Below are 57,671 nucleotides of genomic sequence, written 5' to 3'. Positions count from 1 at the left end.
CTTTATAGCCATTACCACGATAGTGCTGTGGCATAACATAGCCAGGCTGCCAGCGATGTTGTTTTAAGCGTTCAAAGCCACGCTCTTCGCGCATACGGCGTTCATCACGGATACGATCATCATCATGATCACGTCCAAATCCTGGTCCACGATCATTCCACTCACCACGTGGACCTCCACCTTTAGGACCTTTCGGACCATGGCCTCGGTCAAAAGGAGGATCAGCAAAGCTCGCCATACTTGTGGTTAGTACGGTTATGCAAAGGGCTAAGATGGTGAACAACTTTTTCATGATGCATCCTCGTTTACATCTGATGTCTCTCATGTTGAATACTCTACGCGCAAAATGCAGAGAAACTGTGAAGATCATTTAATGGTTCAATTAAAATTACGGATAGATCAAGGGTTTTTATCAATAATAAAAAAGGCTTGTATATCTTTTCAGGTATAGGCAAGCCAGATTTGATGATTGGCCGTAATTTAATTTAGCTTTTTCATCTTTAACTTTTAATCCTGCGCATCAATACTTTGACCATTGAGTGCCAAGCTGTCTTCACCCATTAAATAGAGGTAAGCAGGCAAGATTGACTCAGGTGTAGGTAGTGTCTTCGGATCTTCTTGTGGGTAGGCTTTCGCACGCATTGCAGTACGTGTTGCGCCTGGGTTAATGCAATTAAAGCGAATATTTGGATAAGTATTTTCCGCTGCAAAAATTTTACTCACTGCTTCAATTGCAATTTTGGAGACAGAATATGCGCCCCATAAAGCTCGTGCTTCACGGCCTACACCTGAGCTGGTAAATACAACAGAGGCGTTTTCTGACTTTTGCAAAAGTGGTAATAAGGCTTGAGTGAGGGCAAACGGAGCACGTAAGTTAACTGCCATCACGTCATCCCATACTTCTGTTGGGTAATGTGCTAGCTCTACACGTTCACCTAAAATACCCGCATTATGCAAAATACCGTCTAGACGCCCAAACTGCTTTTCGAGCGTATCGACTAAAAATTCATAATCACGGTCAGAGGCACTTGAAAGCTGTAGCGGTAAAATCGCGGGTTGCGGTGCACCTAGACTTTCAATTTCATCATAAATAACTTCAAGTTTATTTAAGGTTCTACCATGCAGGACAACAGTCGCACCATGTAGGGCATAACTTAGAGCCGCAGCTCGCCCAATTCCATCACCAGCACCGGTAATTAAAATAATTCGATCTTTGAGTAGATCCGGACGAGGTTGGTATTCTGAATATTTCATTGGTAAACCTCCTTCTTTTTATATTGATAAAACAAATAGCCGTTAAAAAAGTCTATAAAACTCTTAAGTTAACTTATCATACGCTGATTTTCCTGTAGAGCAGGAAGCTTTTGACGTAACATATCGTGTAATTCTGTCACTGTATTTACAATCGAATCGGCCTGCCAAGCGGCTAAATCATCACGGTGTTCAATAGGCAAATAACCGTACGCAGCTAAAATAGTGTACATATTGGCATTGCGACCAGCATCGATATCACGTGGGTGGTCGCCCACATAAATAATTTCATCTGCTTGGATGTTTAACTGTTTAGCAGCCAAATACATTGGTTCAGGGTCTGGTTTGGTTTTACTGACATCTTCAGGACATACCAAAACCGCACAGCGTTCTGTTAGATTTAACTTTTCTAAAAGAGATTCACTTAATCCGCGTGGTTTATTGGTCACAATACCCCACGGGATTTGCGCAGCTTCTAACTCTTCTAGAAGTGGATACATGCCTTCAAACAGATCTGTATCCACCACAATATTATTGCCGTACAGATCTAAAAAGTTTTGACGATGTGCCAAGAATATTGGGTTGGCCACATCTAGCTCTGGATAGACCAATTTCACCATCGCACGTGCACCTTCAGACACCTGAGTGCGAATAAGATCGGCTTCTACAACAGGGCGTCTTGCATCACGGCACATTTGCTGAATAATACGAATGAAATCCGCAGCTGTATCGATAAGCGTACCGTCTAAATCAAATAAAACAGCTTTCATCATGCACCTGTATTAATCGTATGAACCATATAGTTAACGTCGACATTTGGCGCTAACCAGTAATGCTTGGTCAGTGGGTTGTAATGTAGTCCAGTCATTTCTTTTAACGTAAGGCCTGCATTACGAATATCATGTGCCATTTCAGATGGTCGAATAAATTTATGATAATCATGCGTACCTTTTGGCAACATGCGTAGGACGTACTCTGCACCGATAATGGCAAATAAATAAGATTTTGGGTTACGGTTAATGGTCGAGAAGAACACATGGCCGCCCGGTTTAACCAGAGCCTGACAAGCTTTTACAATAGATGCCGGATCTGGAACGTGTTCCATCATTTCCATACAAGTCACCACGTCGTATTGACCTGCTTGTTCTTGTGCTAATTCTTCTACAGGAATTTGACGATATTCAATATTTTGAACATTTTCTTGCTGAGCATGTAAACGGCCGACAGCTAGAGGTGCTTCACCCATATCAATGCCTAATACATCTGCACCACGACGTGCCATGCTTTCGGCCAAGATGCCGCCGCCACAGCCGACATCAAGTACTTTTTTACCAGCGAGACCGCCTGCACGTTCATCAATCCAGTTAAGACGTAGTGGATTGATCTGGTGAAGTGGGCGAAATTCAGAATGTTGATCCCACCATTTGGCAGCAAGTGCTTCAAACTTTGCGATTTCTTGTAAATCAACATTCAATTGCGACATGGTGCTACCTCTAAACTTGAGTTATCTTTTTGGATGTAGTTCGCCGTTAGTGTAGCGATTATTGGGAAAAAAGCGATAAACCCAATAAAAAACTTCACAGAAGCAAAACGAATTTAGCATATTTGTTTTATATTTAGGGGATAAGCTAATGCATAACAACTTAGAGGAAAAGCTGTCGCAATGAAAAAATTGGTTTTGGGTGGTTTGAGTGCAGCAATTATGGCCGTATCGGGTAGTGCAATGGCAGCAGATTTTGTTGCTGGTAAAGACTATACCGTGCTTGCCAATCCAGGCAAAGTGGAAGTTCCGGGGAAAATCGAAGTTCGAGAGTTCTTTTGGTATGGATGCCCACACTGTTTTAAACTTGAACCGCATATGCAAACGTGGTTAAAACAGATTCCTAAAGATGTACGTTTTGTACGTACACCTGCTGCAATGAATAAAATGTGGGAACAAGGGGCGCGTACGTATTATACATCTGAGGCATTAGGTGTACGTAAACGCACGCATTTACCACTATTCCATGCGATTCAAGTGAACGGTCAACAAATTTTTGATCAGGCTTCTGCTGCGAAATTCTTTACTCGTTATGGCGTACCTGAGCAGAAATTTAATAGTACTTACAACTCGTTTGCTGTGACTGCAAAAGTTGCCGAGTCAAATAAACTTGCTCAACAGTACCAATTAACAGGCGTACCTGCAGTTGTCGTGAATGGTAAATATGTTGTGCAGGGTGAAGATGGTAAAGTCACTCAAGTTCTTAATTATTTAATTGAGAAAGAACGTAAAGCAAAATAAGTTGTTTAGGCTTTACTTCAAAAAAAATGGGCTTCATGTGAAGCCCATTTTTATATTTAATTTATCGTTAATTATCACGAAATAATTCAATTAATTTTGCTGATTTTCATCTTCAATCTGAAAATTTAAAACATCAAAATTAGCTGTTTGAGTCGGCAATGATAATGCCTGATTAATATATAAATTAATTAATTTTTGGCGAGAACCAATCGAACGCTGGTAATAAGTAGAATTTAAAAGCAGTGATGCACCATAAGTCAGTGACCAGATATAAGACAAATAGTCACGAATCGACATATCATAATTCAATGATTTTAAATAATTTTCTGTAATATCTTTAATTGCCAAAATACGCTGTTGGCGAATTTCATAAAGCTCTTCGAAAAGATGCTTCAACTTAGACTCTGTCATCGTCAGATTTTCTTCAAGTTGATGCAATAGAATCGTTTTCCCTGGTGCAAGTAAATGATGAAGCATGTAATGAGGAGCATATTCTTTGAAATCTGTATTATATTTTTTAGAAATTTCTAAAATTTGCTTTTCATTTTGAATAATGAGCTCAAGTAGAAGCTCATTTTTACTTCTAAAATGCTTATAAAGGGTGCCTTTAGCAATATCTAGCTCGGCCACTAACTCATCTAGAGTAATTTCCTGATTGTTTTCTAATAACAACTTTTCTGCCACGCTCAGAATTTTTTCTTTACGCATCAAAAACTGTGTATGACGATCAAGATTCATAGGTATTCCCACACCAGTTTGGCCTAACTAATAGTTTACTTCCTGTAAAAAGAAAAAGACTTTTCTCGAAATTTTTAGCCTTTTTCTTTCTCTCTTTACGTATTACCACATAACCTGTTTTTTGTCATTTGCCGCTTCTACCGTTCCCAGTTTGCAATCCCTCTAAACAGTAAGCGAACTTGTGTAGAAGCATTTTCAATAAAGGCAGTTTGTTGCAGCTTGAGCTGTTCACCTTGATATTGTTTCGATAGGTTGAGCCACGTCATTGCCCATGTAAATGACATATTAGTCAAAATGGTAGATAAGACATTTAAGTCTTGAGAATTTTGAATATGTTTAAAATTTTCGAGTTTAGTAAGATCAGTTGTGAGATCTTCAATCAAAAATTCGATTTCTCGGGCAATTGCTGCACGAACCGTTTCTGAGCCTCCCCAACGTTCAGCAATCATAAATTGCCATTGCTTAGGGCTATGATTTACTGCCTGCACAAATAGCTCAATACTGGTTTGGGTTTTAGCAGATTTATGTTGTAAGTAACTTTGTCCAAGTTGATGTAAAACACTTTTTAAATGTAGGGCAACTTGATCGACCAATTCCTTGCCGAGCTCATCCATGTCCTGAAAATGGCGGTAGAACGCTGTCGGTACTAAACCAACTTCACGTGCAACTTCACGCAAACTGATACTACTGAACGAACGCCCAGACGTGCTTAGATGCAAGGCTGCATCGAGAAGTGCCTGACGACTTTGCTGTTTTCGTTCATCCCGTATCGACATTAAAAGAACCTATTTAAACCGTGAGCCAAAGTCTAACAAAAAAGAGCAAACTTTCATAAAAAAAATAGTGAACAAGTGTTGACTGAGTGAATAGTTATAAATATAGTGTACATATGTTCACTATACGAACATGTGTTCACTCAAATAAATAGCCAGAAACAAAAGAGGAACGTATGAACGCAACACTTAGCTATCAGCCACATTGGGTTCGAGAAGATTTCGTTGATTTTGTCTTGCAGAAAATTAACGTGACTTGGGCGTGGAAAAGGGTACTTGCAGAAGTTACTGCAGTTCAGCCACTTCATACCGATATGGTGCTTATCAAGCTTAAACCGAATCGTAATTTTAATTTCGATCAGGTCCGCGCAGGTCAAAGTATTCTGCTGACTTTGCTCATCGATGGCGTTTACCAACAGCGTAGTTATTCAATTATTGAAGTGACTACTCAGGGTGAAATCGCTTTAGGTATTAAAGTACAAGGTTTGGTGTCTCGTGCAGCTCAACTATTACATGTGGGTGAGTGTGTTGAGATTTCACAGCCACAAGGTGATTTTATTTTGCACCAAGGTCAGCATCCTGCGATTTTGATTGCGTCAGGAAGCGGTATAACTGCAATTTATTCACTCTTGCAGCAAGCTTTAAAACAGCAACTTGAACAAATTCATGTCATTTATTTTAATCGTGCGGAAATTTTTCATACTGAATTAAAAGCTTTGGCAGAACAGCACCCGCAGCTTCAATATCACTTTTTTAATACCACCGAGCAAAAGCAGCATTTAACTGAAAGCTTACTGCAAAAGCTGGTTCCAGATTTCGAGCAAACAGCAACTTATGTTTGTGGTCATCATGGCATGATGCAGCAAGCCAATGAAATTTATGCACAAAAAGGTGCTCAGTCGCAGCTTCATCAAGAGTATTTTCAGCCACTTCAAGTGACTGGTACACATGTAGCACAGCCTGTTATTTTCCGCCGTGCTCAACACGAGTTTTTAGCTGAAACAAATTTACTGAGCAGTGCAGAGCAAGCCGGTTTACGCCCACAACATGGTTGCCGTATGGGTGTTTGCAATAAATGCAGCTGTACCAAGGTAAGCGGAGTTACTCAAAACTTGTTAACTGGTGAAATTGAAGATCAACCGAACCGTCCAATTAAACTATGCGTGAGCCAGGCATTAAGCCCAGTCACAATTGATCTATAAAAAGAATTAAAGAGGATTAACCCTATGAATATGGCATTAGAATTTTCTACTGTTTCTAAATCTGCTCATTTAACACCTGAACAGACTGAAGAGTTTGGTCGCCGTGTTGAGCAGATTCGTCAAGACGTTATGCAAAGTCTTGGTGAGCAAGATGCAAAATATATCTATAAAGTACGTAATTTTGTTCGATATACCGAAATCGCATCGCGTGGCATGTTGATGTTTGGTGGTTGGATTCCGCCAGTCTGGCTACTAGGCACAGGCTTATTAGGTATTTCTAAAATTGTAGAAAACATGGAACTTGGTCATAACGTCATGCATGGTCAGTTTGACTGGTTAAATGAACCAAGCTTGAATGGTAATACTTACGATTGGGATACCATTGCATCGGGTGATGACTGGCGTGAAACACATAACTATGTGCACCACACCTATACCAATATTGTCGGTAAAGACCATGATGTTGGTTATGGTATTTTGCGAGTAAGTGATCAACAGAAGTGGGAACCCCGCCACCTGTTTAATATTCCTCTAGGTCTACAGTTAATGTTTTTCTTTGAGTGGTATGTAGGCGTGCAAAACTTACATCTTGAAGATGCATTAGTTTATAAAACCAAGAGCTGGAAACAGGTTTGGAAAGATTCGGCTAAAGTCCGTAAAAAAGCCACACGCCAAGTTTTAAAAGACTATGTATTTTTCCCTGTGATCTCTGGCCCTATGTTTTTACCAGTTTTTGCAGGAAATGTAGTTGCGAATATTATTCGTAACTTGTGGTCATCTGCTGTGATCTTTAATGGTCACTTTACTGAAGATGCAGAAACGTTTGAGCCTGATAATACTGATACCGAAACTAAGGCCGAGTGGTACTTACGCCAGATTCGTGGTTCAAGTAATTTTAGTGGTACAGAATGGCTACATTTTATGAGTGGTAACTTAAGTCATCAGATTGAGCATCATTTATTTCCAGATATGCCAGCTAACCGCTATAAAGAAGTAGCACCGAAAATTAAGGCACTTTGCGCAGAATATGGCATTAACTACAACGAAGCGAACTTTATGCGCCAGTTCTGGAGTGTATGGGTACGTTTAGCGAAATGTTCACTACCAAACCATACCACTGGAAAAGTGATGCAGACATTAGAAAAGTTAAAAGCAAAATTTAAATTTGCATAATCTCAGTTAATTCAAAATAGCTCCTTTTTAGGGGCTATTTTTATTTCTGAATTATAAAAATTGCAGACTTACATTTGAAAGTAGGGAATAAACTCAACCTGTCAAAATCCTTTGCTATACTATGCCCAAGTTTGTATTTAAGAGAAGTTAGGAAGGATTATGCGTATTGACCAACGTGCATTAGACCAATTACGTGAAGTGAAAATTACACGAAACTACACCCGTTATGCTGAAGGTTCTGTGCTGGTCGAATTTGGTCACACCAAAGTCCTTTGTACTGCAAGCATTGATAACTCAGTGCCACGCTTTTTAAAAGGCCAAGGCCAAGGCTGGGTAACGGCAGAATATGGCATGTTACCGCGTTCAACCCATTCACGTTGTGACCGTGAAGCGGCTCGTGGCAAACAAACTGGTCGTACTCAAGAAATCCAACGTTTGATTGGCCGTAGCTTACGTGCGATGGTTGATTTGAAAAAGCTTGGTGAAAACACGATTACCATCGACTGTGACGTGATTCAAGCTGATGGTGGTACGCGTACTGCTTCAATCACTGGTGCTGCTGTAGCATTAGTTGATGCGATGAATGTTTTATTGTCTCAAAAGAAAATTAAGCATGATCCGCTTAAAGGGTTGGTTGCTGCAATTTCTGTTGGTATGTATCAAGACGAAGTGTTGCTTGATCTTTGCTATGAAGAAGACTCGAACTGTCAAACTGACTTAAATGTAGTAATGACTCAAGCAGGCGAGTTTATCGAAATTCAAGGTACAGCAGAAGATAAACCGTTTACCCGCGCTCAAAGTAATGCCATGTTAGAAATGGCTGAAAAAGGAATTGCCGAACTCATTAAAAAGCAACAAGAAGCTTTAGGCTGGTAATTTTACGCTTTCTGAAAAACGCATCTTTGGATGCGTTTTTTTATGCCTTCATCAAACCGACATAAAAACATCACTTGCCTGTCACTTTAACGCTTTATTAGTAGTTCGCATTTAAACCGTTTGGAAAAAACCAATGCGAAAACTTTCACTTTTATTAATTACCTCTTTAGCACTCATGCTCAGTGCTTGTAACGATGATAACGACTCAGATAATTCATCGCCAACAACACCGCCCACCAGTAATTGCAAAATGCACTGTGCACCATAATAAGAACTCAGGATAGAACTAATGAATCGTCGCGAATTTCTTTTAAACTCTACAAAAACCATGTTTGGGACAGCTGCTTTAGCGAGTTTCCCGCTGAGTATTCAAAAAGCTTTAGCTATTGATGCCAAAGTTGAAAGTGGAACTATTCAAGATGTTAAACACATCGTGATTTTGACTCAGGAAAACCGTTCTTTCGATAATTATTTCGGAACATTGAAAGGTGTGCGTGGTTTTGGTGATCGTTTTACGATTCCAATGACGGAAAGCCGAAAGGTTTGGGAACAATATGATGCGAATAAAAAGAAAGTATTGCCTTACCATTTAGATAGTCGTTTAGGAAATGCTCAGCGTGTTTCAGGTACACCTCACTCATGGTCTGATGGCCAAGCAGCTTGGGACAATGGCCGTATGAGTGATTGGGTCGCTTATAAAAAACCACAGTCGATGGGCTACTATAAAAAACAAGAAGTTGAATATCAGTTTGCTTTAGCGAATGCTTTTACCATTTGTGATGCTTACCACTGTGCTATGCATGCTGGAACCAACCCAAACCGTAAGTTTATTTGGACTGGAACTAATGGTCCTACAGGTGCAGGTGTTGCGAGTGTTGTAAATGAATTTGATGGGATTGGAGCATCAACAGAAGGTTATGAATGGACGACGTATCCTGAGCGCTTACAGCAGGCTGGCGTAACATGGAAAGTCTATCAAAATATGCCTGATAACTTTACCGATAACCCGTTAGCTGGCTTCAAACAGTATCGCCGTGCAAATGAGCAATCTGGTCAACCTGTCAGTAACGACACGCTAACGTGTCCAGCATACGATGAAAAGATTGATGCGACTCAACCACTTTACAAAGGTATTGCCAATACCATGCCGGACGGTGGTTTTTTAGGAACTTTTAAAGCTGATATTGCACAAGGTAAATTACCGCAGGTGAGTTGGTTGGTCGCTCCTGCTACTTATAGTGAACATCCGGGACCATCTAGTCCTGTACAAGGTGCTTGGTATATTCAGGAAGTATTAAATGCATTAACTGAAAACCCTGAGTTGTGGAGCCAAACCGTTTTATTGGTGAACTTCGATGAAAATGACGGTTTCTTTGACCATATTCCTTCACCAAGTGCACCTTCTAAAGATGTAAACGGTGTTGTATATGGAAAAACGACTTTAAACGATCAGCAAGTGTCTTATGAGTACTTTAACCATCCAGCAGTAGCGACTTCAAAATCTCAACCTAAGCCAGATGGTCGAGTGTATGGACCAGGGGTACGCGTTCCCATGTATGTGATTTCGCCGTGGAGCCGTGGAGGATGGGTAAATTCTCAAGTCTTTGACCATACCTCTATTTTACAGTTCTTGGAAAAACGCTTTGGTGTGCAAGAACCTAACATTAGCCCTTACCGCCGTGCTGTATGTGGTGATTTAACGACGGCATTTAATTTTAAAACACCGAACCTTCTGCCTGTTGCTGAACTAGATGGGAAGAAAACCAAAGCCGAAGCCGATGCGATTCGTGTTGCTCAAGCTTTATTGCCACAAGTTCCTGTTCCGAGCCAGCAGCAATTTCCTCAGCAGGAAATGGGAATTAGGCCATCACGTGCTTTGCCATATATTTTGCACACCAGTGCCAAAGTCGATGTCACTCAAAAAACGATTAAGCTGATGTTCTCTAATACAGGTAAACAAGCAGCCGTTTTTCATGTCTATAACCGATTAGATCTTACGGCAATTCCACGTCGTTATATGGTTGAGGCGGGTAAACAGCTCGATGATGTATGGAATGCTACAAATGGGCAGTATGATTTATGGGTACTCGGACCAAATGGTTTCCACCGTGCGTTTAAAGGTAATTTGAGTCAAGCTAACCAGACTCAAGCATTACCGGAAATTAGAGTATGTGTGGAAGAGTGTGATGCGAATTTGTATTTAAAAGTGCGTCATGATGGTAATAAGTCAGTCAAGCTCAACGTCAAAGCAAATGCTTATCTTCCAAACAAGACATGGACGATTGAAACCAATAGTTCTGAAAAAGAACTGGTTTGGGATATGTCTGAATTTGGTGGTTGGTATGACTTCACTGTGACTTTAGCTGATGATACTACTTTCAGTCGTCGTTTCGCAGGCCGTATAGAAACTCAAGAAGATTCAATTTCTGATCCATATATGGGTTATCTAGAGTCTTAGGTTGGTAAGTTATTTCTGTTAATGAAGGTATTGAAATTTATTCCTCATTAATTGGTGCTAAAAGTCATCTGCAACCTGTCTATAATCTATAAGGATCTTATTTTTGCAACAAAATAGGATAGAGGATAAAAATGGGCAGGTTTTGCAGATGACAATGCCTTTGGTTACTTTGGGCAAAACCAAAGTAACAGAATGAGCTGTTGGCAAAAAATTCTAAGCGATAAGACTCTGTCGCGTAGGAAAAGAGATATCCATGTCACGATAGTAAATAAAGGGAGTTATGCTGTTGATATAAAATATTATGTGGGAATATGCTGTCGTATAGATGAATAATAAAAATAAAGACTTACCTTTTGTAACAGAATCTCCTAAGCCTGGTCATATTTATCTTTTACCTTGAAACCCTGAATTTTTAAAGTAATGGGGAAAATTTATGCTACAAGGTTTTATTGTATTATTAGCAGTAGTGACATTTGTTCTAATGGCTGCCGATCCACGTGATAGTGGGGCACAAGCGACTCAGTCAGCGTGGCAAAAAACACAAGCGGCAGACATGACCAAGTCGCAAAAAAATACCAATAATGACGCAGATTTTATCTAAGCATTAAAACGCATAGATAAATCAACAGCTCTAACGTCTTTAGTTAGGACGCCCATAGAAATATAGTCAACGCCAGTGGTGGCAACTTCACGCAAGTTTTCAATAGTGATATTGCCAGATGCTTCGAGTTTACAGCGGCCCGCCACATGTTTTACGGCATCAATCATTTGCTGTTGACTGAAGTTATCGAGCATGACAATGTCCGCCCCAGCTTCAAGTGCTTGGTTTAGTTCATCCCAAGTTTCAACTTCGACTTCAACAGGTTTGCCCGGTGCAATTTGATGTGCTTTGGTGATTGCTTGAGCAATACCACCCGCTGCCATAATATGGTTTTCTTTAATTAAGAACGCATCAAATAAGCCAAGACGATGGTTTTGTCCGCCCCCGATAGCAACCGCATATTTTTGTGCAATACGTAAGCCTGGTAGAGTTTTACGTGTATCGAGAAGTTTTGTATTTAAACCTTCAAGATGTTGAACATATTCAGCAGTTTTTGTTGCAACAGCAGACAAAGTTTGAATAAAGTTTAAAGCAGGGCGCTCTACAGTTAGTAAGCTACGTGCAGAACCAGCAAGCTTTAAAAAGGCTTCGTTTGCAGCAACACGTTCACCTTCTTGTTTTAGCCAAGTCACCTGAACAGTATTGTCATAAGCTGAGATGAGCGCATTAACCCACGGTTGTCCAGCTAAGACCATATCTTCGCGGCTAATAATGGTTGCCGTGGCTTGCTCATCTTCAGGTGTGAGCATAGCGGTAATGTCACCGTCCCCAATATCTTCTTGTAATGCTTGTTGAATATTGATTTGAATTGATTGTTCAAGCAAAGACTGAGGTATGCTCATACGGTTTCCATTTTGTCGATGACCCTAAAACTTGCGATATATTAGCATCGTCGACCTGAAAAATAAGCTATTTTATGAGATTAATCGCGATAAACAATCGCATTTACTACTTTGAAAAGCACATAACTGTTTTAAACTAAAACAATTGGCAAGCAATTTATTGGCGTCTCAATGAAGCAAATCACAGCGTATGAAGTTATAGATGGACAATTAAAAGGGGCGAGACAAATCCCTTCTCCAAATTTTAACCAGCGTCCGACTGGCACCGAAATTCAAATGATTGTGGTTCATAATATTAGTTTGCCACCGTCTCAATTTGGAGGTGGCTATATTGAGCAGTTTTTTCAAAACAAGTTAGATTGGTCAGTTCATCCTTATTTTCAGACTATTGAAGGCATGCAGGTTTCTACACATCTGTTAATTTTACGAACAGGTGAAGTCCTACAGTTTGTTAACTTTAACGAGAGAGCATGGCATGCAGGGCGTTCAAGTTATTTAGCCAAAGTAGAATGCAACGATTATTCAATTGGTATAGAACTTGAAGGAAGTGATGATTTACCTTTTGAAGATGTACAATATGAAGTATTAACTGACGTTGTTACTGCTATTCGCCAAGCTTATCCAGAAATTAAAAACCATATTGCAGGGCATTCGGATGTTGCTCCTGGCCGAAAAACCGATCCAGGTCCTTATTTTAAATGGCAGCACTTTAGACAACTGTTAGCACAGAAAAAAACTTGAGTTTGTTCATCATTTCACAACGAAAAGATTTTCTAGTTTCATTACAATAGCGTCTTTCGAATACAGCTGTAGGTGAGTGCGATGGCATTGTGGCGATCGACTTTTATTGTCAGTGCAATGACGATGTTGTCACGAGTGTTAGGGCTCGTGCGTGACGTCGTATTGCTCAACGTGTTTGGTGCAGGTAAAGATTTTGATACCTTCGTCGTCGCTTTTCGTATTCCCAACTTCTTTCGACGACTATTTGCCGAAGGCGCCTTTTCTCAGGCCTTTATCCCAGTCTTAACTGAATATAAAACGGGTCGAGCACACGCTGAAGTGCAGATCTTAATTAGTCGGGTATTTGGCTGTTTACTCACAGTTATGACCTTACTCACTTTTGTGGCTATGGTTTTAGCACCTGCAATCATTTATATGTACGCACCGGGCTTCCACAGCGATCCGGAAAAGTTCGATTTAGCCGTCAGCATGTTCCGTTTGACTATTCCATATCTAATGTTTATGTCGCTCACGGCTTTTGCTAGCAGCATCTTAAATAGTTATGGTTCGTTTGCCTCACCAGCTTTTTCACCAGTTTTGTTAAATGTAGCGATGATCGCAGGAGCGTGGTGGCTTACGCCGTATATGGCTGAGCCAATCAAAGCATTAGGCTGGTCAGTTGTTGCGGCTGGGGTATTACAGTTAGCGATACAAATTCCTGAATTGTGGCGTAAAAACCTACTGATTCCACCTAAAGTTGATTTTAAACATGAGGGTGTAGAGCGTATTTTAAAATTAATGCTTCCAGCATTATTTGGTGTATCGGTGACTCAGATTAACCTATTGCTAAATACGATTTGGGCATCTTTCATGCAAGATGGTTCAGTGTCTTGGCTCTACAGTGCTGAGCGTATGACTGAGCTACCTTTAGGTTTAATTGGTGTTGCGATTGGTACAGTAATTTTGCCTTCACTTTCTGCCCGTCATGCAGAGCAGGATCAAGCAAAGTTCCGCGGTATGATCGACTGGGCTGCAAAAGTCATTGTATTGGTAGGGTTGCCGGCAAGTATTGCTTTATTTATGCTTTCAACACCGATTATTCAAGCATTATTCCAGCGTGGTGAGTTTGATCTACGTGATACACAAATGACAGCTCTAGCATTGCAATGTATGAGTGCTGGTGTAATTTCTTTCATGCTTATTAAGGTATTTGCACCCGGTTTCTATGCACAACAAGACACAAAAACACCAGTGCGCGTAGGCTTAATGTCAGTTGCAGCTAATGCGATTTTAAACGTTGTATTTATCGGCTTCTTTAAGCTTATTGATTGGCATGCAGAACATATGGCACTTGCACTAGCATCTTCAGGTTCAGCGTTAGTAAATGCCGGTTTACTCTACTTCTATTTGCATAAGCGTAATATTTTCCGATTTGGTCCGCATTGGAAAAAATTAGGACTTCAATATGGTTTAGCGAACCTTGCTATGATTGTAGCGCTTTGGTTTGGGCTCAATTGGTATAACGGAGAGCTTTCACAGTGGTTACGTGTTGCCGAAGTCGTAGGGCTATGTTTAGTTGGGATAATTGCTTACCTGATCGGTTTAATCCTTACGGGTTTTCGACCTAGAGATTTAAAACACTAAAAATAAAAAAGCGATCTTAAAATGATCGCTTTTTTTATACTAATACATTTATTTTGGCAAAACTTGCAGCAGTTCAATATCGAAAATTAAAGTGCTATTCGGACCAATCGTGTCACCTGCACCAACTTCACCGTAAGCGAGATTTGCGGGGATAAAGAAACGAGTTTTACCACCTTCTTTCATGGTTTGTAGACCTTCAGTCCAGCCTGCAATCACTTGGCTGAGTTGAAACTCAACTGGATGATTACGTGCGATTGAGCTGTCAAACACAGTTCCGTCAAGTAAACGGCCTTCATAATTTACTTTAACACGTGATACAGCTTTCGGTTTTTTACCTGTACCTTCTTTTAATACTTGGTATTGGAGACCTGATTTAGTCGTGATTACGCCCGATTTTTTTGCATTATCAGCAAGAAATGCAGCACCTGCTTGAGCATTTTGTTGACCTACTTTTTGAAATTCAACAAGCTGCTTAGCTTCTAAAGTTTTTTTATAATCATTAATCGCTTTCGCCATTTCTTCGTCAGTTAAGCGTGCGGTTTTGTTCTGAGCACCTTCTTGTAAACCCTGATAAAAAATATCAAGATTTAGATCTGTTAAAGCATCAGTATTATTACGGCCCATTAAATAGCCATAGCTATAGCTAAATTGTTCTTTCGCCGGGCTTTTATTTGTAATAGGTGCAGCAGCAAAAACAGATAAACTTATCGTTGATGTTGCAATAATTAAACCAATTTTTTTCATGCCGTTTTCCAAAAAAAAGGAGAGTACTGTTTTACTCTCCTGAATGTTTTTATTTCACTGAAATGAGTTCTACATCAAAAATCAGCGTACTGTTTGCTGGAATACCAGGAAGTTCCTGAGGACCATAAGCAAGATTAGATGGAATGAAGAACGTCGCTTTACCACCTTCTTTCATGAGCTGAAGTCCTTCAGTCCAGCCTGGAATAACCTGATTGAGAGGAAACTCAACAGGCTCACCGCGCTTATACGAACTATCAAATACTTGACCATTAATTAATCGGCCTTCGTAATGTACTTTAACCATAGACTGCGCAGTTGGTTGTTTACCTGTGCCTTCTTTAGTAATGATGTATTGCAAACCAGACGCTGTAGTTTTTACACCAGCTTTTGTTTTATTTTCTGCAAGGAATTGAACATCTGCAGATTCAGACGCTGCACCAGCGGCTTGCTGTGGTTTATCTTGTTGTTGCATTTTTTGCTGCAATTCTTTTTCATAAGCAGCAACAGCAGCTTTTAACTCTTCTTGAGTATAAGCACTTGGTTGCTTATTACGAGCATCATGAATCCCTTTCACAAATGATTTTGTGTCAAGTTCAGGTGGAGTTTGCTGAGCAACTTCGTACCCAAGAACATAACTGATTTTTTCAATTGGAGAGGCATTTTTATTTGCTTTGCTTCCGACTTCTGTGGTCGGATGTTGGCTTGCATAATAAACTGGTATAAGTGCAGCACCGCCTAAAATTACAGCGACAGCAATGGGTAAGGCTTTACTCATAAAAGGTTCCAAAAATAATCATTTGAGTCTAAAAAAGCTGCTTTTGATCTTAGCATGCTTAAGCATAGAATGTTTAAGAAAAAAAACGAGTGGTTTTTTATATATTTTAGTTAGTTTTAGTTGGAATAAACTTAAAAAATCTTAAATAAAAAAACCGGATCATTTGATCCGGTTCTCTTATCATTTTACGATTAATCTTCTTTTTGTGCTTTATAAGCATAGGCATAGTTATAGCCATAACCATAACCCGCGCTCGCACGTTGAATATCGTTAAGGATAAAGCCGTTGACTTTAACACCTGCTTGTTCAAAGCGATTAAGCGTTAATTCAAGTTCTTTCATTTGCGACTTAGCATAACGCGCAACAATTAAGTTCACACCAGTATATTGCGAAATAATAATACCATCGGTTACTGCAAGTACTGGTGGAGTATCGATAATGATGTGGTCATACTGACTTTGTAGTTGTTCAAGTAGTTCTTTAAATTGGTTAGAGCTTAAAATCTCTGAAGGATTTGTTGGACTCTTACCGCGAGTAATCACATCAAGGTTAGCAACTTGAGTTTTATGCAAAACTTTTTGTAGATCAGCTTGTCCACTCAATAACTCAGAAAGACCTGGCTTAACATCTACATCGAAGTATTTATGCATATAACCACGGCGCATATCGGCATCAATGAGTAATACACGCTTGTCGCTTTGAGCAAAAATAGTTGCAAGGTTGGTTGAAATAAACGATTTACCAACTTCTGGTGAAGGGCCAGCAATCATAATGATATTGTTTTTTGCATTTGCTAATGCAAAGTGAATCGCGGTGCGGATACTACGTAAGCTTTCAATTGCAATATCATCACTATTTTTAACTGCAAGAATAGGAATACTCTTCTTTTTCTTTAAAATCTTGATACGACTTTCTTGAATTGGAGAACGTGGTACGGTTGCATAGACTGGTAAATCCAACTCATTTTCAATTTGCCCAGAATCTTTAATGCCTGTACGTAACATATTACGTAGTAGGGCGACTAGTGTTCCAATAAAACCGCCCACAAATAAAGATAAAATAAGAACTAACAGTTTTCTTGGTTTAATTGGCTTAACTGGCTCGACTGCAGTGTCAACAATACGTACGTTGCCTATTTCACCTGCTTTGGCGATACGAAGTTGTTGGTACGAGTTGAGAAGCGCTGTGTAGAGCTGTGTTTTTACCTCTACCTCACGATATAATTGTAAATATTGACGTTGCACATCAGGTAGTTGTTTTAAGGTGCTATTTAACTCACCAATTTGTTTATTAATAGCAGCGAGCTGTCCATTAATTTCACGCATTGCAGGGTGTTCAGCAGTATATTTTGCCGCCATCTCAGCTTGCTTTTGCTCAAGCTCAGCCTTTTTGGTCTCTAAAGTAATACTTTGAGTTAAGTACAACTCAGACTCTTTAGTGACATCAACTGTGTTGTATTGTTGACGGAACTTATTAAATTGACGCTCTGCATCGTCTAATTGCTTTTTAAGATCTGGAAGTTGTTCATCTAAGAACTTTAAAGTTTGAGCAGACTCAGCCGAACGACGTTCAATATTTTGTGCACTATAAGTTGCCAGAATTGCATTTAAAACTTTAGTAATATGTTCTTTATCTTGACCTTGATAATTTAGACCTAAAACACCTGTAAGTTTGCCACGTTCTGCGACAGAATAATTTACGCTAAGTGAATTTACAGCAGCAGGTAAGGACAAATTAGTAATATTATAGGTCGCATCAAGTTGATCTTTGGCAAAAATTGCAACCTTCCAGAGTCCATGTGGCCCAGTAACATGGTTAGTCTGATTCAACGGAACTGTTAATATTACCTCTTCAGTTTCTGGGTCAGTTAAAGTTAAAGATTGTTTATCAAAATTAAGAAGTAAGTTTTTGTCTAGATAATAATTCGGAACTTCAAATTCACGCACTTCAAAACTTTTAAGGTTATCTTGAAATAAAACCGATTTTTTTGTGTACTCGGTTTTATATTCTGTGTCGCTTAATAGTCGGTGAGTAAGCGTATCTTCTGTACTGGAAATTTGTATATTTAGATGTAACTCTTTAATGACAGAGCCTAGAACCAAGCGAGATTTTAAAATTTCAATTTCAGCTTGCGCTGGTGATTTTTGCTCAATCATTTGCGACAAATCACCTAAAAGTGCAGCAGAAGCCCCTTTACTGTCTTCAACTTGGACCAAAGCATCAACCGAATAGGTATCTGGCGTTACGCGTAAATAGAGTAGAGCAAATACAACGCTTAAAATAACGCATAGAGCAATAAGCTTCCACTGAGCGATCAGCGAAAAAAACAGTTCTTTTAAGTCAATTGTATCTTCGGTATTAGTATTCTGTTGGTTCATATGCTTAAAAATCTATACGTTAAATATAAGGTTTCCAATCAGCCACACACTGCTGAATGAGTTGGAAAGTTTCATCAAAAACAACTTGATCGTGCTGGTAGGGATCAGGCACATTTTTGTTCTGCCAGTGGCCTAGGCGATAGGTTTTACCTTTTGCAAAGGGCCAAGTCTGCTCAATATGCTTTTGCTGATTGTGACTCATGACCAAAATAAGGTCAGCTTTTTTAATATGCGAAGCATTAAGTTTACGGGCAATATGTGGTTGCATATCGATGCCTAAGCGTTGCATACAAAGTTGTGCTTTACTGTCTGCTTGATGACCTACAAGTCCAGAAATACCAGCAGATTCAATATTTAGTTGGGGGTATTGCTGTTTTAGCAAATACTCTGTCATAGGACTACGACAGATATTTCCAATACAGACGACTAAAATATTTTTAATTTGCATAATATTATTGTCCCAAACGGTCTATGTTATATAAAGCATTTGAGAAAGGAATAATCTGGTTAATTACACGTTGCCAACGTGTTAAACCAGTCGCATCAACATAGACAATATCATTACTACGTAGTTTGAATTGATTCGCTAGACCAAAATCACCAATACTTAAAAGATTTAAGTGATAAATTTCAGTGGTATAATCATTTGGATTAGTACGCACTACATAGATCTTACTTGCACTACCAGAAGCTGGATTAATACCTAAACTTTCCCCGAGAGCATCACTTAAAGTCATACCCTGATCGCGCATTGGTAAAGCTTGACTTTTTCCAGCTTCACCCATGACATAAATTTTTTGGTTCTCACGTGTGCTGACATAAATGGTGTCATTGGGTTGAACGAGTAGCTTATGAAGTGAATAGCCAGCTTTTTCTAAATCAATTGTGTTTAGATTATAGGTCCGACCATTTCGAACGAGTTGAATATAAGTGTTATCACCCGTAGTGGTGACTCCACCTGCCATACCTAATGCAGTATATATACTTACAGGCTGGTCACTTAAATAAAATTGCCCACCTTTTGTGACGCTACCTTGAACAGAAAAGCGCTGTCCTTCATAAGATACTACACGAACTATAACATCCGGATTTTTTAAGAATCGGGCAAGTTGACCACGTAATTCACGGTTTACTTGAGCAAGCGTTTTACCAGCAGCTTTGTAGCGACCAACTAAAGGAAATTGAATATAACCGGTTTGATCGATTGGATAACCATTTGATTGAGTTGACTGTTCATTATTAATGTTATTGAGCGGAGGGGTAATTTCTGGATAAGCCCAGAGCTGAATAGAAAGAACGTCACCTGAGCTTAAACGATAAATAGGTTGTTGAGTTTTAAATAAGGATGCGTAGTCATGTTGATAGTCAATTTGAGCAGGCTGAATGACCGGTAGCGTTTCTTGAGAAATTTTAACTACATTTACGGTAGTTCCGAGGTCAGTTTTATAAACACCTTCACTTGGAAGATCATAAGTTTGTAAACCGGAAGTAACCGCACAGCTAGCGGCACTCAAACTCAAGGCAAGAACAGAAAAAAACTGGCAATACTTCACACGCAACCCTTTGTGTATTTATCTTTAATTGATATTGGCTACTGCTTAGTGACAAGTGTCTATTAAACGCAGGCTGAACTGATTCTAGCTGAAAAGTAATGAAAAAACACCGAAAAATCGCAAGGCTTTGTATGTTTAGTTTAACTGGGGAGGGCTTTTAAACAGTATTCACAGTGTAGAAATATTAAAAATGTATAGTTTGGGCTAAGTGGAGAAAGATTGATTATAAATGTTGTAAACACATTTATACAATTGGCATACGGCGGTAATTAAAAATCTGATATAGTACGCTGCACAGTTAATGCCAAAAGCATGATTTATTAGATATAAACTCTAAGGAAAAGGCTCGTTTGTATGCAAATTGCCAATTTAAAAATAGCAATTATTGGGTTGGGCTATGTTGGCCTGCCGTTGGCAGTTGAGTTTGGTAAAAAAGTACCTGTTGTCGGTTTTGATATTTATCAAAAACGTATAGATGAGCTTAAGAGTGGTCAAGATCATACCTTAGAAGTCTCTTCAGAGGAGCTGAAGCAAGCAGTTCAATTGACTTATAGTGCTGACCTTAATGATTTAAAAGGTTGTAACTTTTTTATTGTGACTGTTCCAACACCAATTGATGACTTTAAACAACCAGATTTAACACCTTTAATTAAAGCATCGACCAGCATTGGTCAAGTGCTCAAAAAGGGTGACATAGTTGTATATGAATCTACTGTGTATCCGGGTGCAACAGAAGAAGTGTGTATTCCTGTTTTAGAAAAAGTTTCAGGTTTAAAATTTAACCAAGACTTTTTTTCAGGTTATAGCCCCGAGCGTATCAATCCTGGTGACAAACAGCACCGTGTCACTAATATTTTAAAAATCACCTCAGGTTCAACCCCTGAAGTGGCGGATTATGTTGATGACGTTTATAACTTGATTATTGAAGCGGGGACACATAAAGCACCTAGTATTAAGGTAGCAGAAGCAGCTAAGGTCATTGAAAACACGCAGCGTGATGTGAATATTGCTCTGATTAATGAATTGGCGCTTATTTTTAATAAATTAAATATCGATACGGAAGATGTGCTCAAGGCGGCAGGTACGAAGTGGAACTTTTTACCTTATCGTCCAGGATTGGTCGGTGGGCACTGTATTGGTGTAGATCCATATTATCTGACCCATAAAGCTCAATCGATTGGGTTACATCCAGAAATTATTTTGGCTGCCCGTCGTTTAAATGATCGTATGGGTGAATATGTGGCAACACAGCTCATTAAAGAAATGGTGAAGCAGCGAATACAAGTTGTTGGGGCACGTATTTTGGTGATGGGGCTTAGCTTTAAAGAAAACTGTCCAGATATTCGTAATACAAAAATTGTCGACTTTATTAAAGCCCTTAAAGAATACGATTTAGACTTAGACATCTATGACCCGTGGGTAGATGATACAGAAGTACAACACGAATATGGTTTAGCACCAATTAAAGAACTGCAACAAGGCTTGTATGATGCGATCGTTATTGCTGTAGCACATAACCAATTTAAATCTATGAGTGTTGACGAGTTCCATGCTTTAGGTAAAGAAAAGCATGTGCTTTATGATTTGAAATATATTTTGGATAAAGAAGAGTCAAATCTCAGATTGTAATCACGAGTTCATAGGTCATCTTATTTGATATGAATAATAATAAAATTGCGTTGGTAGTCATTGTGTATGGCAAAGCATTAGAAGATGCTTTGACTATACAAAGCTTGCTAGGTTTTGAGCGAAAATTGGATTATTTACTTATTGTAAATAATGGTCCTACAGTAATAGATGAAAATAGTGCAGTGTTGTCTGCATTGGTACAAAAACACCACCATGTTGTTTTAGAAAATCAGGTGCAAAATAAGCCTTTGAGTTGGATTTATAACGATTTTATCCAGCAATATGACGCTGATTATTATGTCTTATTTGATGATGATACGGAAATTAATATTGAGTATCAGAACATACTATTTACAGCACAGGATATTGATATTGAGTTGCCGAAAATCATTTCTATGAGCGATAACGTGCAATATTACCCCTTGGTAAATGGGGCGATAGAGCAAAAAGATGGGATCATTTCTAATGCAAAAGAAATATTCTCTATAGGTTCAGGTTTGGTAATTTCTAAAGGTGTAAAACTATATTTTATAGAAAACAAAATGGAGTTGTTCGATTCACACTTTGCTCTCTATGGTGTGGATTTTAGTTTTTTTAGAAAGATTAATTGTATCGAGCAAAAAAGTAAGGTTTTTAACATATCTTCTCGTAGCTATATCAATCATTCTTTATCACGTGCTGAAAAAGAAATAAGTGAATGGCGTGAGAAAGAAAGGTTATATGATTTAGTACTGACTCTGAAATATTATTACTCTTATGCTGAATTACGAATTTTAAAGTTATTTTTCAAAAAAATATTGGGTGGAAAAATGAATGATGCATTACTTGTTTTACGTACTGCATTTAATGGCGCCCATCCACGCTGTATAAGTAAAGTATTGCATGATTGAGGTCTCCAAAGTGTTAGAAGATAGGATTGATATTGCATTAGCTACATACAATGGAGAAAAATATATTACAGAGCTATTGGATTCTCTTGATCAACAGACTTATCAAAATTTTATTGTGCATGTTTGCGATGACGGTTCAAAAGATCAAACAATAGCTATTTGTGAAGCACATTCTTTATTTAAAAAAGGCAAACTAGAAATTCATGAAAAAACTGGGGGTAATGGGGCCTCAAGGAATTTTATTCGGACACTTTCTTACTGTCAAAATTCATATATTGCGTTGTGTGATCAGGATGATTTTTGGATTCCTACCAAACTTGAGAAAATGTTAGGGAAGCTACAATTTGAAGAGGGAGTGGAAAAAAGACCAACATTAGTTTTTTCAGATTTACAAATTGTTGATGAAAAACTACACATACTTTCACCTTCTTATTTTGCGGTTTCATCAAAAAGTCATTTATGTTCTACGCCATTTGATTTTTTGTTGAGCAATCATGTGCCTGGTTGTGCCATGATGTTTAATCGCTCATTAAAGCAAATATTTGAACCTATCCCTCAAGAATTCAGGATGCATGATTGGTGGATTATTCTAATTGCAGCTTTTGAGGGAAGAATTGTTTATTTAGATGAAAGCTTAATTCAATATCGCCAACATGGGAATAATACTGTAGGTGTTGTAGGCATGGAAAAGCCTACTTTAATACATAAGATCCGTATGGCAAGTTTATATAAAACAATATTGTTAAAAGTAGATATGATAAGAAGAAGTTTCTTACCATATATTCAACAAAGAGAGATGCAGAGAATGGAGCTTTCGTTGGATCAAAAAGCTTTTGTTGATCTATTGCAAGGTCATCTTTCATTTTCGAATAGACTCCAAATCTTTAGCAAGACTGTAACAGGCGAAGATCGGTTACTTAGTTTTGTGGTTTGGTGTCTGTTATGAGTAAGACAATAAATAAAGAAGTTTTTTATTTATATATTATTCAAATTGCCAATATGGTTATTCCATTGGTGTCATTTTCCTATCTAGCGAATATTCTAGGACTAGTAGGATTTGGACAAGTTAGCTTTTATCAAACGGTAAGTTTTCTCGCTGCTTTTTTTATTGACTTTGGTTTCAATATGTCAGCAGCGCAGAAAATGAGTATCAGTCTTGATAATAAATCAAAAATGGATGAACTTTATAGTAATGTGCAAAGTGCAAAGTTTTTGATTTTTTTAATTGTATCTGTATTGGGCGGGATAGGGGTGTTACTGTTACCTTTGTCTCATATGGATGCAACCTTATTATTTGTAGGTATTCTTTCAGCTTTTAGCACAATTTTACTTTCTGGATGGGTTTTTCAAGGACTTGGGCGTAACTCAGTTTTAGCTTTCTTTTCTGTTATTGGCCGGGTTGTCTCAGTTGGGTTAATTTTTTGGTTAATTCATCAAAAAAGTGATGTGTTGCTTGCAGTGATAATTCAAGTTGCAATTAGTTTTTCAATTGGTTTGGCAGCAATTATCTATTTTTATCGAAAAAATATAGTAACTTTTCGGTTTAAATCTCTTTCTATCTATAAAATGAAACAACTGTCAGAGGACAGCTATCACAACTTTACTGCATCACTTTTTACTTTGGGATTTACCTATTTAAATCCTATAGTCGTGAAATTCTGTTTTGGTGATGCTTTTTTAGGGTTGTATGCTATGGCTGATAAGTTGGCGGTAGTTATTAAACAGCTTTTTACTCCGGTTACACAGGCTTATTATAGTCGAATGTGTATTTTGAGCCATGAAAAAAAATATCAAGAGTTAATTCAAAATGCAAAGAAAGTTGCTATCTTTTTTGCAGGCATTAGTATTGTGGCCTTTGTCGGCAATCTATTGATTGGTAAATATATTTATAGTTTTTTATTTGGACCAGAATATAAAATCACAAGTTTATTAAGTATTATGATTATGACGCAATTTGTTGTGTCTATGGCGATGGTACTTGTTAATTTAATTATTATTCCAACAGAAAATAGCAGAATTTTAAAAAAATATTACCTGTTAGGATTATTTTTTCACTTCAGTTATTTCTATTTCTTTGTCAAATATTTGCATGTTTATGGAGTTGCCAGTGCTATTTTGCTGACAGAAACAATTCTTACACTGTCATTTTTCATATATGTAAGAAAATATTTTTCAAAAATTTTAACGTAAATGTAAAGGTTATTTTATGAAAATAACAGTAGTTGGTACAGGTTACGTGGGCTTATCGAATGCGATGCTGTTTTCTAAACAACATGAAGTAACTGCCCTCGATATTGATGCCACAAAAATTGATAAACTTAATCAAGGCATATCTCCTATTCATGATGACCTTATTCAAGAATATTTGATTGATAATTCAAATTTTAAAGCAACATTAGATAAAAATTCTGCATATGTAGATGCGGAAGTCATTATTATTGCTACACCAACCAATTACGATGAAGCAAGCAATTATTTCGATACGAGTTCGATTGAATCTGTGCTTGAAGATTTAAACCAATTAAAAAGCGATGCGATTATTGTGGTGAAGTCTACAATTCCTGTCGGTTTTACTGAGCGTATGAAGGAGACTTTTCCGGTCTTAAAAATTGTTTTTTCTCCGGAATTTTTGCGTGAAGGCAAGGCATTGTACGACAACTTGCATCCCTCACGGATTGTGGTAGGTAATACCTCAGAGGTTGGTGCATTAGTTGGAAAATTATTTAAAAATGCTAGTTTAAGGCCTGACGTAGATGTACTACAAATGGATGCAACGGAAGCAGAAGCTGTAAAGCTTTTCTCAAATACTTATTTGGCAATGCGTGTTGCTTATTTTAATGAGTTAGACTCATATTGTGCATCACGTGGACTAAACTCAAAAGATATTATTCAGGCTGTAGGTTTAGATCCACGTATTGGAGCGCACTATAACAATCCGTCATTTGGTTATGGTGGATACTGTTTACCAAAAGACACAAAGCAATTGCTAGCCAATTATCAAGATGTCCCGCAAAATTTGATCGGAGCAATTATCCAGTCAAATACAACACGAAAAGATTTTATTGCCGAGCAAATTCTGGCAAGAAAACCCAAAGTGGTTGGTGTGTATCGTTTAGTAATGAAACAAGGTTCAGATAACTTTAGACAATCTGCAATTCAAGGTGTGATGAAGCGCCTGAAAGCCAAAGGTGTTGAAGTCGTCGTGTTTGAGCCAAGTTTAAATGAGTCAACATTTTTTAACTCACGTGTTTTGACCAATTTTGACAGTTTTAAACAAGAGTCGGATGTGATTATTGCAAACCGTATGGTGAGTGAGCTCGAAGACGTCATTGACAAAGTTTATACTCGTGATTTATTTGGTGAAAATTAATTATACTTAGGTAGTTGTATGAAAATTTTAATTACTGGTGGCGCTGGTTTTATTGGTTCAGCGGTTGTTCGTCATATTATCCAAAATACAGAAAATGAAGTATTAAATGTTGATAAACTGACTTATGCAGGAAATTTAGAATCTTTAATTTCTGTGGCAGATAATCCACGTTATCAGTTTTCTCAAACAGACATTTGTGATCGAGCTGCTTTAGATAAGTTATTTGAGACATTCCAGCCAGATGCAGTTATGCATCTTGCGGCAGAGTCACATGTAGACCGTTCTATTACCGGTCCTTATGCGTTTATTGAAACCAATGTGATTGGTACTTATCAAATGTTAGAAGCTAGCCGTGCTTATTGGTTAGGTCTAAGCGATGAAAAGAAAGCAGCTTTCCGTTTTCACCATATTTCAACTGATGAAGTTTATGGTGACCTAGAAGGCACAACGGATTTATTTACCGAAACTACATCGTATTCACCAAGCTCACCATATTCAGCAAGTAAAGCAAGTTCAGACCATTTGGTACGTGCATGGAATCGTACTTATGGTTTACCTGTATTAGTGACTAACTGCTCAAATAATTATGGCCCATTTCATTTTCCGGAAAAGCTTATTCCACTAATGATCTTAAATGCGTTACAAGCAAAACCATTACCAGTTTATGGAAATGGTCAGCAAATTCGTGACTGGTTATTTGTAGAAGACCATGCGCGTGCGCTTTATACGGTAGTGAGTCAAGGTGTGGTAGGTGAAACATACAACATTGGTGGGCATAACGAAAAAGCTAACCTTGATGTTGTATATGCAATTTGTGATCTACTTGAAGAGCTTGCACCAAACAAACCGGAAGGTGTAGCACAGTATAAAGATCTGATTACGTATGTAAAAGACCGTCCAGGCCATGACGTGCGTTATGCAATTGATGCAACCAAAATCAAAGACGAACTCAACTGGGTACCGGAAGAGTCATTTGAAACTGGTTTACGTAAAACAGTTGAATGGTATTTAAATAACAAAGAGTGGGTTGAGCACGTACAAAGTGGTGAATACCAGTCTTGGTTAAACAAGCAATATCAAGGATAACTATGAAAATCTTATTGCTTGGCAAAAATGGACAAGTGGGGTGGGAGCTGCAACGCGCTCTTGCACCTTTAGGAGATATCATTGCTTTAGACCGCCATGGTTTAGATGGCTTGTCTGGTGATATGACCCAACCACAGGCGATTTATGACACGATTTTGGCAGTACAACCAGATGTGGTAGTCAATGCTTCTGCTTATACGGCTGTCGATTTGGCGGAAACTGAGCAAGAACAAGCTGATATCGTCAATCATCAAACTGTAAAAGCTGCAGCTGAAGCTTGTTTGAAAACGAATGCTTTATTGGTGCATTACTCAACAGACTATGTTTTTGAAGGTATGGGAACAACAGCCTTTGTGGAAACTGATGCAATTGCACCATTAAATATTTATGGGAAAACCAAGGCTTTGGGTGAGCAAGCGATTGTTGATAGTGGCTGTCGCTATTTAATATTCAGAACTTCGTGGGTATATGCTTCAAGAGCGAAAAACTTCTTGAAAACTATGTTGAGCCTAGCTCAACAACGCGAAGAATTGTCAATTATTGATGATCAGATTGGTGCACCAACTTCAGCTGAATTGATTGCAGACATCACCGCGCAGGCTATTCCACAAACTGTGGCAGACGCAAACAAAGTTGGTATTTATCACTTAGTAGCAAGTGGTGAGACTTCTTGGTTTGGCTACGCAAACTATGCATTTGCACAAGCCCGTACTTTGGGGCAAGAGTTGGCGATACAAAAGGTTAACCCGATCCCAACAAGTGCTTACCCAACGCCTGCAACACGACCACACAATTCACGATTAGATAATCAGAAAATACAACGCACTTTTGGATTGACTCTACCAGTCTGGCAAGAAGGTGTTAAACGCGCATTAATGGAGCTTTTAAACAAATGAGCTTAAAACGTAAAGGTATTATTTTAGCGGGCGGTTCAGGTACACGCTTGCACCCAATTACTAAAGGTGTGTCAAAACAGCTTTTGCCGATTTATGATAAACCAATGATTTACTATCCGCTTTCAGTATTAATGCTTGCGGGTATTCGTGAAGTATTGATTATTTCAACTCCGGAAGACTTACCAAACTTTGAAAAACTTTTGGGTGATGGTTCGCAATTTGGTATTGAACTCAGCTATAAAGTGCAACCTTCTCCAGATGGTTTGGCTCAAGCTTTCTTAATTGGTGAAGAGTTTATTGGTCAAGACAATGTTTGCTTGATCTTGGGAGATAATATTTACCATGGTCAGCACTTTAGTCATCAATTAGAGGCTGCTTCTGCACGTGAGCATGGAGCAACGGTATTTGGTTATCATGTGACAGATCCTGAGCGTTTTGGTGTTGTTGAGTTTGATAAGGCTGGCAAAGTGCTAAGTATAGAAGAAAAGCCAACCCAACCAAAATCGCCTTATGCAGTAACAGGCTTATATTTCTACGATAACCGTGTCGTTGAGTTTGCAAAACAGGTGAAACCTTCTGCACGTGGTGAGCTGGAAATTACTGACATTAACAACGCTTACTTACAAGACGGCTCACTTAACGTTGAATTACTTGGTCGTGGTTTTGCATGGTTAGATACAGGCACACATGAATCTTTGCTTGAAGCTGGCCATTTCATTTATACCATTGAAAAGCGTCAGTCCTTCAAAGTGGCATGTTTGGAAGAAATTGGCTTCCACCAAGGCTGGATTAGTAAAGAACAGCTTTTAGATAGTGCAGAAGCATTGAAAAAAACCGAATATGGTCAATATTTGAAAAAAGTTTGGGAAGAATCAAATGAAGGTTGAAACGACTAAAATTGAAGGGCTTTTGATTCTTCACCCAAGTGTTTTTGGTGATGACCGTGGTTGGTTTATGGAAAGTTTTAACCAACAACGCTTTGCTCAAGCACTTGAAGATTTAAATTTACCAGTTCCAACTTTTGTGCAAGATAACCATTCATTGTCACAAAAAGGTGTGTTGCGTGGTTTACACTATCAAAACGCGCCCTATGCACAAGGAAAACTGGTACGTGTTGTACAAGGTCGCGTTTGGGATGTGGCTGTAGATATTCGCCCAGACTCAAAAACCTATGGTGAATGGGTTGGGGTAGAACTCAGTGCAGAAAACAAAACTATGTTTTGGATTCCTGAAGGATTTGCCCATGGTTTTATCTCTTTAGAAGATAATACCCAGTTCTTGTATAAAACCACAAACTACTACAATAAAGAAAGTGAAGGGGCCATTATTTGGAATGACCCAACACTTGCAATTGACTGGCCTTTGGCGGAAGTTGATGAAGTATTGGTAAGTGATAAAGATCAAGTCGCATCTTTGTTCACAAAAAAATAAAGTGAAAGAGAAAGAGTTTATGGATTTTATACCTGGTGGTATTAGTGTTGTTATTCCAACTTATAACCGTGCGCATTTGATTAAAGAATCACTGCAAAGTGTTTTAGATCAAACAGTACTACCACTTGAAATTATAGTTGTGGATGACTTTTCAACTGATAATACTGAAGAGGTTGTAAAGTCTTTAAACTCACCTCTTATTAAGTATTTTAAGAATCAGCGTACAAAAGGAGCGAATGGCGCCCGTAATACAGGGATTATGTTGTCATGTGGTGAGTTCATTGCATTTCATGATAGTGATGATATATGGTTATCTGATAAGTTAGAGTTACAGTTACAAGTATTAAAGAGTGATCCAAATATTGATATGTGTTTTTGTTCATTAATCACAGAAAATGGCATTATTACTCCTAAAAGAAAAATAAAAAGTTTCGATATAAGAGAGCAATTAAAGTTAAAGAATTTTATTAGTACCCAAACTATTTTCATATATAAAAAGCAAGCTCTAATTTTCCTATTTGATGAAGAGTTGCGTCGCTTTCAGGACTGGGACTTTGTACTAAGAGTCTCTTCAGAGAAAAAAATTCATCATATAGATAAGCCACTTGTTATACAAAAATTACAAATTGGAAGTATTACCAATACAGTTAATTATTTAGATTCTTACGAGAAAATATATAAAAAATATCCTGATATATATAAATACGGTATATTTAATAAAGTCATATGTAAAGAAATTGAATTAAAGAATCAATATTCTTTCAAGGGTATTATAGAGTTGTTCTGCCTAAAAATAGCTCGAAGAGTAAAATTATTTATGTTGGGAATATAATGAGAAAATTCGCATTAAATCCATTTTTTTATTATTTTTTGGGTTTTACAATTGCAATTGTATTACTGTCACTTGGGGTTTCAGGGATATATCCTGAGGTGGATCTTGAGCTTCTGACATTTATTTTGTTTACAACAATTGCGGCATTGTTTTTTGTTTTTTTTCTTTCAGATGTTTCTCTCAAAAAACTTAATAATTCATTTAGTAGAATTATTAAGACACATCGTCGGAATAGTATTTTTATTTTTGGATTGCTATTAATATTATTTCTTATAGATTGTTTAAGTGTAATGACTATTCCTTTAGTCGAAGTAGTATTAGGACGAAGCTATCGTTATAGTTCATTTGGGGTGCCTATATTACATGCTTTTGTTATTACTTATTCATCTATAGTGTGCTTTTCATATTTTTTAAAATATCAAAATTTTAAAGAAAAACATTATCTCTATACTTTTATATTTGCTTTATCAATTTCACTATTAATGGTAAATAGAGCTGTATTTATTTATAATATTATAGGTATTACAGCAATATATTTAGCTTTTAAAGCAAATACTAAAGTAGTAAAAAATGTTTTACTTTTTCTTGTAGGCACAGTTTTTGTTTTTTCATTATTAGGAAACCTAAGGACAATTTCAGATACAAAAGATAACCTTGTTAATACTCATACCTCATCTTTACGTGATGTTGCTAGAATTGAGAAGACTTGGTTTCCTGATGTCTTAGTTTGGCCTTATATGTATTTAGTTTCTCCTTATGGTAATTTACAAGAAGATTTTAAAAGATCACAAAACTATAATTATGGGATCGAGCAAGTTCCTAAAGTTATTTCTCAGTCGATATTGCCTGATTTTATATCTAAAAGATTAACTAATGATTTTGAAAAATCAATATATGAAAATTATTTAATCGAAGATACATTCAATGTATCAACTGGATATGCTGGCATGGTAAAAATATATGGTTTATATGGGATGATAATTTTTTTCATATATTATGTTTTTTTCATGGCTTTTTTTATTATTTTTTCTCCTTCAAAAAACTTTGCTATATTGATGGCAGGGTTATGTTCTACGAGCTTTTTGTTGATTTTTACAAATGGGTTGTATAACTTGACACAATTTTCTTTTCCATTTTTGGTGGTTATATTATCAAGAATTAGGTTTGGAAATTATTACTTTCTTTAAATTATGGTTTGATTATGATTGCTGGAATAATAGTTACATTTAATCCGGATAGAGATAATTTATTTAAATTAATTTCTTCTTTGGAAAATGATTTAAGCTATATTTGTGTGGTTGATAATTGTTCAAGTAATAATGTAATAGATGATCAGTTATTTTTTTCTATTAATAAGCTTGAAATTGTTAAGTTGAGTGATAATTTTGGTATTGCCTATGCTCAAAATATTGGTATAGAAAAAGTGGTTAAAAATAATGCAAATTATGTATTATTCTTTGATCAAGATAGTTCGGTAGAAAGTAATTTTGTTCAAAATTTATATGAAGATTATAATGAAATAAAGAAGCAGGATATTCCAATCGCGGCAATTGGTCCACGTTTTATAGATGAGCGTTATAACTTTTATTATCCTGGGTTGAAATTAAATAATATTGGATTAATCGATAAATTTGATGTTAGTCATATCAAAGCTCCATGTGAGGCTAGTGTTTTGATTTCTTCAGGAACATTAGTTTCAATTGACGCCTTAAAAGAAATTGGTCTAATGCGTGAGGAATTTTTTATTGATTTTGTTGACACTGAATGGTGTTTTCGAGCTTTAAGTAAAGGGTATAAAATATATATATCAAAGAAGGCCTTCATGAAGCATAGTATCGGGGATGATGTTGTTAGGATTTTTAATTTTAATATCCCTGTGCACTCCGCATTTCGTCGATATTATAGAGTTCGTAATTTATTTTTTATGTGGAAAATGTCATACATACCTAAATTATTAACTTCTAAATTAATGATTAGCAATTTTATACATCAAATACTACTTATTCTATTAAAAGATAAGAAGCTGGATTATATAAAATATTATTCTAAAGCAATTAAAGATGGTATCAAACAAAGTCGAGATTATCATGTCTAAAGTCATTGCTTCGATTGTTTTATATAAACATAGCTATGCAGATTTAAAAGCAACACTCGACAGTTTATTTGCCACGCCAAGCATTGAAAAAATTATTTTGGTAGATAACCATTCAAGTAACTGGGCTGCAACATTTCAACATCCTAAAGTTGTTTATGAAAAATCAGAAGGTAACTTTGGTTTTGGTTATGGGCATAATATCGCCATCCGTAAATATGCGCCAAAAAGCGATTATTTTCTCATTTGTAACCCAGATATTTACTTTGATGCTGAGCAATTTGCCCAATTGTTAGACTTTGCCCAAAGCCGACCTGAAGGTTTGTTTTTACCAAAAATTGTCTATGATACTGGTGAAGACCAATATGGTGCGCGGTTAATACCTACGCCCTTGAACCTATTTGCCCGTCGTTTTTCCCCATCTTTTGCCAAAAAGCTTGATCAACAATATTTGTTAAAAGATTATTCACTTAATCAGCCATATTTTGTGCCTTATCTTTCAGGCTGCTTTATGTTATTTGATGCGGCAAAACTTTTAGCAATTAATGGTTTTGATGAACGTTTCTTTATGTATATGGAAGATGTGGATTTATCTCGTCGTTGTGCTGACCAATTTGGTACAGTGTACTATCCATTAGCACAAGTAGTACATGTTCACGAACAAGCATCATATAAAAACAAACAATTACTTAAAGCACACTTAAAAAGCGCGATACAATACTTCAATAAATGGGGATGGATTTATGATATGGGGCGTAGTAGGCTTAACGCAAAATGTTTAAATCAATTTTCTAAATAATGAAGCATTTAAAATGAAATTTGTAGGTATATTCAGATGTTAAAAAGGCTTGTAGATATCATGATTGCCCTATCTGCCTTAATTCTTCTAATGCCTGTTTTTTTGATTGTAATTTATAAAGTTAGGAAAAACTTAGGTTCCCCTGTCTTTTTCTTACAAGAACGTCCGGGCAAAGATGGTAAATTATTTAAAATGATTAAATTTCGCTCTATGAAGGATGCGGTTGATCAAGAAGGTAATATTTTACCAGATGAAGAGCGGATTACCCCTTTTGGGCAAAAGTTACGTTCTACTACACTCGATGAAATGCCTCAGCTGATTAATGTGCTTAAAGGCGATATGAGCATTGTAGGACCACGTCCCCAGTTGCCAGATTTTTTGGAATATTACACACCAGAGCAGATGCGTCGTCATGAAGTTCGGCCGGGTATGACTGGTCTAGCACAGGTAAGTGGACGTAATAATTTGAGTTGGGAAGAAAAGTTCGATCTAGATGTGCAGTATGTGAATACACAAAATCTTTGGCTCGATTTTAAAATTATGTTTAAAACAGCAGAAGTCATGCTGAAAAAAGAAGGAATTAACGCACCGGATCAAGCAGTGGGCGCAAGTCGTTTCACTGGTTCCCGAGATAATTAAGTTTTTAAATAATAGTTGGTAACAGTTCAATGATTAAAAAAGCAGTTTTGCCAGTTGCGGGTTTAGGTACCCGTTTTTTACCAGCGAGTAAATCGATTCCCAAAGAAATGGTTACAGTTGTTGACCGCCCTGCCATTGAGTATGTGGTACGTGAGGCAGTTGAAGCAGGTATAAAGCAAATTATTTTTGTGACTCATTCTGCGAAGGTTGCTATTGAAGATTATTTTGACCATGACTTTGAATTGGAAACAACATTAGAACAAAAACAAAAATATGATTTGCTTAAAGAAATTACTGATATTTTACCTAAAGATGTCAGTATTGTGAGTGTACGTCAACCAAAGCCTTTAGGCTTGGGGCATGCGGTACTCTGTGCTAAGAGTATAGTAGGTGATAATGATTTTGCTGTACTTTTACCTGATGTGTTGGTTAAAAATAAATCTGAAAAAAATGATTTGGCTCGTATGATAGAGCGTTACGAAACAGTACATGCTGCCCAAATTATGGTTGAAGCTGTGCCAGAACATTTGGTTGATCAGTATGGTATCGTCGATGTGTCACATTCACCTGCTGCTGGTGAAAGTATCGTCATGCAAGGCATTGTAGAAAAGCCTGCTATAGGCACTGCACCGTCAAATTTATCAGTAGTTGGGCGCTATATTTTACCCGCAAAAATTATGCAACTTTTAGAACAAACCCCTAAAGGTGCTGGCAATGAAATTCAATTGACTGATGCGATTGCCTTATTACAGCAAACAGACCATGTAGAAGCTTATTGTATGCAAGGTCAAACTTTTGACTGTGGTAGTAAGTTAGGCTATTTAAAGGCTGTGTTGCACTATGGGGTTGAACACCCGCAATTAGGACAAGCATTTAAAACGATGATTGCTGAGTTAGAACAATAAGAGATTGTAGGTATAAAATGAAAATTGCGGTTTTTGGTGCAACTTTACATGCCGGAGTAATGGCAGCATTGTTGGCTGAGTATGGTAATCAGGTATTTTGGTGTACCAGCCCTGCCTGTGAGGAACAAGCTTGTATCTTGACGTTTCAAGATAAAGAAGTAAATTCCTATTTAGATAAACAACGCCAAGCTGGTTTTTTAGAAGAATGTTCTTTTTCAGCAATTCCGTTAGACGCTGAAGTTTATTTATTCTGTTATAGTCCAACGCAATTGCAGCTTGCTTTAAATACAGTAGAAAAACTTAGCCAGCGTCCAATTATTCATCCTCGTTTAATGATTAATGGTTCAACTTTTGGCTTACAAGGAACCCAAAAACTTAAACAGTATTTACCAAAAGATGAGTGGGTGTATTTTCCTGATGTAATCCAGGAAGGCAATGCTATCAATAGTGTCCTTAATGTAAAACATGTAATCGTTGGCGCAGAAACTGAATATGCATGCGATATTATGCGCGAATTATTACGACCGTTTTTCCGTTTTAGTTATCAATATCTTTTTATGCCAATACTAGACGCGGAGTTTACCAAGCTGAGCATTTCGGGCATGTTGGCAACGCGCGTTAGTTATATGAATGACTTGGCTGTAGTTGCGGAAAAATTGGGTATTGATATTGCCAATGTTAAACATGGTATTGCAGCAGATACACGTATTGGTGCAGCGTATTTATCCGCTGGTGCGGGGTTTGGTGGCGAAAACTTTTCTCATGATATTCTGACTTTATCGAGTACTGTATCAAAAACTGGGATAAAAAGTCGATTGTTAGAACAGGTTTGGGAAATTAATGAGCAACAAAAAGAAATTTTATTCCGTAAATTATGGAATTATTATCATTGTGATTTAAATGGAAAAACCGTTGCAATTTGGGGGGCGGCCTTTAAGGAAAATACCTCCAGTACACATAATTCGCCAATTCATGTCTTGTTAACGGCATTGTGGGCGCAGGGGGTAAGAGTGCGTTTACATGACCCACTAGCGTTAAATGAAATTGAAAAAAAATATGGCAAACGTGATGATTTAATATTATGCGCTGATCAATATGATGCAGTTAATGGCGCTCATGCGCTTTGTTTAGTGACGGCATGGAAGCAATATTGGGGGCCAGATTTTAAACGGTTACAACAAAACATGAAACATCCACTCATTTTGGATGGGCGTAATATTTATGACCCTGCATATGTCAAGGCCCGAGGTTTTGCATATGAAGGAGTAGGTCGTTTATGAGTAAAAATATAGAGCAATTCCCAAAAGAAAAGCTGCCAAGCTCAATGCTGATGTCACAGTTAAAGTTATTAGGGAAACAGTATGAACATCTTCACTTAAATGAGTTGTTTGCTGCGGAGCCAGAACGTTTTCAGAAGTATTCCGTTCATTTTGATCAACTTCTTTTTGATTATAGTAAACATCGTGTAAATCAAACTGTTTTAGATCAGTTGGTGACTTTGGCTAATGCCAAGCAATTAAAACCATGGATTGAACGTTTATTTTCACAAGAAAAAGTAAACTGTACAGAGCAACGTGCAGCGATGCATTGGGCATTACGTTTACCAGAGGGACATGCACAGTTTCCTGAACTGACCAAACAAGTTCATTTACAGCTTGAACGAATGTATGCATTGGTTGAAAAAATCCATGCTGGACAATATCGTGGTGCAACTGGTGAAGTTATTCAGGATGTAGTAAATATTGGAGTAGGTGGGTCCGACTTGGGGCCACTTATGGTAACTCATGCATTGTCTGACTTTAAAGTGCAAACAGAAAAGCCTTTAAATGTACATTTTGTTTCAACAATGGATGGTAGTCAGCTTTCTGAAAAGCTACATAGACTACGCCCAGAAACAACATTATTTATTATTTCCTCTAAGTCATTTGGTACGATTGACACGTTATCAAATGCACATACAGCTCGTCAGTGGTTAGAAAAAGCATTAGGGGAATGTACTCGTGTATTGAAGAGTCATTTTATTGGAGTATCGACCAAAGCTAATAAAATGACCGAATGGGGAATTGCTCCTGAAAACCAGTTATTGCTGTGGGACTGGGTAGGAGGGCGTTACTCACTATGGTCTTGTATTGGGTTACCAATTGCTTTATTGATCGGTGTAGATGGTTTTAAACAGCTTTTAGCTGGTGCTCACGCTGTTGATGAACATTTCCAACAAGCACCATTTGAGCGGAATATACCAGTTCTAATGGCATTGTTGGGGATCTGGAATAATAATTTCTTAAATATGCAAACTCATGCAGTTTTACCTTACGATGGCCGTTTGAAATATTTTGCTGCTTATTTGCAGCAGCTTGAAATGGAGTCTAACGGTAAATCAGTACAACGTGATGGTCAAAAAGTTGAATTAGATACATGTCCTATTGTTTGGGGTGAAGTTGGTCCAAATGCACAGCACGCATTTTACCAGTTATTACACCAAGGATCATTCTCGGTAACTTGTGATTTTATTGCTCCAATCCACCGATATAATGCAGACCATTTTACCTATGCTGATAGTGCTGAAGCATTGGTTGAGCAGCATCATTTAGCTTTATCCAACTGTTTGGCTCAGTCGAGATTACTTGCATTTGGTAATCAGGCGCTGAATACTGCTGAGTTAGAAACTTTGCCAATTTACAAACAGTATGAAGGTAATCAGCCAAGCTCAACATTGTTACTTCAAGAGCTTAACCCTTATAGCTTAGGTATGCTCATTGCTCTGTATGAACATAAAGTATTTGTTCAGTCAGTGATATGGAACATTAACCCATTCGATCAATGGGGAGTTGAAAAAGGGAAGCAAATTGCTGATCAGCTTTTACCAATTTTAAATCGTAAGCAAAGCGATTTATCAGCATTTGATGCCTCGACACGTGGTTTGTTGAAAATTTTGTTAGGGAAAAGCGAATAAATAATAAAGATGAATATTGGATTATTATGATAAATGATATATCAATATTTTAACCTATTTAAAAAGGCTTCTCATAATATGACGAGAAGCCTTTTTTGTGGCTGTATTGTGATTGCTCAAAAATAGTATAAGCACCTGAATCATGATGTATTGGATGGCACTAATCTTACTTATGGGATGTTTTAGAAGTGATAAAAAATAGGAGGACTATAGTGTCCTCCTATTCTATTTGTATGACTTAAACTAAGACTGAATCAACCTAGTCAACTCATCTACATAACGCTGCATTGGCTGAGCTTGACGGTCTGCACGACTTTCAATATTGAGACGTAATAACGGTTCAGTATTTGAAGCACGGACGTTAAAACGCCATGCGCCAAAGTCGAGGCTTACACCATCGGTACGGTCAATTTGTGGATTTTGATCGGCATAAAAATCAAAAATCTTTTGAATAGTGATCTGTGTATCAGCTACTTTAAAGTTGATTTCACCACTGCAAGGGAACTTGGTAATCATGTTTTCAACTAAGGTTGAAAGTGATTGTCCTGTTTCAGAAAGTAGGGCAATAGTGAGTAACCAAGGAATCATACCGCTGTCGCAGTAAGCAAAGTCACGGAAATAGTGATGGGCACTCATTTCGCCGCCATATACCGCATTGTGTTCACGCATCACATCTTTAATGAACGCATGACCAGATTTTGACTGTACAGCGACACCTTTGTATTCATCTACGATATCAAATGTGTTCCACACTAAACGCGGGTCATGCACAATTTTCTCGCCTGATTGCTTAATCAAGAAAGCTTGAGCCAATAGACCAACAATATAGTAGCCTTCAATGAACTGACCTTTTTCATCAAATAAGAAGCAGCGGTCAAAGTCGCCGTCCCAGGCAATTCCCATATCTGCTTTATGCTCAATTACAGCATTACGGGTACTGTCACGGTTTTCAATTAAAATTGGGTTGGGAATCCCATTTGGGAAAGTACCATCTGCTTCATGGTGAATTTTAATAAATTCAATAGGTACGTTAAGCGTTTTAAATTTTTCTTCAATGGCATCAATGACATGACCCGCAGCCCCATTACCTGCGTTTACCACCAATTTAAGGGGGCGGATTTTTGCAGGTTCAATGTAGGTGATTAAGTGATCAACGAACTCAGGTAAAATGTTATAACTTTGCGTTGTACCTTTTTGACTAACTTCTTCAAAGTTATTGGTTTCTGCTAAAGCCTGAATTTCTTTTAAACCGGTATCAGCACTAATTGGACGAGCATTTTCTCGAACCAATTTCATACCGTTATAGTCCATTGGGTTATGACTCGCAGTTACTTCAATACCACCTTGTACATCTAAATGGAAAGCGGCGAAATAGACTTCTTCAGTTCCTGTCATGCCTAAATCAAGCACATTCACACCCGCATCATTTAAACCGCGGATGGTCGCTTGTTTTAAAGATTCACTGCTTAGACGAACATCACAACCTACAACCACGGTCTTTGGTTTATAGATTTGTCCATATGCGCGGCCAATTTTATAGGCGATTTCTTCATTCAATTCGGTGCCGAGTTTACCTCGGATATCATAAGCTTTAAAACACGTTAAAGTAGTCATTATTCAATTCAATACAAGTGGTTTGAGTTGTGTGCACATTATACATAGATCATCAAATAGGTATGTTTATAGTTTTTATATTCAAATTTTTCACTTCATTTCTGTAAGTCATATTTAAGTTTATAAGAAAGTATTTTTAAGACTTTAGTCTAATAAGAAAATTTCTAAATTAGAAAGAGCTTGATTTTACTTAGTACCATTGGTCTTACCAATTATGGTGACTATTTAATGATTGATCTTGCTGATATCTGCATTTATGATGTCTCCTGTGGTTTAAGGAACAACATTTGCACTTAATTTTTAATTGGTCATACCAATTGTGTTGAATGTTTAAGAATTTAAGGTACAAAAATTCGCCCCGGCATTTCAAGGAGATGACAATGCTCAATATGTGGCAACAACTTTATGACCCTTTAAATAATATTTGGCTGTCCAGTGCGGTTGCATTAATCCCGATTATTTTCTTCTTTTTAGCATTAGCAGTTTTTCGTTTAAAAGGCAGTATCGCGGGTACGGGCACAGTCATTATTGCATTATTGATTGCGCTCTTTTTCTATCAAATGCCGGGCCAAATGGCCTTTGCGTCAATCATTTACGGTTTCTTCTACGGTCTATGGCCAATTTCATGGATCATTATCGGGGCAGTTTTTCTATACAAAATTTCGGTAAAAACAGGCCAGTTTGAGATTATTCGGTCAAGCATTTTGTCAATTACCGAAGACCAACGTTTGCAAATGCTATTAGTTGGTTTTGCATTTGGTACTTTCCTTGAAGGGGCGGCGGGTTTTGGTGCTCCTGTAGCAATTACCGCTGCACTCCTTGTCGGTTTAGGGTTTAAACCACTTTATGCTGCTGGTTTATGTTTAATTGTAAATACGGCGCCAGTGGCATTCGGTGCAATGGGTATTCCAATTATTGTAGCGGGGCAGGTTTCTGGTGTAGACACCATGGAAATTAGCCAGATGGTGGGTCGTCAGTTGCCATTTTTAGTCATTATTGTGCTGTTCTGGATCATGGCGATTATGGATGGCTGGCGTGGTGTTAAAGAAACTTGGCCTGCGGTGTTAGTCGGTGGTGGTGCTTTTGCGATTGCCCAATATCTTACATCTAACTTCATTGGTCCAGAGTTACCAGACATTACTGCAGCAATTGCATCATTGGTGAGCTTAACTTTACTGTTCCGTGTTTGGAAACCCAAACATATTTTCCGTTTTGAACCTGAGGCGGGTCAAACTTTAACTCAACAACCTACTACGGTTCAACGTTATAGCATTGGCAAAATTGTGAAGGCATGGTCTCCATTTGCCATCTTAACGGTGATGGTCACCATCTGGAGTATTAAGCCATTTAAAGCATTATTTGCAAAAGATGGCGCTCTTGAGCACTGGATTTTTAAACTTGAAGTGCCGTATTTGCATAAATTGGTCGAAAAAATGCCGCCAATTGTGGCAGAGATGAAGCCATACGAAGCGATTTATAAGTTTGACTGGTTCTCTGCAACAGGTACTGCAATTTTTATTGCCGCAATCATCACTGCTATTTTCTTGAAAATGAAAGCAAGTGAGGCAGTTACAACCTTTGGTGAAACACTCAATGAGTTAAAAACACCGATTTATTCAATTGGTATGGTGTTGGCTTTTGCTTTTATTGCGAACTATTCAGGTTTATCTGCAACTTTGGCTTTGGCTCTATCGCATACGGGTCATGCGTTTACTTTCTTCTCACCATTTTTGGGCTGGCTTGGTGTATTCCTTACGGGTTCAGATACCTCTTCAAACGCTTTGTTCTCGGCTCTACAGGCGACTACGGCTCAGCAAATTGGTATTCCGGAAGTGTTATTGGTAGCTGCTAATACCAGTGGTGGTGTGACAGGTAAGATGATTTCTCCACAGTCAATTGCGATTGCGTGTGCAGCAGTAGGCTTAGTTGGAAAAGAATCTGACTTGTTCCGTTTCACGGTAAAACATAGCATCATATTCACTGTCTTTGTTGGCATCATTATTACGGTTCAGGCTTATCTGGTTCCGTGGATGATTCCATAACTCCAGTGAAGGAAACGCGATGAGAATCTCCGATCAAGTGGTCATGAAATTGCAGGCATTAATTGAAGAGCGTCACATGAAAAAAGGTGACCGTTTGCCTGCCGAACGCCAGCTTGCAACTAGTTTAGGAGTTTCTCGTCCGTCTTTGCGTGAAGCAATTCAACAGCTCAATAGTCAAGGGGTGCTCAGTAGCCGCCGTGGCGATGGGACTTATATTCAGCAGTTACCTGAACAGTGGCCACAGCAACTGATTGTGAACCCGATTAGTAACCTGATTGAAGAAGATCCGCTGTACCGTTTTGATGTGCAAGAGGCGCGGTTATTGCTTGAGGGTGGCACAGCTTGGTATGCCGCATTACGCTCAACGCCTGAAGATCGCGCCAAAATCCATCATTATTTTAATGAAATTAGTCGCCATCAAAATGCGGGTGACTCAGCACAGGCTGCGGTGGCCGATGCTGAATTCCACTTAGCGATTGCTGAAGCATCTCATAATGTGGTGCTGATTCAAATGATGCGTAGCCTGTTTGATTTGCTGCAATACAACGTCTTGTTAGGACGTAAGAAAGTTTATAACGATCCGGTCAATGGTGACTTGCTCAGCGAGCAGCATTTTCAGGTGATGGATGCTATTGATCGTAAAGATCCCGAAGCCGCACGCCAAGCTGTCTGCGGTCATATTGAATTTGTGATTAATCATGTGCGTTCTCTGGATGAAGATGAAGCTCGCCAGAAACGTGCAAATCGTTTAAATAGAGTTGATTCAAAATGATTATTTCTTCTGGCAATGATTATCGTGCTGCGGCACAACGTCGCTTACCTCCATTTTTATTTCACTACATTGATGGTGGAGCGTATTCGGAATATACCTTAAAGCGTAACGTACAAGATTTGTCAGAAATTGCATTGCGTCAACGTGTGCTCAACGACATGTCAGCGTTAAGTTTAGAGACAAAACTGTTTAACGAAACTTTGTCTATGCCGGTTGCATTAGCTCCTGTGGGTTTAACAGGTATGTATGCACGCCGTGGTGAAGTGCAGGCCGCGATGGCAGCCGATAAAAAAGGTATTCCATTTACGCTTTCAACGGTTTCGGTATGTCCGATTGAAGAAGTTGCACCTGCGATTAACCGCCCAATGTGGTTCCAGCTTTATGTATTACGTGACCGTGGTTTTATGCGTAATGCTTTGGAACGAGCAAAAGCAGCTGGCTGTTCAACACTTGTGTTTACTGTAGATATGCCTGTGCCAGGTGCACGTTACCGTGATGCCCATTCGGGGATGAGTGGACCAAATGCTGCGATGCGCCGTTATATGCAGTCTATGTTCCATCCACATTGGTCGTGGAATGTCGGCTTAATGGGGCGTCCGCATGACTTGGGTAATATCTCTAAATATTTAGGTAAACCGACTGGGCTTGAAGACTATATTGGCTGGTTAGGCTCGAACTTCGACCCATCCATTTCATGGAAAGACCTTGAGTGGATTCGTGAATTTTGGGATGGGCCAATGGTGATTAAGGGTATTTTAGACCCTGAAGATGCCAAAGATGCCGTGCGTTTTGGTGCAGATGGGATTGTGGTATCAAATCACGGTGGTCGTCAGTTAGATGGTGTGATGTCGTCTGCTCGTGCATTGCCTGCAATTGCCGATGCCGTTAAAGGTGATTTAGCGATTTTGGCTGACTCAGGCATTCGTAATGGCCTGGATGTGGTGCGTATGTTGGCACTCGGTGCAGATACGGTTTTACTTGGCCGTGCGTTTGTTTATGCCTTGGCAGCAGCAGGTGGACAAGGGGTCTCGAACTTACTTGATTTGATCGATAAAGAAATACGTGTTGCGATGACCTTAACGGGTGCTAAGTCGATTTCGGATATTAATGCGGATTGTTTAGTACAGGCGATGAAGTTCTAACATTTCCGTATTAACTTTGATGATATTGGCACGACGGAGTCTTATCGGAAAAAGTTCAATGTAAGTAGCTAATTGACGTTACTTTTTTAAAAAAGTAACCAAAAACTTTAGTTTCGATGACGGTACGTCCTTGCTACCGCATCGAAACGGCGGCATCCATGCCGCCAACCACGATAGTAAATACAGGGCTGATTCACATTAGGGAATGAGCTAATTAAATTATAAATTACAAACGGTAAGATCCCGTCGTGTTGGTCTAATTTGATAAATGGATGACCAAAAGGAAACCATCATGCAAACATTTTCTCCTCAAGCAGTGATCGAACGTTTACAGAATATTGTAGGGCGTTCTTATGTTTTGACCGATGATCAAAGTACGCGTCAGTACCGCCAAGGTCGTCGTTTTGGTGAGGGGAAAGTGCTTGCTGTGGTGGTGCCGGGGACCTTGCTAGAGCAATGGCAAGTGTTGCAGGCTGCAATTGAGGCAGACTGTATTGTGATTATGCAGGCGGCCAATACAGGACTCACTGGTGGTTCAACCCCATATGGCGATGATTATGACCGTCCTGTTTTGGTGATGAGTACGCGCCGATTAAAGGGCATTCAGGTCATTCATGACGGTAAGCAAGTGATTTGTTTGCCGGGTGCGACCTTAGATAATTTAGAGCAAATTTTAAAAGGCTATGACCGTGAGCCACATTCAGTAATTGGTTCATCTTGTATAGGTGCATCGGTACTTGGTGGGGTGTGTAATAACTCTGGTGGTGCCTTGGTACGCCGTGGTCCTGCGTATACTGAACTGGCGTTATATGCTCAGGTGAATGCTGCTGGTCAATTAGAACTGGTGAACCATTTAGGTGTGAATTTAGGCTCGACTCCTGAAGAAATTTTGACTCGTTTAGAGAAACAGCAATACCAAGCCTTAGATATTTTAGATGATGGCGAAAAGCAGGCGTCCGACCATCGCTATGCGCATGATGTAACGCAAGTTGATGAAGATACACCTGCACGTTTTAATGCAGACCCGTCACGTTTGTTTGAGGCTTCGGGTTCGGCAGGTAAAGTCTGTGTGTTTGCGGTACGTCTTGATACTTATGAAAAAGTAGAGAGCAATGTTTTTTATATTGGTACTAATGATGCCGATGACTTAACAGCGATTCGTCGTTACTTACTGACCTCACTGCCAAGCTTGCCAATTGCAGGCGAATATATTCATCGAGATGCTTACTTGATTGGTGAAAAGTATGGAAAAGACACGTTTTTATTTATTGAAAAGTTTGGCACAGCCAATGTTCCAAAAGCCTTTGCGATGAAAGATAAAGTCGATGGCTTTTTAGAAAAATTTAAAATTAAAGGTTTAACAGACCAGATTTTACAGGCGATTACCTTCTTTTTACCAAGTCATTTGCCTAAGCGTATGACCGAGTATCGAGACCGTTATGAGCACCATTTAGTTTTACGTGTCGAAAATAATTCAAAAGCACAGACTGAGCAGTTTTTAAAAGAATATTTTGCAGTGCACCAGTCAGGCGGTTATTTCGTATGCAGCGAAGAAGAAGGGCGAAAGGCCTTCTTACACCGTTTTGCGATTGCAGGAGCTGCAATTCGTTATCGCGATACGCACCGTAGTGAAGTTGAAGATATTGTGGCGCTTGATATTGCTTTACGTCGTAATGACCGTGAGTGGGTAGAGCAACTGCCGGCCGAGATGGAAAATAAAATCCTCCATAAACTCTATTATGGACATTTCTTTTGTCATGTGTTCCATCAGGACTATATTCTTAAAAAGGGTCATGACCCATTAGAAATGGAACATCAAATGTGGAAATTACTTGATGCGCGCCGTGCTGAATATCCGGCAGAGCATAATGTCGGGCATCTCTACATTGCTAAACCTGCTTTAGCCAATTTCTATCAAAAACTCGACCCAACCAATAGTTTTAATGTAGGGATTGGTCATACCTCAAAACTGAAATATTGGGGCAAAGCTAAATCTTAATATCGAGACATAAAAAAGGCGCCGAAGCGCCTTTTTTAATAGATGATTTATGCTGCTTCTACTGATTTAGCAAGCACTTCTGCAACTGCTTTAGCAACAGTGTAAACATTGTTCATGTTTAAACCTGCTACACAAATACGGCCACTACGTACTAAGTAGATTGCATATTCTTCACGCAAGATATCCACTTGCTCAGCAGTTAAACCTGTGTAGCTGAACATACCTTTTTGGTTTACAAGGTAGCTAAAGTCACGGTCTGGTAATGCTTTAGTAAGTTCATCTTTCAAGATGCTACGCATTTTAATAATACGCTCACGCATCTCTTTCACTTCGCCTTGCCATTGTTGGTTAAGTGCAGCGTCATTTAACACTTCGTCAACTAACCAAGCACCTGTTGTAGGAGGGCTAGAGTAAATACGGCGTACAGTCGCTTTCAACTGACCGAATGTGCACTGAGCAGCTTCTGCATCGTCACATACGAAAGTTAAGCCGCCAACGCGCTCGCCATATAAAGAGAAGATTTTAGAGAACGAGTTGCTCACAATGAAGTTTAGACCTGCTTGGTCTAAAGCACGGATTGCATACGCATCTTCTTCCATACCGTCACCAAAACCTTGGTAAGCGATGTCTAGGAATGGAATAAGGTTACGGTCTTTTAATACTGCAATCACTTGGTCCCATTGCGCTGGGTTTAAGTCAGCACCAGTTGGGTTGTGGCAGCATGGGTGCAATAACACAATGCTTTGCTCAGGCAAAGTTTTAAGTGTAGACAACATACCGTCAAAATCTACACCGCGCGTTTCTGCATCGAAATATGGGTAGAAATGAGTTTTGATACCAGCGCCATTGAAAATCGCAACGTGGTTGTCCCAAGTTGGTTGGCTTACCCAAACGTCTGAATTTGGGAAATAAGTTTTTAAGAAATCCGCACCAACTTTCAATGCACCTGAACCACCAAGTGTTTGGATGGTTACAGCACGGCCAGCTTTAACTGCTGGGCTGTTTGCACCGAATAAAAGTGCTTGAATTGCTTCACGGTAAGGTTTGAAGCCTTCCATTGGCAAATAAAGTTTGGTTTTACCGTTTTTAGGCTCGATACGCTTTTGCGCTTCAATAATGGTCTCTAACTGAGGAACAATGCTGTCTTCGTTATAATAAAGACCAATACTCAAGTTTACTTTTTCAGAACGAGTATCAGCATTGAACTGTTCCATTAAAGAGAGAATTGGATCGCCTGCGTATGGGGGGATATGTTGAAACATCAAAAAAGTCCTTTCATTCAACAATATGCATAGTGCTGGGTTTTTTCTGTCTCGAAAAATACGCTACAACTATGTCGATGCTCAATAATGTATCAATAAAGCTACCGTGAAGCACCTGATAATTTCACTAATATCGATATTTTCTGGATGAAAATGATAAAAAGATTTAAAAGAAATTACGGTAAATAGAAACTAATTTCTAACTCATGCTTTCATTCAAGCAGATTGTCTACAATCTTGCTGTAATACATTGGTTGTAGACTAAAGTTTGAAACAAAAGATTAGAGGTCGAAAAGTAGCTAAAAAAGTGCCATAAATCTATAGGTAAAATAATATTAAATAACTGTTTTATAAATACTAATTGGCAAGTGGTTTAATGCTTTAAATATAAGGTGATATAAGCGGTGAGGCTATAAAAATTGACCTGATGCGTTCTGTGAAGTGTCAACAATCACCTTGATTTTTTTCATTCATACCGCTATAAAACTCATAATTGATTAAAAATTGTCGACAATATGCAAGATTTGACCTTCGCACCAGAGCCACTACAAAGTCAGGGAAGAACACTGACCGAGAATGTATTTAAACAAATACAGACGGCGATTGTTTTGGGTCAAATTCCGGCAGGTAGCAAAATTTCTGAGCCTGAACTGGCGCGGACTTATGGTATTAGCCGTGGGCCTTTGCGTGAAGCGATTCATCGCCTCGAAGGTCAACGTTTGGTTGAGCGCACTGCACATGTGGGCGCGCGCGTGGTTTCGCTTTCACTGCAACAGTTTAAAGAGCTTTACCAGATTCGTGCGTCATTAGAAGGTTTGGCTTGCAAACTTGCGGCACAGCATATTGATAAAAAGCAAATCTTGGCGCTACGTGATGTTTTGCGTATGCATGCTGAAGATGAAAACTTTAAAGCAGGTAAGGGATATTACTTGCAAGAAGGGCAGGACGATTTTCACTACTGCATTATCAAAAGTAGTGGCAATAAAACCCTAGAAAAAATGCTATGTGATGAGCTTTATCACCTCATCCGTATGTACCGAATTCAGTTTTCAAACACACCCGATCGACCGAGCAAAGCTTGGGACGAACATATCCGTATTTTAGATGCAATTGCAGAAGGCGATGGTGAACTTGCCGAGCTGCTCATGCATCGACATATCAATGCTTCTTACAAAATTATTGAGCAAACACTGCTACAAGCACAAGGAGAACATAACAATGGCTAAACAATCCGCAGGTCAGCTATTTCGCGATGCAGTAGCCCAAGAAAAGCCATTACAAGTGGTTGGAACCATCAATGCCAATCATGCACTTTTGGCAAAACGTGCAGGTTATAGAGCGATTTACTTATCAGGTGGTGGTGTAGCCGCTGGTTCTTTAGGCTTACCTGATTTGGGAATCAGTAACCTTGATGATGTGTTGACAGACGTACGCCGTATTACCGATGTATGTGATCTTCCATTATTAGTCGATGCTGACACAGGCTTTGGTGCTTCTGCATTTAACATTGCTCGAACTACAAAAGCACTGATCAAGTTTGGTGCTGCGGCAATGCATATTGAAGACCAAGTGGGCGCAAAACGTTGTGGTCACCGTCCGAACAAAGCCATTGTGACTCAAGAAGAAATGGTTGACCGTATTAAAGCAGCGGTCGATGCGCGTGGTGATGACAGCTTCGTGATTATGGCGCGTACCGATGCATTGGCTGTAGATGGCTTACAAGCTGCCATTGACCGTGCGGGTGCCTACATTGAAGCGGGTGCAGACATGTTGTTCCCTGAAGCAATTACCGAGCTTGATATGTACAAGCAATTTGCTCAGAAGACTGGCGCACCAATTTTGGCAAACATTACCGAGTTTGGTTCTACACCACTGTTTACTACTGAAGAGTTAGCATCTGCCGATGTAAGCCTTGCGCTTTATCCGCTTTCTGCTTTCCGTGCTATGAACAAAGCAGCCGAAACTGTGTATGAAACCTTGCGTAAAGAAGGCACGCAAAAGAACGTGGTTGATATTATGCAAACGCGTAAAGAGCTATATGAACGCATTAACTACTACGCGTTTGAAGACTACTTAGACAACGCATTTGCTAAAAAGAAATAAACAAGCCCTCTTTTAAAAGAAGGGGAAGCGATGGTCTTGGCTATCGTGAGGGCGGCATGGATGCCGCTACGTTGGACTGCGATATAGGGATATATCGTCAGACCAACAAGGATTTTTGCTTACTTTTCATCCGTGAAAAGTAAGGCGAACGGCAGGTTAATCCAAAAATTGGATGAGAACTCGGCAAGAAGCTGTCGCGTTTTTACCCAAGTAAAAATTGAACAAACAACAAATTCTGGTTGATATAAAGGATGATTCTATGAGCTCAAATGAAACAACAACAGGCTTCAAACCAAAAAAATCAGTTGCACTTAGCGGACAAGTTGCAGGCAACACAGCACTGTGTACCGTAGGACGTAGCGGTAACGACTTGCACTATCGTGGCTATGACATTCTTGACCTTGCAGCAGGTAGCCAGTTTGAAGAAGTTGCTCACTTGCTCGTACATGGCAAATTACCAAACAAAGCTGAACTCAAAGCGTATAAAGCAAAATTAAAAGCACTTCGTGGCTTACCTGCAGCACTTAAAACTGCACTTGAGCAATTACCACCGTCTGCACACCCAATGGATGTGATGCGTACAGGTGTTTCAGTTCTAGGTTGCTTAACGCCAGAACATGAAGACCATAACGAAGCGGGCGCAAAAGACATTGCTGACAAATTAATGGCAAGCTTAGGTTCAATGCTGCTTTATTGGTATCACTTCAGCAACAACGGTCGTCGTATTGAAGTTGAAACAGATGACGACTCAATTGCAGCGCATTTCTTACATTTACTTCATGGCGAAAAACCATCTGAAGAATGGATTCAAGCAATGCATACATCGCTTATTTTGTATGCTGAGCACGAGTTTAACGCATCGACATTTACGTCACGTGTAGTTGCAGGTACAGGTTCAGACATGTACTCAGCAATTACAGGCGGTATTGGTGCACTTCGCGGACCTAAGCACGGTGGTGCAAACGAAGTTGCATTCGTGATTCAACAGCGTTACGACAACGCAGACGAAGCAGAAGCTGACATCCGTAAACGTGTTGAAAATAAAGAAGTTGTGATCGGTTTTGGTCACCCTGTATATACAGTTTCTGACCCACGTAACGAAGTGATCAAGAAAGTTGCGCACGACTTAGCAGAAGCACAAGAGAACACCAAAATGTACCTCATCGCTGAGCGTTTAGAAGCAGTGATGAAAGAAGTGAAAAACATGTTCCCGAACCTCGACTGGTTCAGTGCGGTGAGCTATCACTTAATGGGTGTTCCAACTGCAATGTTTACACCGTTATTCGTAATTGCACGTACAGCAGGCTGGTCAGCGCACGTGATTGAACAACGTCAAGACGGCAAAATCATTCGTCCAAGCGCGAACTACACAGGCCCTGAAAACCTCGAATTTAAACCATTGGCGGAGCGTGGTTAATGAACACAAAATACCGTAAACCGCTGGCAGGAACCCAGCTTGAATATTACGACGTGCGTCAAGCCGTTGAAGATATTCAGCCAGGCGCATACGAAAAACTGCCTTACACATCTAAAGTACTTGCAGAGCAATTGGTACGCCGTGCCGATGCCGAGAACTTAACTGCCTATTTAACGCAGTTGATTGAACGCCGTCAGGACTTGGACTTTCCTTGGTACCCTGCGCGCGTGGTGTGTCATGACATTTTGGGTCAAACTGCATTGGTTGACCTTGCAGGCTTACGTGATGCAATTGCAGACAAAGGCGGTGACCCATCTAAAGTTAACCCAGTTGTGCCAACACAACTGATTGTCGACCACTCTTTAGCAGTGGAATACGGTGGTGCTGACCCAGACGCTTTTGCAAAAAACCGTGCTGTTGAAGACCGTCGTAACGAAGACCGTTTCCACTTTATTGAGTGGACTAAAACAGCATTTAAAAATGTCGATGTAATCCCTGCGGGGAACGGCATTATGCACCAGATTAACCTAGAGAAAATGTCTCCGGTGATTCAGGCGCGTGATGGCGTAGCATTCCCAGACACTTGCGTCGGTACAGACTCACATACACCACATACAGACGCTTTGGGCGTAATTTCTGTGGGTGTGGGTGGTTTAGAAGCTGAAAATGTAATGTTGGGCCGTGCATCTTGGATGCGTCTGCCAGACATTATTGGTGTTGAGTTTGTAGGTCAGCGTCAGGCAGGCATTACAGCAACAGATATCGTACTTGCTCTGACTGAGTTCTTGCGTAAAGAGCGCGTGGTTGGTGCTTACCTTGAGTTCTTTGGTGAAGGCGCTGACAGTATGTCTGTGGGCGACCGTGCAACCATTTCGAACATGACTCCAGAATATGGCGCTACGGCTGCGATGTTCTACATCGACCAAAACACAATCGACTACTTACGCCTCACAGGCCGTGAAGATGCTCAAGTGGCATTGGTTGAACAGTACGCAAAAGAAATCGGCCTATGGGCAGCTGACATGACCAAAGCAGAGTACCCACGTGTACTTCGTTTTGACCTATCGACAGTCACACGTAATATTGCTGGCCCATCAAACCCACATGCACGTGTTTCAACTGCGGACCTAAAAGAAAAAGGCATTGCAGGTGTTGTTGAAAACCGTTCTGATGGCTTAATGCCAGATGGCGCAATCATTATTGCCGCAATTACTTCGTGTACCAATACTTCTAACCCACGTAACACTGTGGCGGCAGGTTTGTTGGCACGTAAGGCAAATGAACTTGGTTTAGTTCGTAAACCTTGGGTGAAATCATCATTTGCACCGGGTTCAAAAGCGGCTGCACTTTACCTTGAAGAAGCGGGTGTTCTAAAAGACTTAGAACAACTTGGTTTTGGTATTGTGGCTTACGCTTGTACGACTTGTAATGGTATGTCGGGTGCGTTAGATCCAGTCATTCAACAAGAAATTATTGACCGTGACTTGTACGCAACAGCAGTACTCTCTGGTAACCGTAACTTCGATGGCCGTATCCATCCTTATGCAAAACAAGCATTCTTGGCATCTCCACCGCTTGTTGTGGCATATGCAATTGCAGGTACGATTCGTTTTGACATCGAAAAAGATGCGTTAGGTCATGACAAAGAAGGTAACCCGATTTACCTCAAAGACATCTGGCCGTCTGATGCTGAAATTGATGCCTTAGTTAAAGAAGCCGTGAAGCCTGAACAGTTCCGTAAAGTCTACATTCCAATGTTTGACTTAGGTGAAGTTGAGCAAGCGAAAAGCCCACTTTACGACTGGCGTCCGCAAAGTACTTACATCCGCCGTCCACCATATTGGGAAGGGGCGTTGGCTGCACCACGTACTTTGGCGAATATGCGTCCGCTTGCGATTTTGGGTGACAACATCACTACCGACCACTTGTCGCCTTCAAACGCGATTTTGATGGACTCGGCTGCGGGTGAATACCTTCATAAAATGGGCGTACCAGAAGAAGACTTCAACTCATACGCAACGCACCGTGGTGACCACTTGACTGCACAACGTGCAACATTTGCCAACCCGAAACTCTATAACGAAATGGTGGTTCGATCAGACGGTACCATTAAGCAAGGTTCAAAAGCGCGTGTAGAGCCAGAAGGCGAAGTGATGCGTATGTGGGAAGCGATTGAAACCTACATGAACCGTAAGCAGCCGTTAATTATTATTGCGGGTGCTGACTACGGTCAGGGTTCAAGCCGTGACTGGGCTGCAAAAGGTGTACGCCTTGCAGGTGTTGAAGCGATTGTGGCTGAAGGTTTTGAGCGTATTCACCGTACTAACTTGGTGGGTATGGGCGTGTTACCACTTGAGTTTAAACCGGGCGTAAACCGCAAGACGTTAAAACTAGATGGTACAGAGCTTTATAGTGTGATTGGTAATATTGCGCCGCGTTCGACTTTAACTTTAGTGATTGAACGTGCCACAGCGGATGGTAAAGAAGAGATTCTTGAAGTGCCTGTGACTTGCCGTTTAGATACAGAAGAAGAAGTTTCTGTATATGAAGCGGGCGGTGTATTACAGCGTTTTGCGCAAGACTTTTTAGAAGGCCAAGTGGCTTAATTTTTAGTCTACAACTGATTGAAAATTATTCTAAAGAGCCCTATCTTGATGATGGGGTTTTTTACTATACATTGTGTAAAAAGAGTTGATAGCCTCATAAAAATTGCATTTAAAATAGATTTTTTTAGATAAATATCCATATAAAAAAGGATCAAAAATTGGAAACAACAAATAAATTAGATAATCAAGCTGAGAGGAAGTTACCAGTTAAAGCTCATCTATTATGTGGCTGGCCACTCGTACTTATGTTGGTTGGAGGTGCTATTGGTGGAGCTCTTGGAGCAAGTGCCTATGGTATAAATGTTAAGATCTATAAAGCAAACTTATCAAATATCGCTAAAGTACTACTCAATTTGTTGACAGGTTTAACAGCTATTATTCTTATGCTTATTGCGGCAAATTTGATTCGAATGTATTTTCTTTAAAGTGATTTATCGTATAAAAAAAGCCCGACATCCTGTCGGGCTTTTTTGTATTTGGTTGCTAGATATGACTCCTGTCGTATCTCACGATCCTGATGCATGAACCTATTATTGTTGTTTTATGTTCCGGAACATTCTGTTCCTGTATGAGTTCATATTAGAAAAAAAGCAGGAGACAGCCAATCCGCTAAATCCCTAAATCTATGTAAGATAAATCGTACAAATAACATTTTTTGCATTTATGCCATCATCATCGGGCGAAATGGACAATTGACATTCACTTTAAGTGGGTTATATTCCTGTTTAATATATATACGATTATAGGAATGTAATCATGGTAACAGCTGGCGAAAAACCCGGAACAGGCTTCTATTTCTGTGCTCAGTGCGGACATAGAGTGTTTTTAGAAATTAACACAGACCCTTTACCACCTTGCACTAAATGCTATTGCACTGAGTTTAAACGTTAAGAATGAAATAATATTTGCGTTCGCATTTAACAAAAAGCCCTGTCACCCGATGGGGCTTTTTGTTAGTTTAAAAATAAGACTTACATAACAAGACCCGCGATGGGCATGAAAAGGAAACCGTTATGGAAACAATATTGGGTTTATGTATTGGCGTGGGGCTGAGCGCTGCCTGCGGTTTTCGCGTGTTTGTGCCGCTACTGGTCATGAGCATTGCCACCATGATGGGATGGTTTGAGCCATCGAAAGGATTTGAATGGTTAGCTCTGCCATCGGTGTGTTTGGCTTTGGGCGTGGCAACGGTATGTGAAATTGCAGCCTATTACATTCCTTGGGTCGATAATGCCTTAGACACAGTCGCGACTCCTGCGGCGATGATCGCGGGTACATTAGCGACAATGGCGGTTAGTAGTGGCGAAATGTCTCAGTTTGCCAGTTGGGCGGCAGCGATTATTGTGGGCGGTGGTACGGCTGGTGTGGTGCAAATGAGTACAGTCGCTGCACGCGGTGTTTCGACTGCAACTACGGGTGGCTTGGGTAATTTTGTCGTTGCGACAGGAGAGTGGATTGGAGCAATCTTACTTTCAGTTTCAGCCATGTTAGTGCCTGCGCTTGTCGCGGTAGTAGTGCTGATTGCGGTAATTTTAGCGGTACGTTGGATACGCCATAAAAAGCAAGAACAGGCGCATAGTCCTCTATAGGTTTAGCCTAAACATCATTTTTAAACAGCAATAAAAAAAGCCCAACATCCTGTTGGGCTTTTTCGTATTTGGGTACTAGATATGACTCCTGTCGTATCTCACGCTCCTGGTGCTTGAACCTATTATTGTTGTTTTGTGTTCCGGAACATCCTGTTCCTGCATGAGTTCATAATAGTAAAGAAGGAGGGTGTCGCCAATCCGCAAAATCCCTAAAAGTTTGTAGGTTAAAACGTACATTGAAACATGGTGTAGGGCGTTTTGTAGTTACAGAGGGGGCGAATAGAGGGGGCTTACTTTTACCTAATCATTTAAGATGTTGAGAAGAATAAGAGTTGCTATTGATAACAATATGTTATGTTTAAGTTTGGTTGTAAAAAGAACAATTTTATCGGGAGTAATGAATAAATGACCGTTATGTTGGTAAAACCTCATTTAAGGTTTAAAGAGAGTTATAACAACTATATTAATGAATTAGCAGATGAAGATCGTCACCCTTTGACAACGGAGTTTGACCATACAAATTTTGAATCATTTTTGAATAAACTGAGAGATTATGAAAAAGGGGAATCCCTAGAAGAAGGGCATGTTCCCAACATTACATATTGGTTAGTAGAAGGTAATGAAATTATTGGCGCGTCTAACTTGCGACTTAAACTCAATGAACAGATTGAATATTGTGGTGGGCATATTGGTTTAGGTATTCGTCCTTCTAAACGTGGACAGAATTTTGGCTCGAAATTGTTAGAGCTTACAATTCAGGAGGCATGGAAGCTAGGCCTAACGGAGTTACATATACATTGTTATAAATCTAATTTAGCTTCTGCAAAAACTATTCAAGCAAACAATGGCCGCCTTCACTCTGAAATTACTCTCAACCAAGTAGTTCAAAGGTATGTTGTGAATAAAACAGTATAAGAATTTTCTTTTAGGTTATTTTTAAATGGCAATAAAAAAAAGCCCCACATCCTGTCGGGCTTTTTCGTATTTGGTTGCTAGATATGACTCCTGTCGTATCTCACGCTCCTGGTGCTTGAACCTATTATTGTTGTTTTATGTTCCGGAACATCCTGTTCCTGTATGAACTCATCATAGGAAAAAAGTAGGAGGTCGCCAATCCGCAAAATCCCTAAAAGCTTGTAGGTTAAAGCGTACATTCAGAAATAATTTAACTTTTCAAAGTGAATATGAATAATAGCCACCTTGTTGCTTTAAGAAAAAATCAAATGCGTATTAGAAAATCTTCAAGACTATTAGTTCTTAATGAAAATCATCAAATTTTGTTATTTCAGTTTACTCATACAAATGATGCTTTGGCTGGACAATCATATTGGGCAACCGTAGGTGGCGGGCTTGAAGAAGGGGAAACTTTCGAGCAAGCAGCTTGCCGAGAGCTTTATGAAGAGTTGGGCGCAGTCAGACAAAATGTAGGCACTCATGTTGCAACACGCAATTTTGAAATGATGTTGCCGAGTGCAGAAGTTGTGATTTCTGAAGAAAGGCTTTTTATTGTTTTTATTAAAAATGAAGAAGTGAATACAGCAAACTGGTCAGAACATGAAAAGCTTGTGATTAGTAAAAGCCGTTGGTGGACGTTTGAAGAGCTAAGCCAAACAGATGAGATTGTTTATCCAAACAACATTCCTAATATTCTTGCAGATAGCCTACCTGAGATTTTTAATCCCTAGAATCTTCCAATATTCAGATATAAAAAAAGCCCGACGTCCTGTCGAGCTTTTTCGTATTTGGTTGCTAGATATGACTCCTGTCGTATCTCACGCTCCTGGTGCTTGAACCTATTATTGTTGTTTTATGTTCCGGAACATCCTGTTCCTGTATGAGTTCATATTAGGAAAAAAGAGGGGTGTCGCCAATCCGCAAAATCCCTAAAAGTTTGTAGGTTAAAACGTACAAGCCATTAATCATTTTGAGGTAAAGGCCAAAGAATATCTTTGTTTTTCTTAAATTCTTTATACCAATATTGGCTTATAAGCTCTTTGTCATCTCTATCAAAATGATAAACAAATATATTCAAAGCTTCATTTAATTCGAGATCATAGCGGAATTTGGCAGTAGCTAAATGTGCCTGTATTTCATATAACTGATTAAATATAGGTAGAGAATCTTCATAAGTTAATAATTGGATTTGTTGAAGAAGTTCTTTTATTTGAAGTTCATACGCATCCAAGATTCTTGCAAGATCAATAGTTACATCTCTATAGGTGTTAAGTCTTTGCTCAAATTCGTCCCATGTATAGTTCATTCTAATAAATGTTCAAAAATTTAATGTAAGCACAGAATAGCTTGATTGATTATAAAGTTGCTGAGATTTTACTAAGTTTTATAATATCCACTTAAATTTAAAGAAGAAAATGATCATGACTTTAATAGAAAAAGTGGTTCCTGTGGTATTTAGGGAAATAAATAATAACTTGGAGATTTTAGTATTTAGACATCCGTTAGCAGGAATTCAAATCGTTAAAGGCACCGTGGAGCATCAAGAACAGTTAGAACACGCCGCTTTGCGTGAGCTTTATGAAGAATCTGGAATAAAGAGTGCTCAAATTCATTCATACCTAGGTAAACATATTCCTTCAGAGGCAGGGCCTGATTGGCATGTTTTTGTGTGTAGTACACATGAGGCTTTAAAAGATAAATGGTCACATTTTTGTGAAGATGATAATGGATTAACTTTCGATTTTTTCTGGCATCCTTTTTTAAACCCTCCAACAGAAGAATGGCATCCTCTTTTTAAAGAATTATTTGAATTTATTAAATCTAAACACAAGCTCAACTAACCAAACATCTTTAAGCCTCTGCGCCACAACAGGCTTTAATCTTTTGCGCTGATTTAAAGTAATAAACCATTGCAGCACAGAGATAAAGGAGCTAAGCCAAACGCTTATCCCAGACTACTTTTGTCACACCGCTGCATGAAGCTAAAAAGTAGGGGCAAAGTCCCGTGGGAGAACAGGACTTTGCAAACTGAAAAACCATAGCTACCTAGAACGAAACTTAAAGCCATAATAGGTTTATAAATTGTCATAATATTCTCATAGTGATTTATATCCATGAGTAGAATAAAAATATAATAAATTTAAAATAATTTTTAGGTAATAATTAATCCTCCTAAAAATATAGGAAAATAAAATAATTAAATTTTTAAAATAAAATTAATTTATAAATTTAAAAAACTAGGCATTAAAAACCTAAATTTTAAATAAATAAAATAGTTAAATGAGAGAGGGAATAAGTTTGAAAAATGTCATAGTCAACTCCTTAAAATTATGGAGTCCTACCACCAGATTACCGCGAATTAATTTATGGTGGTAGAACGAAAGGGGGTTGACAGACTGGACTCGTAGAACCAGCACGCACGGGGCGTCCCCCTCCCGTCCTACCGCAAAGAAAAGGGGACGCAAGGGTCTAACGACTTATAGATTGTACTATAACCCGCTACGAGTTACGGTCTGTCAAAACCGTCTGGCAATGTAGGCCAGCAACGAGATAATAATTGGTGATTTTAATTACGTCAATTTAATATTTAAAATATTTTTGATTTAATAATAAAACTAAATTTATTTTTAAAATAAAATA

55 protein-coding genes and 1 pseudogene (1 of these 56 only partly in view) are annotated in these 57,671 nt (G+C 38.9%); 40 read left to right on the top strand and 16 right to left on the bottom strand.

What is annotated here, in order from left to right; genetic code table 11:
• The 4 genes from ACTJJG_RS13670 to ubiG form a co-directional block, all read right to left on the bottom strand.
• A protein-coding gene (locus tag ACTJJG_RS13670) for an RcnB family protein (RefSeq protein WP_005071792.1) crosses the window boundary here: on the bottom strand, nucleotides 1-292 show its 5' portion. 122 nt of this gene lie to the left of the window's left edge; 292 of the gene's 414 nt are visible here — the first part of the coding sequence; it begins with the start codon at nucleotides 290-292; its stop codon lies beyond the left edge, outside the window.
• Nucleotides 293-507: 215 nt separating this feature from the next.
• Nucleotides 508-1,254, bottom strand: a complete 747-nt coding sequence (locus ACTJJG_RS13665) for a YciK family oxidoreductase (RefSeq protein WP_032014928.1) — start codon at nucleotides 1,252-1,254, stop codon at nucleotides 508-510.
• Nucleotides 1,255-1,322: 68 nt separating this feature from the next.
• Entirely contained in the window at nucleotides 1,323-2,024 is a 702-nt protein-coding gene (locus ACTJJG_RS13660; protein ID WP_440608964.1) for an HAD family hydrolase, read from the bottom strand.
• Nucleotides 2,021-2,734, bottom strand: coding sequence for a bifunctional 2-polyprenyl-6-hydroxyphenol methylase/3-demethylubiquinol 3-O-methyltransferase UbiG (ubiG, locus tag ACTJJG_RS13655; RefSeq protein ID WP_005804826.1), 714 nt, complete (start codon nucleotides 2,732-2,734; stop codon nucleotides 2,021-2,023). The genes ACTJJG_RS13660 and ubiG overlap by 4 nt, the downstream gene beginning before the upstream one ends.
• Before the next feature lie 180 nt (nucleotides 2,735-2,914).
• On the opposite strand from ubiG, the gene ACTJJG_RS13650 reads away from it, so the two are divergent.
• On the top strand, nucleotides 2,915-3,532 hold the full coding sequence (locus tag ACTJJG_RS13650; protein WP_440608963.1) for a thiol:disulfide interchange protein DsbA/DsbL: 618 nt from the start codon (nucleotides 2,915-2,917) through the stop codon (nucleotides 3,530-3,532).
• 90 nt (nucleotides 3,533-3,622) lie between these two features.
• Here ACTJJG_RS13650 and ACTJJG_RS13645 read toward each other — a convergent pair whose 3' ends face one another.
• Both ACTJJG_RS13645 and ACTJJG_RS13640 read right to left on the bottom strand, forming a co-directional pair.
• Nucleotides 3,623-4,270 (bottom strand): TetR/AcrR family transcriptional regulator, encoded by a 648-nt coding sequence (locus ACTJJG_RS13645; RefSeq protein WP_002120773.1) that lies wholly within the window; start codon nucleotides 4,268-4,270, stop codon nucleotides 3,623-3,625.
• 137 nt (nucleotides 4,271-4,407) lie between these two features.
• Nucleotides 4,408-5,046 carry a TetR family transcriptional regulator gene (locus ACTJJG_RS13640; RefSeq protein ID WP_033850857.1) on the bottom strand — a complete coding sequence of 213 codons (639 nt, stop codon included), beginning with the start codon at nucleotides 5,044-5,046 and terminating at the stop codon, nucleotides 4,408-4,410.
• Nucleotides 5,047-5,219: 173 nt separating this feature from the next.
• Here ACTJJG_RS13640 and ACTJJG_RS13635 point away from each other — a divergent pair, with 173 nt between their 5' ends.
• The 6 genes from ACTJJG_RS13635 to ACTJJG_RS13610 all read left to right on the top strand — a co-directional run bounded on the left by ACTJJG_RS13635 (nucleotide 5,220) and on the right by ACTJJG_RS13610 (nucleotide 11,353).
• On the top strand, nucleotides 5,220-6,245 hold the full coding sequence (locus ACTJJG_RS13635; protein WP_440608962.1) for a ferredoxin reductase: 1,026 nt from the start codon (nucleotides 5,220-5,222) through the stop codon (nucleotides 6,243-6,245).
• 30 nt (nucleotides 6,246-6,275) lie between these two features.
• A complete protein-coding gene (locus ACTJJG_RS13630) occupies nucleotides 6,276-7,418 on the top strand; it encodes a fatty acid desaturase family protein (RefSeq protein WP_078221350.1) in 1,143 nt (380 codons plus the stop codon).
• A gap of 159 nt (nucleotides 7,419-7,577) precedes the next feature.
• Nucleotides 7,578-8,294, top strand: coding sequence for a ribonuclease PH (rph, locus tag ACTJJG_RS13625; protein WP_002120794.1), 717 nt, complete (start codon nucleotides 7,578-7,580; stop codon nucleotides 8,292-8,294).
• 133 nt (nucleotides 8,295-8,427) lie between these two features.
• A complete protein-coding gene (locus ACTJJG_RS13620; RefSeq protein WP_255787789.1) occupies nucleotides 8,428-8,562 on the top strand; it encodes a hypothetical protein in 135 nt (44 codons plus the stop codon).
• Between the two features lie 21 nt (nucleotides 8,563-8,583).
• Nucleotides 8,584-10,752: a phosphocholine-specific phospholipase C gene (locus tag ACTJJG_RS13615; protein WP_440608961.1), complete on the top strand. Its 2,169-nt coding sequence runs from the start codon at nucleotides 8,584-8,586 to the stop codon at nucleotides 10,750-10,752.
• Between the two features lie 433 nt (nucleotides 10,753-11,185).
• Nucleotides 11,186-11,353: an ABZJ_00068 family colistin stress protein gene (locus ACTJJG_RS13610; protein ID WP_000938939.1), complete on the top strand. Its 168-nt coding sequence runs from the start codon at nucleotides 11,186-11,188 to the stop codon at nucleotides 11,351-11,353.
• On the opposite strand, the gene nadC is transcribed toward ACTJJG_RS13610, so the two are convergent.
• Nucleotides 11,350-12,195 carry a carboxylating nicotinate-nucleotide diphosphorylase gene (gene nadC / locus ACTJJG_RS13605; protein WP_032005758.1) on the bottom strand — a complete coding sequence of 282 codons (846 nt, stop codon included), beginning with the start codon at nucleotides 12,193-12,195 and terminating at the stop codon, nucleotides 11,350-11,352. The two genes, ACTJJG_RS13610 and nadC, sit on opposite strands and share 4 nt — an antisense overlap.
• A gap of 171 nt (nucleotides 12,196-12,366) precedes the next feature.
• On the opposite strand from nadC, the gene ampD reads away from it, so the two are divergent.
• Both ampD and murJ read left to right on the top strand, forming a co-directional pair.
• Complete coding sequence (ampD, locus tag ACTJJG_RS13600; RefSeq protein WP_014208037.1) at nucleotides 12,367-12,936, top strand: 1,6-anhydro-N-acetylmuramyl-L-alanine amidase AmpD; 570 nt, start codon at nucleotides 12,367-12,369, stop codon at nucleotides 12,934-12,936.
• Nucleotides 12,937-13,008: 72 nt separating this feature from the next.
• Nucleotides 13,009-14,559 carry a murein biosynthesis integral membrane protein MurJ gene (gene murJ / locus ACTJJG_RS13595; protein ID WP_171057724.1) on the top strand — a complete coding sequence of 517 codons (1,551 nt, stop codon included), beginning with the start codon at nucleotides 13,009-13,011 and terminating at the stop codon, nucleotides 14,557-14,559.
• A gap of 48 nt (nucleotides 14,560-14,607) precedes the next feature.
• Here the strand turns inward: murJ and ACTJJG_RS13590 are convergent, their stop codons facing one another.
• From ACTJJG_RS13590 to ACTJJG_RS13570, 5 genes are all read right to left on the bottom strand, one after another.
• Entirely contained in the window at nucleotides 14,608-15,303 is a 696-nt protein-coding gene (locus ACTJJG_RS13590) for an FKBP-type peptidyl-prolyl cis-trans isomerase (RefSeq protein ID WP_206243296.1), read from the bottom strand.
• A gap of 49 nt (nucleotides 15,304-15,352) precedes the next feature.
• Nucleotides 15,353-16,078, bottom strand: coding sequence for an FKBP-type peptidyl-prolyl cis-trans isomerase (locus ACTJJG_RS13585; RefSeq protein WP_440608960.1), 726 nt, complete (start codon nucleotides 16,076-16,078; stop codon nucleotides 15,353-15,355).
• Nucleotides 16,079-16,269: 191 nt separating this feature from the next.
• The gene (locus tag ACTJJG_RS13580; RefSeq protein ID WP_032014915.1) at nucleotides 16,270-18,456 is read right to left on the bottom strand and encodes a polysaccharide biosynthesis tyrosine autokinase; all 2,187 of its coding nucleotides are present in this window, start codon (nucleotides 18,454-18,456) and stop codon (nucleotides 16,270-16,272) included.
• Between the two features lie 19 nt (nucleotides 18,457-18,475).
• A complete protein-coding gene (locus tag ACTJJG_RS13575) occupies nucleotides 18,476-18,904 on the bottom strand; it encodes a low molecular weight protein-tyrosine-phosphatase (RefSeq protein WP_002120825.1) in 429 nt (142 codons plus the stop codon).
• A 4-nt stretch (nucleotides 18,905-18,908) separates the two neighbouring features.
• Nucleotides 18,909-20,009, bottom strand: a complete 1,101-nt coding sequence (locus ACTJJG_RS13570) for a polysaccharide biosynthesis/export family protein (protein ID WP_218660446.1) — start codon at nucleotides 20,007-20,009, stop codon at nucleotides 18,909-18,911.
• Nucleotides 20,010-20,363: 354 nt separating this feature from the next.
• Between ACTJJG_RS13570 and tviB the strand changes: the two genes are divergently transcribed.
• Genes tviB through pgi form a run of 17 tightly spaced genes read left to right on the top strand, consistent with a single transcriptional unit; the run spans nucleotide 20,364 to nucleotide 37,531 of the window.
• Nucleotides 20,364-21,638: a Vi polysaccharide biosynthesis UDP-N-acetylglucosamine C-6 dehydrogenase TviB gene (tviB, locus tag ACTJJG_RS13565; protein ID WP_032014911.1), complete on the top strand. Its 1,275-nt coding sequence runs from the start codon at nucleotides 20,364-20,366 to the stop codon at nucleotides 21,636-21,638.
• A gap of 29 nt (nucleotides 21,639-21,667) precedes the next feature.
• Nucleotides 21,668-22,528: a glycosyltransferase family 2 protein gene (locus ACTJJG_RS13560; RefSeq protein ID WP_032014910.1), complete on the top strand. Its 861-nt coding sequence runs from the start codon at nucleotides 21,668-21,670 to the stop codon at nucleotides 22,526-22,528.
• A 10-nt stretch (nucleotides 22,529-22,538) separates the two neighbouring features.
• Entirely contained in the window at nucleotides 22,539-23,474 is a 936-nt protein-coding gene (locus ACTJJG_RS13555; protein ID WP_032063258.1) for a glycosyltransferase family 2 protein, read from the top strand.
• Nucleotides 23,471-24,718, top strand: coding sequence for an oligosaccharide flippase family protein (locus ACTJJG_RS13550; RefSeq protein ID WP_002120719.1), 1,248 nt, complete (start codon nucleotides 23,471-23,473; stop codon nucleotides 24,716-24,718). Before ACTJJG_RS13555 ends, ACTJJG_RS13550 begins: the two co-directional genes overlap by 4 nt.
• A 16-nt stretch (nucleotides 24,719-24,734) precedes the next feature.
• On the top strand, nucleotides 24,735-25,898 hold the full coding sequence (locus ACTJJG_RS13545; RefSeq protein ID WP_016802684.1) for a nucleotide sugar dehydrogenase: 1,164 nt from the start codon (nucleotides 24,735-24,737) through the stop codon (nucleotides 25,896-25,898).
• 18 nt (nucleotides 25,899-25,916) lie between these two features.
• Nucleotides 25,917-26,984, top strand: coding sequence for a dTDP-glucose 4,6-dehydratase (gene rfbB, locus ACTJJG_RS13540; protein ID WP_218660443.1), 1,068 nt, complete (start codon nucleotides 25,917-25,919; stop codon nucleotides 26,982-26,984).
• 2 nt (nucleotides 26,985-26,986) lie between these two features.
• Complete coding sequence (gene rfbD, locus ACTJJG_RS13535; RefSeq protein WP_017400310.1) at nucleotides 26,987-27,880, top strand: dTDP-4-dehydrorhamnose reductase; 894 nt, start codon at nucleotides 26,987-26,989, stop codon at nucleotides 27,878-27,880.
• The gene (rfbA, locus tag ACTJJG_RS13530) at nucleotides 27,877-28,767 is read left to right on the top strand and encodes a glucose-1-phosphate thymidylyltransferase RfbA (RefSeq protein ID WP_016802687.1); all 891 of its coding nucleotides are present in this window, start codon (nucleotides 27,877-27,879) and stop codon (nucleotides 28,765-28,767) included. The genes rfbD and rfbA overlap by 4 nt, the downstream gene beginning before the upstream one ends.
• Nucleotides 28,757-29,311, top strand: a complete 555-nt coding sequence (rfbC, locus tag ACTJJG_RS13525) for a dTDP-4-dehydrorhamnose 3,5-epimerase (RefSeq protein WP_016802688.1) — start codon at nucleotides 28,757-28,759, stop codon at nucleotides 29,309-29,311. The genes rfbA and rfbC overlap by 11 nt, the downstream gene beginning before the upstream one ends.
• Before the next feature lie 19 nt (nucleotides 29,312-29,330).
• Entirely contained in the window at nucleotides 29,331-30,143 is an 813-nt protein-coding gene (locus ACTJJG_RS13520; RefSeq protein WP_069730192.1) for a glycosyltransferase family 2 protein, read from the top strand.
• Nucleotides 30,143-31,330 (top strand): O-antigen polymerase, encoded by a 1,188-nt coding sequence (locus ACTJJG_RS13515; protein WP_069730191.1) that lies wholly within the window; start codon nucleotides 30,143-30,145, stop codon nucleotides 31,328-31,330. Before ACTJJG_RS13520 ends, ACTJJG_RS13515 begins: the two co-directional genes overlap by 1 nt.
• Nucleotides 31,331-31,344: 14 nt before the next feature.
• The gene (locus tag ACTJJG_RS13510) at nucleotides 31,345-32,238 is read left to right on the top strand and encodes a glycosyltransferase family 2 protein (protein WP_057094870.1); all 894 of its coding nucleotides are present in this window, start codon (nucleotides 31,345-31,347) and stop codon (nucleotides 32,236-32,238) included.
• Nucleotides 32,231-33,034, top strand: a complete 804-nt coding sequence (locus ACTJJG_RS13505; RefSeq protein WP_440608959.1) for a glycosyltransferase family 2 protein — start codon at nucleotides 32,231-32,233, stop codon at nucleotides 33,032-33,034. Before ACTJJG_RS13510 ends, ACTJJG_RS13505 begins: the two co-directional genes overlap by 8 nt.
• A 36-nt stretch (nucleotides 33,035-33,070) precedes the next feature.
• Nucleotides 33,071-33,673 carry a sugar transferase gene (locus ACTJJG_RS13500; RefSeq protein WP_440608958.1) on the top strand — a complete coding sequence of 201 codons (603 nt, stop codon included), beginning with the start codon at nucleotides 33,071-33,073 and terminating at the stop codon, nucleotides 33,671-33,673.
• 29 nt (nucleotides 33,674-33,702) lie between these two features.
• A complete protein-coding gene (galU, locus tag ACTJJG_RS13495) occupies nucleotides 33,703-34,578 on the top strand; it encodes a UTP--glucose-1-phosphate uridylyltransferase GalU (RefSeq protein WP_005079612.1) in 876 nt (291 codons plus the stop codon).
• 17 nt (nucleotides 34,579-34,595) lie between these two features.
• Nucleotides 34,596-35,858: a nucleotide sugar dehydrogenase gene (locus tag ACTJJG_RS13490; protein WP_002120822.1), complete on the top strand. Its 1,263-nt coding sequence runs from the start codon at nucleotides 34,596-34,598 to the stop codon at nucleotides 35,856-35,858.
• Nucleotides 35,855-37,531 carry a glucose-6-phosphate isomerase gene (pgi, locus tag ACTJJG_RS13485; protein WP_005071823.1) on the top strand — a complete coding sequence of 559 codons (1,677 nt, stop codon included), beginning with the start codon at nucleotides 35,855-35,857 and terminating at the stop codon, nucleotides 37,529-37,531. Before ACTJJG_RS13490 ends, pgi begins: the two co-directional genes overlap by 4 nt.
• A 243-nt stretch (nucleotides 37,532-37,774) precedes the next feature.
• Here the strand turns inward: pgi and ACTJJG_RS13480 are convergent, their stop codons facing one another.
• Nucleotides 37,775-39,145: a phosphomannomutase/phosphoglucomutase gene (locus ACTJJG_RS13480; protein WP_005804802.1), complete on the bottom strand. Its 1,371-nt coding sequence runs from the start codon at nucleotides 39,143-39,145 to the stop codon at nucleotides 37,775-37,777.
• A 374-nt stretch (nucleotides 39,146-39,519) separates the two neighbouring features.
• On the opposite strand from ACTJJG_RS13480, the gene lldP reads away from it, so the two are divergent.
• From lldP to dld, 4 genes are all read left to right on the top strand, one after another.
• On the top strand, nucleotides 39,520-41,187 hold the full coding sequence (gene lldP / locus ACTJJG_RS13475) for an L-lactate permease (protein ID WP_170815249.1): 1,668 nt from the start codon (nucleotides 39,520-39,522) through the stop codon (nucleotides 41,185-41,187).
• A gap of 19 nt (nucleotides 41,188-41,206) precedes the next feature.
• Complete coding sequence (gene lldR / locus ACTJJG_RS13470) at nucleotides 41,207-41,959, top strand: transcriptional regulator LldR (protein WP_002120807.1); 753 nt, start codon at nucleotides 41,207-41,209, stop codon at nucleotides 41,957-41,959.
• Nucleotides 41,956-43,101: an FMN-dependent L-lactate dehydrogenase LldD gene (gene lldD / locus ACTJJG_RS13465; RefSeq protein ID WP_045126663.1), complete on the top strand. Its 1,146-nt coding sequence runs from the start codon at nucleotides 41,956-41,958 to the stop codon at nucleotides 43,099-43,101. Before lldR ends, lldD begins: the two co-directional genes overlap by 4 nt.
• A 292-nt stretch (nucleotides 43,102-43,393) precedes the next feature.
• Nucleotides 43,394-45,100: a D-lactate dehydrogenase gene (dld, locus tag ACTJJG_RS13460; RefSeq protein ID WP_032070576.1), complete on the top strand. Its 1,707-nt coding sequence runs from the start codon at nucleotides 43,394-43,396 to the stop codon at nucleotides 45,098-45,100.
• 47 nt (nucleotides 45,101-45,147) lie between these two features.
• Here the strand turns inward: dld and ACTJJG_RS13455 are convergent, their stop codons facing one another.
• Entirely contained in the window at nucleotides 45,148-46,362 is a 1,215-nt protein-coding gene (locus ACTJJG_RS13455; RefSeq protein ID WP_002120735.1) for an amino acid aminotransferase, read from the bottom strand.
• Nucleotides 46,363-46,697: 335 nt separating this feature from the next.
• Nucleotides 46,698-46,832 (bottom strand): annotated as a pseudogene (locus tag ACTJJG_RS13450) (hypothetical protein).
• A gap of 45 nt (nucleotides 46,833-46,877) precedes the next feature.
• Here ACTJJG_RS13450 and ACTJJG_RS13445 point away from each other — a divergent pair.
• From ACTJJG_RS13445 to ACTJJG_RS13405, 9 genes are all read left to right on the top strand, one after another.
• Nucleotides 46,878-47,588: a GntR family transcriptional regulator gene (locus tag ACTJJG_RS13445; protein WP_001153627.1), complete on the top strand. Its 711-nt coding sequence runs from the start codon at nucleotides 46,878-46,880 to the stop codon at nucleotides 47,586-47,588.
• Nucleotides 47,581-48,465 carry a methylisocitrate lyase gene (gene prpB, locus ACTJJG_RS13440; protein WP_002120750.1) on the top strand — a complete coding sequence of 295 codons (885 nt, stop codon included), beginning with the start codon at nucleotides 47,581-47,583 and terminating at the stop codon, nucleotides 48,463-48,465. Before ACTJJG_RS13445 ends, prpB begins: the two co-directional genes overlap by 8 nt.
• A 259-nt stretch (nucleotides 48,466-48,724) precedes the next feature.
• Nucleotides 48,725-49,882 carry a bifunctional 2-methylcitrate synthase/citrate synthase gene (gene prpC, locus ACTJJG_RS13435; protein ID WP_004795430.1) on the top strand — a complete coding sequence of 386 codons (1,158 nt, stop codon included), beginning with the start codon at nucleotides 48,725-48,727 and terminating at the stop codon, nucleotides 49,880-49,882.
• Nucleotides 49,882-52,488: a Fe/S-dependent 2-methylisocitrate dehydratase AcnD gene (gene acnD / locus ACTJJG_RS13430; protein ID WP_032070577.1), complete on the top strand. Its 2,607-nt coding sequence runs from the start codon at nucleotides 49,882-49,884 to the stop codon at nucleotides 52,486-52,488. The genes prpC and acnD overlap by 1 nt, the downstream gene beginning before the upstream one ends.
• 158 nt (nucleotides 52,489-52,646) lie before the next feature.
• A complete protein-coding gene (locus tag ACTJJG_RS13425; protein WP_005071845.1) occupies nucleotides 52,647-52,913 on the top strand; it encodes a hypothetical protein in 267 nt (88 codons plus the stop codon).
• 331 nt (nucleotides 52,914-53,244) lie between these two features.
• Nucleotides 53,245-53,379: a zinc ribbon-containing protein gene (locus ACTJJG_RS13420; RefSeq protein ID WP_080777074.1), complete on the top strand. Its 135-nt coding sequence runs from the start codon at nucleotides 53,245-53,247 to the stop codon at nucleotides 53,377-53,379.
• A gap of 122 nt (nucleotides 53,380-53,501) precedes the next feature.
• Entirely contained in the window at nucleotides 53,502-54,077 is a 576-nt protein-coding gene (locus ACTJJG_RS13415; RefSeq protein WP_032070578.1) for a DUF4126 domain-containing protein, read from the top strand.
• Nucleotides 54,078-54,482: 405 nt separating this feature from the next.
• Nucleotides 54,483-54,992, top strand: coding sequence for a GNAT family N-acetyltransferase (locus ACTJJG_RS13410; RefSeq protein ID WP_014208072.1), 510 nt, complete (start codon nucleotides 54,483-54,485; stop codon nucleotides 54,990-54,992).
• A gap of 269 nt (nucleotides 54,993-55,261) precedes the next feature.
• The gene (locus ACTJJG_RS13405) at nucleotides 55,262-55,762 is read left to right on the top strand and encodes an NUDIX hydrolase (RefSeq protein ID WP_032070579.1); all 501 of its coding nucleotides are present in this window, start codon (nucleotides 55,262-55,264) and stop codon (nucleotides 55,760-55,762) included.
• Between the two features lie 230 nt (nucleotides 55,763-55,992).
• Here ACTJJG_RS13405 and ACTJJG_RS13400 read toward each other — a convergent pair whose 3' ends face one another.
• Complete coding sequence (locus ACTJJG_RS13400; RefSeq protein ID WP_069030206.1) at nucleotides 55,993-56,337, bottom strand: hypothetical protein; 345 nt, start codon at nucleotides 56,335-56,337, stop codon at nucleotides 55,993-55,995.
• Between the two features lie 115 nt (nucleotides 56,338-56,452).
• On the opposite strand from ACTJJG_RS13400, the gene ACTJJG_RS13395 reads away from it, so the two are divergent.
• Complete coding sequence (locus ACTJJG_RS13395) at nucleotides 56,453-56,872, top strand: NUDIX hydrolase (protein WP_032070581.1); 420 nt, start codon at nucleotides 56,453-56,455, stop codon at nucleotides 56,870-56,872.
• The last annotated feature ends 799 nt before the right edge of the window (nucleotides 56,873-57,671 follow it).

The sequence above is a fragment of the Acinetobacter sp. 22512 genome (assembly GCF_052044755.1).
In the GTDB taxonomy this organism is placed as follows: Bacteria; Pseudomonadota; Gammaproteobacteria; order Pseudomonadales; family Moraxellaceae; genus Acinetobacter; species Acinetobacter pittii.
The sequence above is the reverse complement of the archived record's forward strand: the minus strand, read 5'-3'. Positions and strand labels throughout refer to the sequence as shown.

Excerpts from the sequence above, each read along its gene's own strand:
- ACTJJG_RS13640 (WP_033850857.1), bottom strand. The coding sequence starts at position 5,046 with ATGTCGATACGGGATGAACGAAAACAGCAAAGTCGTCAGGCACTTCTC.
- nadC (WP_032005758.1), bottom strand. The coding sequence starts at position 12,195 with ATGAGCATACCTCAGTCTTTGCTTGAACAATCAATTCAAATCAATATT.
- ACTJJG_RS13560 (WP_032014910.1), top strand. The coding sequence starts at position 21,668 with ATGAATAATAATAAAATTGCGTTGGTAGTCATTGTGTATGGCAAAGCA.
- galU (WP_005079612.1), top strand. The coding sequence starts at position 33,703 with ATGATTAAAAAAGCAGTTTTGCCAGTTGCGGGTTTAGGTACCCGTTTT.
- prpC (WP_004795430.1), top strand. The coding sequence starts at position 48,725 with ATGAGCTCAAATGAAACAACAACAGGCTTCAAACCAAAAAAATCAGTT.
- ACTJJG_RS13400 (WP_069030206.1), bottom strand. The coding sequence starts at position 56,337 with ATGAACTATACATGGGACGAATTTGAGCAAAGACTTAACACCTATAGA.
- rfbA (WP_016802687.1), top strand. The coding sequence starts at position 27,877 with ATGAGCTTAAAACGTAAAGGTATTATTTTAGCGGGCGGTTCAGGTACA.
- ACTJJG_RS13545 (WP_016802684.1), top strand. The coding sequence starts at position 24,735 with ATGAAAATAACAGTAGTTGGTACAGGTTACGTGGGCTTATCGAATGCG.
- ACTJJG_RS13660 (WP_440608964.1), bottom strand. The coding sequence starts at position 2,024 with ATGATGAAAGCTGTTTTATTTGATTTAGACGGTACGCTTATCGATACA.
- ACTJJG_RS13630 (WP_078221350.1), top strand. The coding sequence starts at position 6,276 with ATGGCATTAGAATTTTCTACTGTTTCTAAATCTGCTCATTTAACACCT.
- rfbD (WP_017400310.1), top strand. The coding sequence starts at position 26,987 with ATGAAAATCTTATTGCTTGGCAAAAATGGACAAGTGGGGTGGGAGCTG.
- ACTJJG_RS13515 (WP_069730191.1), top strand. The coding sequence starts at position 30,143 with ATGAGAAAATTCGCATTAAATCCATTTTTTTATTATTTTTTGGGTTTT.
- ACTJJG_RS13550 (WP_002120719.1), top strand. The coding sequence starts at position 23,471 with ATGAGTAAGACAATAAATAAAGAAGTTTTTTATTTATATATTATTCAA.
- ACTJJG_RS13505 (WP_440608959.1), top strand. The coding sequence starts at position 32,231 with ATGTCTAAAGTCATTGCTTCGATTGTTTTATATAAACATAGCTATGCA.
- tviB (WP_032014911.1), top strand. The coding sequence starts at position 20,364 with ATGCAAATTGCCAATTTAAAAATAGCAATTATTGGGTTGGGCTATGTT.
- ACTJJG_RS13520 (WP_069730192.1), top strand. The coding sequence starts at position 29,331 with ATGGATTTTATACCTGGTGGTATTAGTGTTGTTATTCCAACTTATAAC.
- acnD (WP_032070577.1), top strand. The coding sequence starts at position 49,882 with ATGAACACAAAATACCGTAAACCGCTGGCAGGAACCCAGCTTGAATAT.
- ACTJJG_RS13615 (WP_440608961.1), top strand. The coding sequence starts at position 8,584 with ATGAATCGTCGCGAATTTCTTTTAAACTCTACAAAAACCATGTTTGGG.
- ACTJJG_RS13405 (WP_032070579.1), top strand. The coding sequence starts at position 55,262 with ATGAATAATAGCCACCTTGTTGCTTTAAGAAAAAATCAAATGCGTATT.
- ACTJJG_RS13665 (WP_032014928.1), bottom strand. The coding sequence starts at position 1,254 with ATGAAATATTCAGAATACCAACCTCGTCCGGATCTACTCAAAGATCGA.
- rfbC (WP_016802688.1), top strand. The coding sequence starts at position 28,757 with ATGAAGGTTGAAACGACTAAAATTGAAGGGCTTTTGATTCTTCACCCA.
- ampD (WP_014208037.1), top strand. The coding sequence starts at position 12,367 with ATGAAGCAAATCACAGCGTATGAAGTTATAGATGGACAATTAAAAGGG.
- ACTJJG_RS13645 (WP_002120773.1), bottom strand. The coding sequence starts at position 4,270 with ATGAATCTTGATCGTCATACACAGTTTTTGATGCGTAAAGAAAAAATT.
- lldP (WP_170815249.1), top strand. The coding sequence starts at position 39,520 with ATGACAATGCTCAATATGTGGCAACAACTTTATGACCCTTTAAATAAT.
- ACTJJG_RS13480 (WP_005804802.1), bottom strand. The coding sequence starts at position 39,145 with ATGACTACTTTAACGTGTTTTAAAGCTTATGATATCCGAGGTAAACTC.
- ACTJJG_RS13445 (WP_001153627.1), top strand. The coding sequence starts at position 46,878 with ATGCAAGATTTGACCTTCGCACCAGAGCCACTACAAAGTCAGGGAAGA.
- ACTJJG_RS13650 (WP_440608963.1), top strand. The coding sequence starts at position 2,915 with ATGAAAAAATTGGTTTTGGGTGGTTTGAGTGCAGCAATTATGGCCGTA.
- ACTJJG_RS13395 (WP_032070581.1), top strand. The coding sequence starts at position 56,453 with ATGACTTTAATAGAAAAAGTGGTTCCTGTGGTATTTAGGGAAATAAAT.
- lldR (WP_002120807.1), top strand. The coding sequence starts at position 41,207 with ATGAGAATCTCCGATCAAGTGGTCATGAAATTGCAGGCATTAATTGAA.
- ACTJJG_RS13490 (WP_002120822.1), top strand. The coding sequence starts at position 34,596 with ATGAAAATTGCGGTTTTTGGTGCAACTTTACATGCCGGAGTAATGGCA.
- dld (WP_032070576.1), top strand. The coding sequence starts at position 43,394 with ATGCAAACATTTTCTCCTCAAGCAGTGATCGAACGTTTACAGAATATT.
- ACTJJG_RS13580 (WP_032014915.1), bottom strand. The coding sequence starts at position 18,456 with ATGAACCAACAGAATACTAATACCGAAGATACAATTGACTTAAAAGAA.
- ACTJJG_RS13500 (WP_440608958.1), top strand. The coding sequence starts at position 33,071 with ATGTTAAAAAGGCTTGTAGATATCATGATTGCCCTATCTGCCTTAATT.
- ACTJJG_RS13585 (WP_440608960.1), bottom strand. The coding sequence starts at position 16,078 with ATGAGTAAAGCCTTACCCATTGCTGTCGCTGTAATTTTAGGCGGTGCT.
- ACTJJG_RS13510 (WP_057094870.1), top strand. The coding sequence starts at position 31,345 with ATGATTGCTGGAATAATAGTTACATTTAATCCGGATAGAGATAATTTA.
- ACTJJG_RS13635 (WP_440608962.1), top strand. The coding sequence starts at position 5,220 with ATGAACGCAACACTTAGCTATCAGCCACATTGGGTTCGAGAAGATTTC.
- ACTJJG_RS13620 (WP_255787789.1), top strand. The coding sequence starts at position 8,428 with ATGCGAAAACTTTCACTTTTATTAATTACCTCTTTAGCACTCATGCTC.
- ACTJJG_RS13410 (WP_014208072.1), top strand. The coding sequence starts at position 54,483 with ATGACCGTTATGTTGGTAAAACCTCATTTAAGGTTTAAAGAGAGTTAT.
- ACTJJG_RS13575 (WP_002120825.1), bottom strand. The coding sequence starts at position 18,904 with ATGCAAATTAAAAATATTTTAGTCGTCTGTATTGGAAATATCTGTCGT.
- ACTJJG_RS13455 (WP_002120735.1), bottom strand. The coding sequence starts at position 46,362 with ATGTTTCAACATATCCCCCCATACGCAGGCGATCCAATTCTCTCTTTA.
- ACTJJG_RS13610 (WP_000938939.1), top strand. The coding sequence starts at position 11,186 with ATGCTACAAGGTTTTATTGTATTATTAGCAGTAGTGACATTTGTTCTA.
- lldD (WP_045126663.1), top strand. The coding sequence starts at position 41,956 with ATGATTATTTCTTCTGGCAATGATTATCGTGCTGCGGCACAACGTCGC.
- ubiG (WP_005804826.1), bottom strand. The coding sequence starts at position 2,734 with ATGTCGCAATTGAATGTTGATTTACAAGAAATCGCAAAGTTTGAAGCA.
- prpB (WP_002120750.1), top strand. The coding sequence starts at position 47,581 with ATGGCTAAACAATCCGCAGGTCAGCTATTTCGCGATGCAGTAGCCCAA.
- ACTJJG_RS13420 (WP_080777074.1), top strand. The coding sequence starts at position 53,245 with ATGGTAACAGCTGGCGAAAAACCCGGAACAGGCTTCTATTTCTGTGCT.
- rfbB (WP_218660443.1), top strand. The coding sequence starts at position 25,917 with ATGAAAATTTTAATTACTGGTGGCGCTGGTTTTATTGGTTCAGCGGTT.
- rph (WP_002120794.1), top strand. The coding sequence starts at position 7,578 with ATGCGTATTGACCAACGTGCATTAGACCAATTACGTGAAGTGAAAATT.
- pgi (WP_005071823.1), top strand. The coding sequence starts at position 35,855 with ATGAGTAAAAATATAGAGCAATTCCCAAAAGAAAAGCTGCCAAGCTCA.
- ACTJJG_RS13590 (WP_206243296.1), bottom strand. The coding sequence starts at position 15,303 with ATGAAAAAAATTGGTTTAATTATTGCAACATCAACGATAAGTTTATCT.
- ACTJJG_RS13415 (WP_032070578.1), top strand. The coding sequence starts at position 53,502 with ATGGAAACAATATTGGGTTTATGTATTGGCGTGGGGCTGAGCGCTGCC.